This window comes from Nocardioides pollutisoli (assembly GCF_040045055.1).
Taxonomy (GTDB): domain Bacteria; phylum Actinomycetota; class Actinomycetes; order Propionibacteriales; family Nocardioidaceae; genus Nocardioides; species Nocardioides tweenelious.
The window spans coordinates 566779-622218 of record NZ_JBDZDU010000002.1; the positions used below are offsets into that span (position 1 = coordinate 566779).

The following is a 55440-nucleotide window of genomic DNA, read 5'->3' on the forward strand; positions in this document are numbered from 1 at the left end:
CCGGGGGCCGATGAAGGCTCGCCTGCCAGACCCAGGTCTACCGTGGTGAGCACTTCCCCGAGCAGCACCCGCGCAGCAGCACCGCACCACCGCACGATCAGCACCAAGCACGGCAGCACCAGCACCAATGCGTGGTCACGTCACGATGTGGACACGATCGCTCCTCGGGTCGTTCGAACTGCAACGCGACGCCGGTCTCGCGCGTCACACTCAGCACAGATCGTCGTTCTCTTTCCCAAGTCGGCTATCAAGGCATGGATAACTGCCGATGAGGGAAGAGACACCATGATTGGATGACGTGTCGAGCGCCACGCAGCAACTCAGGGGCACCGGGAATCTTGGATCCCCTCGCTACGTTGTGACAGACATCGAGGCAGAGAAGAAATGAGGCCGAAGTGACTACTGCAGTTGCCCCAAGCACCGCGGCACTGACCGCTGTGGACCGATGCGACCGTTGCGGAGCCCAGGCCTACCTCCGCGTAGAGCTCCAGTCCGGTGGTGAACTCCTCTTCTGCGCCCACCACGCACGTGAGCACGGCGACAAGCTCAAGGAGATCGCCGCCAACGTCGTCGACGAGACCCACAAGCTCTCCACCACTCCGGCCATCGCGCCCGACGCGGAGATCTGACCGCAAGCACCGCTCGAAGGCCCCGGACCACGGTCCGGGGCCTTCGGCATTTCGTGACGCTGACCGGACCGTAAGGTGTCGGCCGTGACCCTGACCGAAGTGCTCGTCGCCGTCGTGATCGCGGTCGGGTTGCTCGGCATCGTGGTGCCGATCCTGCCCGGCTCCGTGCTCGTCGTCGGCGCCGTCCTGGTCTGGTCCTGGTCGGTCGGCGGCGCCACCGCGTGGACCGTCTTCGGGATCGTCACCGCGCTGGTGGTCGCCGGCGCCGTCGTGAAGTACGTCGTGCCCGGTCGGCGGCTCCAGCTCGCCGGCATCCCGGCCTCGACGCAGTGGATCGGTGTCGGGCTCGGCGTGATCGGCTTCTTCGTCGTCCCGGTCATCGGCCTCTTCATCGGCTTCGTGCTCGGCGTCTACCTCGCCGAGCTGAGCCGGGTCGGCTCGGGCGAGGCCTGGTCCTCGACCATCCACTCGCTCAAGGCGCTCGGGCTGAGCATCGTGATCGAGCTCGTGGCCGCCGTCCTGGCCACCTTCGTCTGGGTCGCCGGGGTGATCGCGACATGAGCATCCTGCTGTCGCTGCTCGCGGCCGCGTCGTACGGCCTCGGCGACTTCAACGGCGGCTGGTTCTCGCGGCGCGGCGGCGCCTGGGCGGTCTCGCTGGTCGCCCAGCTCGGGGGTACGGCGATGGTGCTGGTCGTCGTCCTCTTCACCGGCGGCTCCCCCACCGGCACCGACCTCGCCTGGGCGGTCCTCGCCGGCGTCGGCAACGGCTTCGGTACGGCGTTCCTCTACCGCGGGCTCGCGTCCGGCCGGATGGGCGTGGTCGCCCCGGTCTCCGGCGTCGGAGCCGTCCTCGTCCCTGTCATCGTCGGTGTCGCCACGGGCGAGCGGCCCGCGCTGCTGGTCTGGATCGGCATCGTGCTCGCGCTGCCCGCCATCTGGCTGGTCTCGCGCGAGCCGGTCGAGAGCGGCGACCTGGGATCGGGCCTGACCGACGGCATCCTGGCCGGGCTCGGCTTCGGCACGCTCTTCGCGGCGCTCGCCCAGATCCCGGAGGAGGCCGGCTACCTCCCGCTCGCGCTCAACCAGCTGATCGCGGGCGGGTCGATCATCGTGGTCGCGATCGCCCTCCGCTCCCCCTGGGTGCCCCGCAACCGCTACGCCCTGGGCGGCCTCGTCAGCGGCCTCCTCGGCGCGAGCGCGACCGGCCTGTTCCAGGTCGCCACCCACGGCGGCCACCTGACCGTGGCGGCCGTCATCACGTCGCTCTACCCCGCCTTCACGATCCTGCTCGCGGCCCTGGTGCTGCACGAGCGGGTGCACCGCGCCCAGGCCATCGGCCTCGGGATGTGTGCGTGCGCGGTCGTTCTGGTCGCCGCGGGCTGATCGCGGCAGTAGGGTCCGGCGCGTGGACGACCTCGTCTCTCGGACTGCGGCGGCACTGACCGGCGAGATGACCGGCCTCGCCGACCACCTCGTCGAGCGCATGCTGCACGAGATCCCCGAGCTCGACGGCGACCCCGCGCTCACCGACCTGCTGCGCGTCAGCGTGGCCGACAACATCCGGATCGCCATGGAACGGTTCTCCTCGGGCGAGCGACGCGCCGACCCACCGGCGAGCGCGTTGGTCTACGCCCGTCGGCTCGCCCAGCGCGGGGTGCCGGTCAGCGCGCTCCTGCGGGCCTACCGCCTCGGCCAGGCCGAGTGCCAGCAGCTGATGATCGAGGCATTCGCCCGCGACACCGACGACCCGGCCGCGATCGTGGCCGCCACGGTCGAGTTCTCGGCGGCGACGTTCGCCTACATCGACGGCATCTCCGAGCAGGTCGTCGAGGCCCACGCGGACGAGCGCCGGCAGTGGCTGCAGGGCAGCACGGCGGCGCGCACCGCCCAGGTCACGACCGTCCTCGCCGGCGACGCGCTCGAGGTCGGCCAGGCCGAGCGCCTGCTCGGCTACGAGCTCGGCCAGACCCACCTCGGCCTGGTCGGGTGGTGCGACGCCGGCCACGACGCCGACCTGGAGCGCGAGGTGCGCCGGGTCGCCGTCGACCTCGGCTGCCACCGCGAACCGCTCGTGGTCGCCCCCGACGCCGCCACCGTCTGGGCCTGGCTGCCGCTGCCGTCGCGCGCCGATCCGCGCACGGTCGCGAGCAGCCCGGGCGTGCGCCTCGGGGTCGGCGACCCCGCCACCGGCGTGACCGGCTTCCGGACGACCCACCGGCAGGCGCTGGCCGCGCGCGCGGTCGCCCTCGGTGCCGACGAGAGTGCCCGCACGCAGGTCACGACGTACGCCGAGGCCGGGCTGGTCGCCCTGCTGCGCACCGACCTGACCGACCTCGCCGCCTGGGTGCAGGGCGTCCTGGGCGGGCTCGCGACCGACGACGAGGCGCACGCACGGCTTCGCGAGACCGTCCGAGTGCTGCTCGCCCACCAGGGCAGCCACACGGCGGCCGCGGCCGAGCTGTCGCTGCACCGCAACACGGTGCTCTACCGCGTGCGCCGGGCCGAGGAGGCCCGGGGACGTCCGCTCGACGACGGTCGTCTCGACCTCGAGGTCGCGCTGCTCGCGTGCCGTCTGCTCGGCCGCCGCGTGTTGTGCTGAGAGCACAAAGGCTCGGCTGAACTCGGTGCTGCCGGCTCGATGCCGCGTGACGACCGCCACATCTAGCGTCACGAGCATGGGATTCCTCCAGCCGAACCTCCCCGAGCTCGACCTCGACGCCTGGCGCGCCGGCACCCGTGCCGAGCGGATGCAGCCGATGGCCCGGCACGTCGCCGAGATCGGCTTCGGCACCCCCGACGTGGTCTTCCTGATGTACATCCTCAAGATCGGGCTCTACGTCGGCGGCGGGGCGGCCTTCGCGCTGCTGACCCCCGGCGTCGACCAGCTGACGGCGACCATCGCCTTCCAGAAGGTCGTGCTCTGGACGATGCTCTTCGAGGTGGTCGGGCTGGGCTGCGGCTTCGGACCGCTCAACCTGCGGATGATGCCGCCGCTCGGCTCGTTTCTCTACTGGCTGCGGCCCGGCACCATCCGGCTGCCCCCGTGGCCGGGCCGCGTCCCGCTGACCCGCGGCACGCGTCGTACGCCCGTCGACGTCGCGCTGTACGCCGCGCTCCTGCTCACCACGCTCTGGGCGCTGCTCTCCCCCGGCCCGGTGGTCGAGCGCGAGCGGGTCGCGGCGGTGCTCATCGCCCTCGCGCTGGTCGGGCTCCGCGATAAGGTGATCTTCCTGGCGGCCCGCGCCGAGGTCTACGGCACGCTGACCGTCACGTTCCTGCTCACCGACGCGGACCTCCTCGTGGCCGCCAAGCTCGTCATGCTCGCGATCTGGTGGGGCGCCGCGACGTCCAAGCTCAACAAGCACTTCCCCTACGTCGTGCAGGCGATGATGAGCAACAGCCCGGTGCTCCGGTCCAGCCGGATCAAGCGGAGGTTCCACCGCGACTTCCCCGACGACCTGCGACCGTCCTGGATCGCCTACACGCTCGCCCACGTCGGCACGGCCGTCGAGTACACCGTGCCGCTGGTCCTCTTCCTGTCGCACGGCGGCTGGGTGACCACCGTGGCCGCAATCGTGATGATCGCGTTCCACCTGCAGATCCTCACCAGCTTCCCGATGGGCGTGCCGCTGGAGTGGAACGTCTTCATGATCTACGGGATCCTCGTGCTCTTCGTCCACGACGCGGCGTACGGCGTCGGCGACGTCACGACCTGGTGGCCGATCGTGCTGCTGATGGCCGTCGTCGTCGGGACCGTCGCGCTCGGCAACCTCGCTCCGAAGCGGGTCTCGTTCCTCCCCGGCATGCGCTACTACGCCGGCAACTGGGACACGTCCTACTGGTGCTTCACGGAGTCCGGGCTGGCCAAGCTCGACGCCGGCACCGTGAAGGCCTCGCTGCTCCCCCACCAGCAGCTCGAGAAGATCTACGGGCCCGACGAGGCCGAGATCCCGCAGTTCATCGGCTACGCGTTCCGGTCGATGCACAGCCACGGCCGGGCGCTCTTCACGCTGATCCCGCGGGCCCTGAGCGACCGGGACGAACGCGACTACCGGTTGATCGAGGGCGAGCTCGTCGCCGGCGCGGTGCTGGGCTGGAACTTCGGCGACGGCCACCTCCACAACGAGCAGCTGATCGCCGCTCTCCAGGAGCGCTGCCACTTCGTCGAGGGCGACGTCCGGGTCGTCCTGCTCGAGGCGCAGCCGATCCACCGGCAGACCCAGGAGTACCGCCTGGTCGACGCCGCGACCGGCGAGCTCGAGCGCGGTTACGTCGCGGTCGCCGACATGTGCGCACGCCAGCCGTGTGCCACCGACGTGCCCGTGCACGTCACCGTTGGGCGGCGTACGGCAGAGTCGGGGGCATGAGCACACCGGACGCCGTCGTCGTCGGCTCGGGCCCCAACGGCCTGGCCGCCGCCGTCACGCTCGCCCAGCGCGGGCTGTCCGTGACCGTGCTGGAGGCACGGGACACCATCGGCGGCGGCACCCGGACCGAGGAGCTCACCGTGCCCGGTGTCCTCCACGACGTCTGCTCGGCGATCCACCCGTTCGGGATCGGCTCGCCCTTCTTCGCGTCGCTGCCGCTGGCCGACCACGGGCTGGTGTGGCGCTGGCCGGAGGTCGACGCGGCGCACCCGCTCGACGACGGTACGGCGGGGGTGCTGCGTGGTTCGGTCGAGGAGACGGCGGCAGGGCTCGGGGTCGACGGCGACCGGTGGCGCGGGGTGTTCGGGCCGCTGGTGGACCACTACGACACGCTCGCCCCCGAGGCGCTCGGTCCGATCGTGCACCTGCCCTCGCACCCGGTCCAGCTCGCGAGGTTCGGGCTCCGGGCAGCGCTGCCGGCGACCGTCCTCGCCAGGCGCTTCCGCACCGAGCAGGCGCGGGCGCTCTTCGGCGGCTGCGCGGCGCACATCTGCCGACCGCTCGACCGGCCGCTGACCTCCGCGGTCGGGACGATGCTGATCACGGCCGGGCACCGGGGCGGCTGGCCGGTCGCCGAGGGCGGCTCGCGTGCGATCACCGACGCCCTGGCCAGCCTGCTGCGCTCCCTCGGCGGGACCATCGAGACCGGCGTGCGGGTCACCTCGCTGGCCGAGCTGCCGCCGGCGCGCACCCGCCTCTTCGACACCACCCCGACCGCCTTCGCCCAGATCGCGGGGCTGAAGCCGCCGCGGTGGCGCTACGGCTACTCGGCGTACAAGCTCGACCTGGCCGTCGAGGGCGGCGTCCCGTGGACCGCGGAGGACGCCCGGAAGGCCGGGACCGTCCACCTCGGCGGCACCGTCGCCGAGATCGCCGCCGCCGAGGCGGAGGTGGCGCGTGGACGGATGCCCGAGCGGCCGTTCGTGCTGGTCGGACAGCAGTACCTCGCCGACCCGACCCGCTCGGCCGGCGACGTCCACCCCGTGTGGGCCTACGCCCACGTGCCGCACGGCTACACGGGCAACGCGACCGACGCCGTCCTGGCGCAGATCGAGCGGTTCGCCCCGGGTCTCCGCGAGCGGATCGTCGCCACGCACGTGACCAACCCAGCCGGCTTCGCGGCGTACAACGCCAACTACGTGGGTGGCGACATCGCCGCCGGAGCCACGACGGTGCGCCAGCTGGTCGCCCGTCCGCGGCTCCGGGACCCCTACGCCACCGCGGTCCCCGGCGCCTTCCTCTGCTCGGCGTCGACCCCGCCGGGCCCGGGCGTCCACGGCATGTGCGGCCATCTGGCCGCCTTGCGCGCTTTGGAACCACGCGGGGCCTGATCGCAGTACTGTCCGAGCACCATGTCGACGCCGAGCCCGGACCTCCCCACGACGCCGACCCGGCGCGAGATGCTGCACCTGTCGATCGACGGCGCCGGCCCGATCATCGCCTTCGTGATCGGCAACCAGGTCTCCGGCGTGACCGCCGGCGCGGTCGCAGCGGTCGCCCTGGCCGTCGTGATCGCGGCGATCCGCTGGGTGCGCGGTGAGCCGAAGAAGGTCGTCGTCGGCGCCACCCTGCTCGTCTGCCTGCTCGCGCTGACCGCGACCCTGACCGGCGAGGGCCGCAACTTCTTCCTGCCCGAGCTGGTGTTCAACATCGTCATGCTCGTCGTGTTCGTGGTGAGCGTCGTGATCGGCCGACCGGCGACGGCGGTCGTCTGCAGCGCGATCCACCTCGAGGAGCCGCGCTCCTGGACCATCCCCGACCGGCGGCGCGTGCACTACCGGCTGACCTGGGTGTGGATCGCGATGTGGGTGCTCCACGTGGTCGTGGTCGGGGTCTTCTACCTCGCCGACTCGGTGGTCTGGCTCGGCGTCGTCAGCACCGTGATCAACAAGCCGACCATCGTCGCGGCGGCCGTGGCCACCGGCATCGTCGCCCGCCGCCGCAAGCCGGATCAGTCGCTGGCGAGCCACCCGGTGTAGGAGCGCGGAGCCCCCAACCAGTCGGTGACCGGGTGGGAGCCGTCGTACTCGTCGCGCATCCGCACGCCGATGCGCACCCGCCCGGGGTCGTCGAGACAGGTCCGGTCGACCGTGAAGGCCAGCACGTTCGCGGCGAAGTCGAGCCGGACGTCGTGGGCACAGGTCAGCGGCTCCCCCACCGGCTTGCCGTGCTTCATCCTCACGAGCTGGTAGTCCATGCCCTCCTGCAGGCCGCTGACCAGGCGGAACTCCGGTCCCGTCCGGTCGGTGCGGGTGTCGAGCAGGATCGCGAGGCTGGCCGGGCCGCCGTCGGAGGTGCGCCGCAGCTCGGTGAAGCGCACGTGGAGCTTCACGCGCGTCGGGCCGTGCTTGACGCTCACGTGGCGGATGTCGCTCAGCGACGCGCTGGCGTCGGCGGGGTCGTCGTACGCCGCCCGCACGGCTGCGGCCGGTGCGACGGCCAGCGCCACGATCGACAGGGCCGCCGTGACGGCGGCGGGGACCCGAGTCCTCAGGTTCATCGTCTGCTCCTTGATCGTCTCCTGTGAGACTCTCGCGCCGCCGGATCGGTTGCAAAGCGCCACGAGATCCGTCGAGCCGATCTAGCCTCGAGGACATGCGCAAGCTCCTCCTTGCACTCGTCGCCGCCCTGCTGCTGACCGGCACCCTGGTCGCGACCAGCCCGGCGCAGGCCGGGCCGGTCGGTCGGGGTGAGCCGACCGTCCCCCACACCTGCACCAACTGGGCCTGGTCCGGACCTCAGTCCTGGACCGCCAGCTGCGGCACCTACGGCATCACGATCACCGGCGACCGGGGGGCGACCCTCGACCTCGGCTTCAGCACGACGATCTGCGCGAAGGGCGCGACGTACGCCCAGTCGGTGAAGAACTACTACAAGAGCGTCCAGGCGTCGCTCAAGGAGAGCGGCTGGAAGCTCGACGCGACCTCGCCGATCGCGCGGCCGCAGGGTGCATCGCCGCACTACCGCAGCCAGATGATCTCGTTCCACACCGGTCGCGGTGCCAAGAAGATGCAAGGCGTCGCCACGTTCGACTACGACTTCACGTCGACGTCCGGTGGGACCAGCTACTGCTACCAGCGCAGCATCGCCCGCTATGCCAAGGCGAGCGCCTGGAACGGCGTGAAGGGCACCCTGGCGAAGGTCGAGGACAGCCTCGCCTACTCCGGTCCGGGTGGCTACGAGGCGCAGGACTGACGCTCAGCCCACCGCGACCGGCAGGCTGAGCGGCCCGCGGATCAGGGTCGCGTTGCGCCGTCGTACGGCGCCCGCGCGACGCAGGTCGGGCATCCGCTCGGCCAACGTCTGGAGCGCGACCGTGGCCTCGAGCTCGGCCAGCGGGCGCCCCACGCAGTGGTGGATGCCGCTCGAGAAGGCGAGGTGCTCGGCGCCGTCGGTGCGGGCGAGGTCGAACGTGTCCGGCTCGTGGAAGACCTGCGGGTCGCGGTTGGCGCCGCCCAGCAGGACGTTGACGATCCGGCCGGACGCGAGCGGGGTCCCGGCGATCTCGGTGTCGTCGAAGGAGATCCGCATCGTGCGCTGCACCGGCGGGTCGTAGCGCAGCGTCTCCTGGACGGCCGCGCCGGCCAGGCTGGGTTCGGCGACCAGGGCGGCCCACTGGTCGGGGTGGTCGAGCAGGGCGTTGACGGCGTTGCCGAGCAGGTTGACCGTGGTCTCGAAGCCGGCGATCAGCAGCAGCCCGCACAGCGGCACCAGCTCGTCGGTCTGGATCTGGTCGCCCTCGGCCGCGACCAGGGTGCTGATCAGGTCGTCGCCCGGCTCGCGACGGCGGAGCTCGAAGATCTCCTCGAACATCCGCTCCAGGTCGCGGTTGGCCGTCATCACCTCCTGCGCGTGCCGCAGCGACCGCAGCCCCGCCAACGCACCACCGAGCGCGACTCCGTAGCGGGTGAACGCGTCTCCGTCGGCGTCCGGGATGCCGAGCAGGTCGGTGATCACGGCGATCGGCAGCGGCGATGCCAGCGCCGGGACGAGGTCGAACTCCCCCGTCACCGCCGCGTCGTGGAGCAGGCCGACCACCGTCTTCTCGATCGAGGCCCGGAAGTCGGCCATCCGGCGCGGGCTGAACGCCGGTGCGACCAGGCGGCGCAGGCGCGTGTGGTCGGGCGGGTTGCGGTCGAGGAAGGACAGGTCGAAGTCCTCGGGCGGGTCCTCGCCCTCCGGCTGGACGCCCCACCGGCGGCTGCGCAGCAGCTCCTTGCAGATGGCGTGGTCGACGGTGGCGAGGTTGCCCATCGCGGTGACGTAGAACGGGCCCTGGGTCCGGATCTGCTCGTAGATGGAGTAGGGGTCGTCACGACCGGGCGCGTAGCGCAGCCGGGCGAACAGGTTGCGGCGGACGTAGGCGTCGTACGCGCCCTTGGCCTGGCCGGCGTACAGGCCGGTCGCGAAGCGGGCCGCGGTGCGCAGCTGGGCGACCCGACTCGTCATGACCGCAATCTAGCCGAACGCCACCGGTACCTTGAGCGGTCCGCGCACCAACGGCATCGCGCGCATCCGCGCCGGTCCGGCGCGGCGCAGGTCCGGCATCCGCTCGGCCAGCATCCGCAGCGCGATCGTGCCCTCGAGCTCGGCGATCGGCCTCCCGACGCAGCGGTGGATGCCGCTCGAGAAGGCGAGGTGGTCGAAGAGGTCGGTGCGGGCCAGGTCGAAGGTGTTGGGGTCGTGGAAGGCCTGCGGGTCGCGGTTGGCGCCGCCGATCAGCACGTTGACCCACTGACCGCGACGGATCGGCTGTCCCGCGATCTCGGTGTCGTCGAAGGAGATCCGGCCGGTGCGCTGGACCGGCGAGTCGAAGCGCAGCGACTCCTGCACCGCTGCGCCCGCGAGCGCCGGGTTGTCCACGATGGCGGCCCACTGGTCCGGGTGGTCGAGCAGCGCGTTGACGGCGTTGCCGAGCAGATTGACGGTCGTCTCGAACCCGGCGATGAGCAGCATCCGGCAGATCGGCACCAGCTCGACGGGGCGCAGCTGCGTCTCGCCGTCACCCTCCTGCGCGATGAGGGCGCTGATCAAGTCGTCGCCCGGGTCCGCGCGGCGCAGCTCGATGACCTTCTCGAAGAGCCGGATCATCCCCTTGGCGGCCACCATCACGTCGCGCGCGTGCAGGGGCGAGCGGAACCCGGCCGCCGCGCTCCCGAGCGACTCGCCGTACGCCGCCAGGACGGCGCCGTCCTCGTCCGGGATGCCCAGGAGGCGGTTGATCACGGCCACCGGGAGGGGTTCGGCGAGGGCGGGCATCACGTCGAACGTGCCGGCGGCCGCGACGTCGTCGAGGAACTTCCCGACGGTCTTCTCGATGAGCACCGTGAAGTCGGCCAGCCGACGCGCGCTGAGTGCGGGCGCGACCAGCCGGCGGAGCCGGGTGTGGTCGGGCGGGTTGCGGGTGAGCAGCGACCGGTCGAGAGCCGGCTCCGGCGGCGCCGCTCCCTCCGGCTCGACGCCGAAGCGGCGGTCGCGCAGGATCTCCTTGCAGATCGCGTGGTCAGCGGTCGCGAGGTGGCCCGACGGGGTGGTCACGAACGGGCCGGCCTCCCGGATCCGGTCGTAGATCGGGTAGGGATCCCGGTCGCCGACGGCGCTGAGGCGCGCGAACTCGTTGCGACGGACGTGGACGTCGATCGCCGAGCGCACACGCGCGCCGTACAACTGCGCTGTGAAGCCGGCCGCCTGTCGCAGCTGGCCCGCCCGAGCGGCCATCTGTCCCCGTGTCAGTCGAGGTAGTCGCGCAGCACCTGAGAACGCGACGGGTGCCGCAGCTTCGACATCGTCTTCGACTCGATCTGGCGGATCCGCTCGCGGGTCACGCCGTAGACCTTGCCGATCTCGTCGAGGGTCTTCGGCTGACCGTCGGTCAGGCCGAAGCGCATGCTGACGACGCCCGCCTCGCGCTCGGAGAGCGTGTCGAGGACGGCGTGGAGCTGCTCCTGGAGCAGCGTGAAGCTGACCGCGTCGGCGGGGACGATCGCCTCGGAGTCCTCGATGAGGTCACCGAACTCGGAGTCGCCGTCCTCACCGAGGGGCGTGTGCAGCGAGATGGGCTCGCGGCCGTACTTCTGGACCTCGATGACCTTCTCGGGGGTCATGTCGAGCTCCTTGGCGAGCTCCTCCGGGGTGGGCTCGCGGCCCAGGTCCTGGAGCATCTGGCGCTGCACGCGGGCCAGCTTGTTGATGACCTCGACCATGTGCACCGGGATCCGGATGGTGCGGGCCTGGTCGGCCATGGCGCGGGTGATCGCCTGACGGATCCACCAGGTGGCGTACGTCGAGAACTTGTAGCCCTTGGTGTAGTCGAACTTCTCGACCGCGCGGATCAGACCGAGGTTGCCCTCCTGGATCAGGTCCAGGAAGAGCATGCCGCGGCCGGTGTAGCGCTTGGCGAGGGAGACGACGAGTCGCAGGTTGGCCTCGAGCAGGTGGTTCTTCGCGCGGCGCCCGTCCTCGGCGATCCACTCGAGCTCCTCCTGCACCTTGGGCGTGATCTTGCCGCCCTTGGCGAGCTTCTCCTCGGAGAAGAGACCGGCCTCGATCCGCTTGGCGAGCTCGACCTCCATCTCCGCGTTGAGGAGGGGCACCTTGCCGATCTGCTTGAGGTAGTCCTTGACCGGGTCGGCGGTCGCGCCGGCGACCATGACCTGCTGCGCGGGCTCGTCGGTGTCGTCGGAGGAGGAGACGACGAACGACGACGTCGCGGTGGCCTCCTCCTCGTCCTCCTTGATGGAGGGGTCGGTGGCGACGTCCTTCTCGAACTGCTCGTCCGGGACGTCGGGGAGGATCTTCTTGCCATCGGGGCCGACGACGACCTCGACGACCTCGACCTCGGCGGTCGCGCCGGCGGCAGCCTTCTTCGCGGGCGCGGCCTTCTTGGCGGGAGCCGCCTTCTTCGCCGGAGCCGCAGCGGCCGCCTTCTTGGCGGGCGCGGCCTTCGCGGTGGTGGTCTTGCGCGTCGAGGTGGCCGCAACGGCACGCGTGGTCGCCACGGGCAGGTGCACCGAGATGCCCAGCGCGCTGAGGTGACCGAGGAGCGCCTTCAGGTGGCGCGGCTCGACGGCCGCGTCCTCACTGGCCTGCCGGACCTCCTCGGGAGTGAGGGTGCCGCTGGGGGTCCCTCGTTCGATGAGGGCCACGACGGCGGGGTGCGTGAGCACGTCGGCAGGGAGCATCTTGCGTGCGTTCGAGGACACGAACACCTCTCGTTTACGGCAGTGAAACCTGATCAAGGGCGCGGCCCGTCCCGGTGTCGTCAAGAGCCGCGGTCCTCATTCTGCCACGGGGGTCCTGAGATGCGCGCACTCACCCGGAGGTTGGGACCTTCGCGTTCGCAGCTGACTTGGCGGCGGCCTTCTTCTCCTTCTTGAAGTCGCGCACCTTCTGCAGGCTGGCGCCGTCGACGACGTCGGCCACGGAGCGGTAGCCGTCCTCGGCGTACGCACCCACGGCGGCCTCCCAGCCGTCCGGGCGTACCTTGAGCTGCTTGGCCAGCAGGGCCACGAAGATCTGTGCCTTCTGCTTGCCGAAGCCGGGCAGCGCCTGCATCCGCTTGAGCAGGTCCTTGCCGTCGGCCGCCTCGGTCCAGATCCGCTCCGCGTGACCGTCGTACTCGTCCTCGACGATCCGGGCGAGCTCCTGGAGCCGCGCGGTCATCGAGCCCGGGAAGCGGTGGATAGCGGGCGGGGTGGAGCAGAGTGCGGTGAACGTCTCGGGGTCGGCGGCCGCGATCTTCGCCGGCTCGAGGGTGCCGAAGCGGTCGAGCACCTTCGCCGGGCCGCGGAACGCGTGCTCCATCGGGTACTGCTGGTCGAGCATCATCCCGACGAGCAGTGCGAACGGGTCGTCGGACAGCACCTGGTCAGCGTGGTCGTCGCCGGTGATGTGGATGGTGGCCATGTCCTCATCTTGCCGCAGATCTCCCGTAGGCTGCCGATCGCTCGTGGCGCAGGAACCCGGTGAGACTCCGGGGCGGTTCCGCCACTGTGAGCCTCCGCGAGGAGGCGCTAGCCAGACACTGGCCGCGAGCATTCCGACCGATCGACGGGGCGAGAACCCCGGAGGAGTCTCATGCGCATCGCACTGCTGTCCACCTCTGACACCGACCTGCTCTCGGCGCGGGCCTCGGGCGCCGACTACGTCTGGGCCAATCCGTCCCGGCCGGGGCACCAGTCCATGGCCGAGGTGATCGAGGGCGCCGACCTCGTCGTCGGCCGGATCCTCGGGAGCCCGCACGACCTCTGCAGCGGCTTCGCCCGGATCCGCCAGACGGGGATGCCGATGGTCGTGCTCGGCGGCGAGCAGACGCCGAGCGCGGAGCTGATGGAGCTCTCCACCGTCCCCATCGGCGTCGCCGCCGAGGCGCACCGCTACCTCGCCGAGGGCGGACCGGCCAACCTCGCGCAGCTGCACGCCTTCCTCTCCGACACGGTGCTGCTCACCGGCGAGGGGTTCGAGCCGCCGGCTGCGCTGCCGCAGTGGGGCATGGCGGGTCTCGATACGCTCGCTGGCGCTCGCTACTCGACCACCGAGGGAGGCCTCCCCCGGGTCGGGGTGCTCTACTACCGGGCCCACGAGTCCAGCGGCAACACCGCCTTCGTCCACGCGCTGACCGACGCGATCGACGCGACCGGGCAGGCGGTCGGCGTACCTGTCTTCGCCGGATCGCTGCGCTCCGCGCCCGACGAGCTGTACGACGCCCTCGGGACCCTCGACGCGCTGGTCGTCACCGTCCTCGCGGCCGGCGGCAGCGTGCCGGCGAGCGCCAGCGCCGGTGGCGCGGACGAGGCGTGGGACGTCCAGCGGATGGCCGCCCTCGACATCCCGGTGCTGCAGGGCCTCTGCCTCACCAGCAGCCGCGCCGAGTGGGAGGCCAGCGACGACGGGGTCTCTCCTCTCGACTCGGCGACGCAGATCGCGATCCCGGAGTTCGACGGACGGATCATCACCGCGCCGTTCTCGTTCAAGGAGATCGACGACCAGGGGCTGCCGCACTACGTCGCGGACCCCGAGCGTGCCGACCGGGTCGCCCGGATCGCCGTCAACCACGCCCGTCTGCGCTCGATCCCGAACGCCGAGAAGAAGCTCGCGCTGATGCTTTCGGCCTACCCCACCAAGCACGCTCGCATCGGCAACGCCGTCGGCCTCGACACCCCGGTCTCGGCGATCCGGATGCTGCGGCGCCTGCGCTCCGAGGGGTACGACCTGGGACGCGACAACGCCGTGCTCCCCCTGCTCGACATGGCCGACGACACCGAGGCCGGCGACGCGCTGATCCACGCGCTGATCGCGGCCGGCGGGCAGGACGAGGAGTGGCTGACCTCCGCGCAGCTCTCGGACGCCCACGTGCGGATCACGAAGGCGGAGTACGACGCGTGGACGGCCGACCTCCCGGCCGACCTCCGCGAGGAGATGATCGCGGCGTGGGGCGACTCCCCCGGCAACCTCTTCGTCAACGACGCCGGCGAGCTGGTGCTCGCCGTGCTCCAGGCCGGCAACGTCGTCATCCTGATCCAGCCGCCGCGCGGGTTCGGCGAGAACCCGATCGCGATCTACCACGACCCCGACCTCGCCCCCAGCCACCACTACCTCGGCGCCTACCGCTGGCTGGAGCACGGCTTCCAGGCGGACGCGGTCGTCCACCTCGGCAAGCACGGCTCGATGGAGTGGCTGCCCGGCAAGAACGCCGCGCTCTCGGCCTCGTGCGGTCCCGACGCCGCGATCGGCAACCTGCCGCTGATCTACCCCTTCCTCGTCAACGACCCCGGCGAGGGCGCCCAGGCCAAGCGCCGCGCGCACGCCACGATCGTCGACCACCTGATCCCGCCGATGGCGCGGGCGGAGTCGTACGGCGACATCGCCCGCCTCGAGCAGCTGCTCGACGAGCACGCCAACGTCGCGGCGATGGACCCGGCCAAGCTGCCGGCCGTCCGCGGCGAGATCTGGCAGCTCATGCACGCCGCCGAGATGCACCGCGACCTCGGCCTGGACGAGCGACCGGACGACGAGGAGTTCGACGAGTTCATCCTCCACGTCGACGGCTGGCTCTGCGAGATCAAGGACGCCCAGATCCGCGACGGCCTCCACGTCCTGGGCGCTGCGCCCGAGGGCGAGGCCCGGGTCAACCTGGTGCTGTCGATCCTGCGCGCCTCCCAGGTGTGGGGTGGTCAGTCGCAGGCGATCCCGGCACTGCGGACGGCGCTCGGCCTCGGGGGTTTCGAGACAGGCGCTAGCGCGCCTTCCTCAGCCACCGTCGACACCTTCGAGGCCGAGGCGCGCGGTCTGGTCGAGGCGATGGAGAAGTCCGGCTGGGACCTCGCGGCCGTCGACGACCTCCACCACAGCCCCGACGTACGCCGGGTGCTGGCGTTCGCCGCGACCGAGGTCGTGCCGCGGCTGGCCCGCACGACCGACGAGCTCGACGCCGTCGTGCACGCGCTCGACGGCGGCTTCGTCCCGGCCGGGCCTTCCGGCTCCCCGCTGCGTGGGCTGGTCAACGTGCTCCCCACCGGCCGCAACTTCTACACGGTCGACCCGCGCGCCGTACCGAGCCGGCTGGCCTGGCAGACCGGGCAGGCCATGGCCGAGTCGCTGGTGCAGCGCTACCTCGAGGAGACCGGCGACTACCCCACGTCCGTCGGCCTGAGCGTCTGGGGCACGAGCGCGATGCGCACCAGCGGCGACGACATCGCCGAGGTGCTCGCCCTGCTCGGCGTGCGACCCGAGTGGGACGAGGCCTCGCGCCGGGTCAGCAGGCTGACGGTGGTCCCGCTGGACGAGCTGGGCCGGCCGCGCATCGACGTCACCGTGCGTATCTCGGGCTTCTTCCGCGACGCCTTCCCCCACGTGGTCGAGATGCTCGACGACGCCGTGCGGCTGGTCGCCGACCTCGACGAGCCCGACGACGTCAACTACGTGCGAGCCAACACCCGGGCCGACCTGGCCGACCACGGCGACCAGCGCCGCGCGACCACCCGGATCTTCGGCTCCAAGCCGGGCTCGTACGGCGCCGGCATCCTGCAGGTCATCGAGTCCGGCACCTGGCGCGACGACGCCGACCTGGCCGAGGTCTACACGGCGTGGGGCGGCTTCGCCTACGGCCGCGACCTCGACGGAGCGCCTGCGGCCGACGACATGCGCGCCAACTACCGACGGATCAAGGTCGCGGCCAAGAACATCGACTCGGCCGAGCACGACATCGCCGACTCCGACGACTACTTCCAGTACCACGGCGGCATGGTCGCCACCGTGCGCGCGCTGACCGGCGCGGACCCCAAGGCGTACGTCGGCGACTCGACCAGCCCGGACGCCGTCCGCACCCGCACGCTGGCCGAGGAGACGGCCCGCGTCTTCCGGGCACGCGTCGTCAACCCGCGCTGGATCGCGGCCATGCAGCGCCACGGCTACAAGGGCGCCTTCGAGCTCGCGGCCACCGTCGACTACCTCTTCGGCTTCGACGCGACCGCCGGGGTGGTGCACGACTGGATGTACGAGAAGCTCGCGACGGAGTACGTCCTCGACGAGACCAACCAGGCGTTCCTCCGGAAGTCGAACCCGTGGGCGCTGCGCGGCATCGTCGAGCGGCTCCACGAGGCGGCCGACCGGGGCCTGTGGGCCGAGCCCGATCCCGAGGTGGTCGCCGCGATGCAGCGCGTCTACCTCGACGTCGAGGGTGACCTCGAGGACCGTGAGTGATCACGGTCATCGGGATGGGCATGGGTCCTGCCCACCTGACCGGCGAGGCGGTCGAGGCGCTGGGTGAGTGCGACTACGTCGTGGCCGCGTCGAAGGGGCCTGACGACCCCCTGCTCGGCGTACGCCGCGCGGTGTGCGAGGCCCACGGCGTCGAGCTGGTCGTCGTCGCCGACCCCGAGCGTGACCGCGACGACCCGGCCGACTACCCCGCCGCGGTCCGCACCTGGCACGACGCCCGCGTGGAGGCCTACCGGCAGGTGATCGACGCGCGCGGCGGACGGGTGGGCTTCCTGGTCTGGGGCGACCCGGCGCTCTACGACTCGACGATCCGGATCGCGTCAGAGCTGAGCCCGGACCTCCGGGTGGTGCCGGGGATCAGCGCACCGCAGATCCTCGCGGCGCGGCACCGGATCGTGCTGCACCCGGTCGGTCAGCCGGTGCACGTGACGACCCAGCGCCGGATGCGCGAAGCCGTCGACGCGGGCCAGACCAACCTCGTGGTGATGCTGTCGGCCGGCCTCGACCTGGACGGCCTCGACGACTGGTCGATCTGGTGGGGCGCCAACCTCGGCACCGACTCCGAGGAGCTGGTGGCCGGCCGGGTCGGCGACGTCCTGGCGGAGCTCGACGCCGCACGCGACCGGGCCAAGTCCGCCGCCGGCTGGGTCATGGACGTCTCCCTCCTGCGGGCGCCCGCGTGAGCGGCCTCCTCGTCGCGGGCACCACGTCCGACGCCGGCAAGAGCGTGGTGACGACCGGTCTCTGCCGGGCGTTCGCCCGACGGGGCGTGCGGGTCGCGCCGTACAAGGCCCAGAACATGTCGAACAACTCGATGGTCTGCGCCGCCGCGGACGGCAGCCCCGCCGAGATCGGCCGGGCCCAGTGGGTGCAGGCCCTCGCCGCCCGCGTCGTGCCCGAGCCGGCGATGAACCCGGTCCTGCTCAAGCCCGGCAGCGACCGGCGCAGCCACGTCGTGCTGATGGGGCAGCCCGCGGGCGAGGTCGACGCCAGCAACTGGGTCGAGGGGCGGCGGCACCTCGCGACGGCCGCGCACGCGGCGTACGACGACCTCGCGAGCCGCTACGACGTGATCGTGGCCGAGGGTGCGGGCAGCCCGGCCGAGATCAACCTGCGCGCCGGCGACTTCGTCAACATGGGTCTCGCGCGGCACGCCGACCTGCCGACCGTCGTGGTCGGCGACATCGACCGGGGCGGGGTGTTCGCGGCGTTCGTCGGCACGCTGGCGCTGCTCGATCCCGACGACGCGCGGCTGGTCGCGGGCTGGGTCGTCAACAAGTTCCGTGGGGACCTGACGCTCCTGCAGCCGGGTCTCGACGAGCTCGAGCAACGGACCGGACAGCCCGTGCACGGCGTGCTCCCCTGGCACCCCGACCTGTGGCTGGACAGCGAGGACGCGCTCGACCTCGACGGGCGGCGCTCGTCGGCCGGCACCCGGCGGGTCGCGGTGGTCCGGTTGCCCCGGATCAGCAACTTCACCGACGTCGACGCGCTCGGCCTCGAGCCGGACCTCGACGTGTTCTTCGCGTCCACGCCGCGCGCGATCGCCGACGCCGACCTGGTCGTGCTGCCCGGCACCCGCGCCACCATCTCCGACCTCGCCTGGCTGCGCGAGCGCGGCCTCGCCGATGCGGTCGTCGCCCACGCACGCTCTGGCCGGCCGGTCCTGGGCATCTGCGGCGGCAACCAGATGCTGGGCCACGAGATCCGCGACCCGGACGGCATCGAGGCCGCGGCGGGCACCGTCGTCGCCGGTCTCGGGCTGCTCGACCAGGTGACCGACTTCGGAGGCGACAAGGTGCTCCGGCTGCACGAGCCCGCCGGCTACGAGATCCACCACGGCCGCGTCTCCGGCGGCTCCCGCATCGGGCGCGTGCTCGGCACGATGGTGCACGGCTCCCTGGAGGACGACGCCACCCGGGCGTCGTACCTCTCCGACGCGCTCGGCGTGACCTCGACCGTCAGCTTCCCGGCTGCACGCGAGCGGCGTCTCGACCTGCTCGGCGACCTGGTCGAGGAGCACCTCGACGTCGACGCGCTGCTGGCGCTGGCCCGGGACGGCGTGGGATGAGGCTGCTGCTCCTCGGCGGCACCAGCGAGGCCCGTGAGCTCGCGGCCCGCCTGGTCGACGCCGGGGTCGACGTCACCTCCTCGCTCGCCGGTCGGGTGGCCCAGCCGCGACTGCCGGTCGGTCCGGTGCGGATCGGCGGCTTCGGCGGGGTCGAGGGCCTGCGCTCCGCGCTGGCGGAGTACGACGCCGTGGTCGATGCCACGCACCCCTTCGCCCTCGGGATGTCGGCCAACGCCGTGGCGGCGTGCGGAGACCACGTGCCGCTCCTGCGGCTCGAGCGTCCGGGCTGGACCCCTGATCCGGCCTGGCACCACGTCGACGACCACGAGCAGGCCGCGTCACTCGCCGCATCCCTCGGCGAGCGGCCGTTCATCACCGTGGGCCGCCAGGAGCTCGCCCGCTTCGTGCCGGCCCTCGGCGCCCACGCTGTGCTGGCTCGCGTCGTCGACTCCCCCGCCATCAAGATCCCCCAGTCCTGGCGGGTGATCACGAGCCGCGGGCCCTACACGCTCGACGGCGAGCTCGCGCTGATCCGCGAGCACGGGGGCGACGTGCTCGTCACCAAGGACTCCGGTGGCACGTTCACCTGGCCGAAGATGGAGGCCGCCGCGCAGTGCGGCGCCGCGGTCGTCGTCGTACGCCGCCCGCCGGCTCCTGACGGCGTGGCGACCGTGCACGACGTGGACGCGGCGTTCTCGTGGGTGGAGGCGCGGTGAAGGTGCTCGTGACCGGAGGAGTCCGCTCCGGCAAGTCCCGTCACGCGGAGTCGCTGCTGTCCGGGGCCGTCACCTACGTGGCGCCGGGCCCGAGCGTCGACGACGCTGACTGGGCGGCGCGGATCGCGGCCCACCGGGCTCGCCGGCCGGCGAGCTGGCGGACGCTGGAGACCCGCGACCTGGCCGGGGCGCTCGGCACCGACGGACCGGTCATCGTCGACTGCCTCGGCACCTGGCTGACCGGCGTGCTCGACGAGCGCGGCCTCTGGGACTCCCCCAGCGACGAGGTGACGAGTGTCGTGTCGTCGCTGCTCGACGAGACGCTCGCCGTCCTGTCCACGCGCGACCAGGCGGTGCTGGTCACCAACGAGGTCGGCCTCGGCGTGGTGCCGGAGCACCGCTCAGGTCGGCTCTTCCGCGACCTGCTCGGCCTGGTCAACCAACGGCTGGCCACCGGGTGCGACGAGGTCCACCTCGTGGTCGCCGGGCGGGTCGTCCGGCTCTGAGCGCCGCGACGGGAAGGCCATCCGCAGGGCCAGCGCCAGTCCCACCGCGAGCACGCCGAGGCACGCGGTCACGGTCAGCGCGACCGAGTCGCGCACGGCGACCCACCTGATCTCACCCGCGATCTCGGCCGGAGTCCCGTCCACGGTCACCGGGATCGACCAGGCGCCGACCACGTGGTCCTCGTCCGGCGCGTCCACGACGTCCTGAGGGAGATCGCTGCCGTGCCACGAGGTGCGGTGGTCCGACCAGGTCAGGCTGGTGTCCTGCGTCGTCGGCCCCGCACCGAGGGTCAGGAAGCGTTCGCCCTGGTATCCCTCGACGCTCACCTGGCGCGTGGTCGTCAGCGTGATCGCCGACCCGTCGTCCGCCACCGTCACGTCCAGGCCGGGCGGCGCGGAGACCACGACCGACCGCAGGTGCCGGTCGGTGTTGACCTGCGTGTGCGCGCTCGCGGGACCGGCCGCCGTCATCGCGAGGATGACGGCGGCGGCCCCGGTCGCGAGTCGTCGACCGAGGTGCACGCTCAGGCCGACACGGGCGCGGGCGCCCGGGTCTCCTTGCGCCGCTGCGCCGTCGTCGGGTCGACGACCCGCTCGGCGAGGGGAGCGAAGGTCAGCGCGATGACGCCCCACATGATCGCCTGGGCGGCGATCGAGTAGACGCGGAACTCCGCCAGCAGGTCGGCCGGGAACCCGGCCAGCACGATGGTGCCGTCGGGGCCGGTCATGGCCTGCGGCACCTCGTCGTACGACGGCAGGATCGCGAAGACGATCGCCATCACCGCGACGTACGCCAGGCCCATCAGGATGCTGGTCGCGTACAGGCTGTGGCGCCGGTGCAGCTTCTGGCCGACGTACACCGCCAGGAAGAGGAAGAGGCACGACAGGAAGACCAGGACCAGGTACGACGCACCGCGGTCGCGGATCGTCTCCTCGTGCCCGATGGCCGGCGGGTTGGCCGGGTAGCGCGCGAACGGCACCAGGTAGACGCCGACGAAGAAGAACGCCGGGACCAGCAGGGCGAGCTGGAAGGGGCGCACCGCTCCGGTGCGACCGATGCAGATGACGTAGGCGACGGCGACCAGCGCGCCCATCGCGGCGCCCATGAGGATCAGGCCCACGCCGATGCCGACGTCGGCCTGCACGGACCGGCTGAAGATGTCGGGTCCTGCGGCGGGCACGGCGATGCCGGCCGCCTTGTCGAGGGCCTCCTGCGCCGCGTCGCGCGCACCCTCGTAGTCGATCGCCCGCTGGATCAGCGGTTCGGCGAAGATCCGGGCGAAGATGAAGGCGACCAGGCCGCCGAGGGCTCCTGCGAGCACACCACGGCCGATGAGCTGCTTCTCCATGTTCTGTTGTCCCCTCTGCGTGATCGTGGAGTGATCAGTGGCAGGGGAAACCGAGGAAGTGCCGGCCGTCGTGGAAGAACTCGTGGAGGACCATGCTCTTGCCGAAGACCGACATCGCGCCCTCGTCGACACCGATGAAGTAGTAGACCAGCAGGGCCAGGATCGAGGTGCCGAGCAGCAGCGCGACCGTCGTGACGTTGGCGTCGACGATCGGCGCGGAGACAGCTGCGGTGCCGGGAGTGGGGAGGGCAGACGTGTTGCTCATGATGCTCCTTCAGGAATACAACGTTCCCTTGTCGGGCGGAAAACACGTCGTCGGAAGATCTGACTCCGAGCTCAGGATCGAGCTCTCACAGTGGCGTGACCGTGCCAGATTCTCACTGGCTTCCTCACGTACGGCGTGTGCTCAGAACCCTAGCGGTTCAAGCGGTTGCTGGCGACGGGATGTCCACGGACGAAGTGCTCCGCGACGATCTCGGTGGCGGCCGCGGCGTCGACCCGGCCGTACCAGACGTCGTCGGGCTGGACGCTGACCACCGGCGCCTGGTTGCAGGGGAACTGGCAGCCGGTGTGGACGAGCAGGACGTCGTCGTCGCCGAGCTGGTGCTCCAGCATCGCGAGGACCATCGCCCGCAGGCTGTCGACCGCACCCATCGCCGTGCACCGAGGTCCGCGGCAGACCATCACCTGGTGGCGGTGGCCGGTCACGTCCTCCCACGCGGCCGAGGTGAGGCCGGGCTCGGACCCCGAGATCGGCTTCGTCTCCGCGCTCACTGTGGGGATCGCGTCGAGGCTGTCCGCGAGGCGGTTCGCCACCACCAGCTCGGGGCGCCGACCGGCCCGCTCCCGCCACCAGTGGGCCGCGATCCGGCGCAGCCAGGAGTGCGCGGGGGCCAGTGGCCCGGTGCTGATGCCGACGAGCACGATCGTCTCCGCGCCCTCGTCGGCGAGCCGGGTCAGCTCGGCCGAGAGCGAGGGATCGGCCTGCTGCAGGAACGCCAGCGACCCCCCGAGGTCGCGGGCCGCGGCAGCCAGCTCGTCGCGACGGTCGACATCGGCGACGGACATGCCGACGAGCACGGTGGTCATCGTCTGCTCCTGAGGGCGAGTACGGCGGTGGTGACGGCGGCCGCGGTCCCGACCCGTCGGGCGAGGCTCGTCGCCCGCGCGACGTCCTCGGGCCGGACGGCGCGGCCGGCGCCGATCAGGGCGCGGTGCTCGACCCGGTCGCCGTAGTAGCGGTTCACTCCCCCGAGTCGGACGCCGAGCACGCCGGCGAACGCCGCCTCGACGACGCCGGCGTTGGGGCTGGGGTGCGCAGCGGCGTCCCGACGCCACGCGCGCCAGCCCTCGCTCGCCCGGCCGGGCGAGACCGCGAGCGCCAGGGCCGCGCTGAGGCGGGACGCCGGCAGGTTGACCAGGTCGTCGAGTCGCGCGGAGGCCCAGCCGTAGCGCTCGTAGCGGTCGTTGTGGTGGCCCACCATCGCGTCGAGGGTGTTGGCGGCGCGGTAGCCGAGCAGCCCGGGCACCCCCGCGACGGCGCCCCACAGCAGCGGCGCGACGACGGCGTCCGAGGTGTTCTCGGCGACCGACTCCACCACCGCCCGCGCGACCTCGCACTCGTCGAGCTCGGAGGTGTCGCGCCCGACCAGGTGGGTCAGCCGCTCGCGCGCGGCGAGCAGGTCGCCGGCCGCCAGGTGGGCGTGCACGGCCAGCGCCTCGCGCTCCAGGGAGCGGCCGCCCAGCACCGCCCAGGTGGCCAGGGCCGTGACCACGACGGACCGGCGCTCGGCCATCGCCCCCAGAGTCACCGCTCCCCCGACCAGCACGGCCGCGTGCACGACGCCACGGGGTCGCGAGTCGGCGTACAACCGGCGCTCGAGGGCGCCCGCCACCGTGCCGAACCCGGCGACCGGGTGGAAGCGCCGGGGGTCGCCGAGCAGCCGGTCCGCGGCGTACCCGAGGAGCAGCCCGGCGGCGCGCGCCCTCACGAGAGCGCCACCAGCATGGCCGCGAGGGCCAGCTCGATGCTCGCGCCGAACACGTCGCCGGTGACGCCGCCGAAACGCCGGACCGCGCGCCACACGAGGATCGCGACGACCAGCAGCGCGCAGACCGACGCCACGGTCCCGTGCCACCCCCCGACCAGCGTGAGGAGGACCGTGACGACGAGCCAGACCACGATCGCGACGGTGACCGGCACCGTCTGCGTGAACGACCGCCCGATCCCATCGGTCCGCGCCGGCGGCACCGAACGCAGGCAGCAGACCACCAGGGCTGCCCGCGACAGGCAGACAGCGGCGCCGACGGCCGGCGCGGACGACGTGCCGGCCAGGCCCGCGACCTGCAAGCCGACCACCAGGAGCACGGCGACCCCTCCGGCCGGACCCGACGTGCCCGACTTCATCACCGCCAGCGAGCGCTCGCGGTCGTAGGACGCTGCCAACGCGTCGACCGTGTCCGAGAGTCCGTCGAGGTGGAAGCCGCGGTTGCCCAGCGTCACGGCGCCGATCGCGAGCAGCGCGACGACCAGCGGCGCCAGGTCGAGCGCGTCCCCCGCGACCACGACCGCCGCGGCGGCAGCGCCCAGCGGCAGCGCGGCGACCGGCGCGAGCACCATCGCTAGCCGGGCGCGTGCGGGGTCGACGATGCTCGGCGGCCGTACCGGCAGCGCGGTCAGGGTGCCGACGGCGAGCCGCCAGGCGTCGAGGAGCACTAGGCGCCGAGCTCGGACAGCAGGGCGACGTCGCGGAGCACGGCGGTGGCGCTGCGGACCACCGGCACCGCCGCGACCGCCCCCGATCCCTCACCGAGCCGCAGGCCGAGGTCGAGCAGCGGCTCGAGTCCCATCTTGGCGAGCGCGGTCGTCTGGGCCGGCTCGGTGGAGCGGTGGCCGGCGGCGTACCAGGCGACGGCGCCCGGCTCGACCCGGTCGGCCGTCAGCGCGCAGGCGACGCTCATCAGCCCGTCGAGCAGGACCGGTACGCCGTCCTGGGCGGCCGCGAGGAGGTAGCCCGTCGTCGCGGCGAGGTCGGCGCTGCCGAGGGCGGCGAGCGTCTCGACCGGGTCGGCGGTGCGGTCGCCGGCGCGCCGGAGCGCTGTGTCGATCACCTCGGCCTTGTGGACCAGCGCGGCGTCGTCGATGCCGGTGCCCCGGCCGACGACCTCGCTGCCGGGCAGGCCCAGCGCGGCCGCGATCAGCGCCGCGGCGGGCGTGGTGTTGCCAATGCCCATGTCGCCGCTCAGCAGCAGCTGCGCACCGGCCGCGATCTCCTCGCGAGCGACGGCGGCACCCGCCGCCAGGGCAGCCTCGGTCTGCTCACGGGTCAGCGCGTCCTCGAGGTGGATCGCGCCGCTGCCGCGGCGGATCTTGTACGCCGTGAGGGCGGCCCGGGTGTCGGCGTCGAGGTCGTCGAAGTCCTCGTCGACACCGAGGTCGAGGACCCGGACGCTCACGCCGTGAGCGGACGCAAGGGCGTTCACGCCGGCCTTGCCGGCCAGGAAGGTGCGCACCATGGCACCGGTGATCGCCGGTGGGAACGCCGAGACGCCGTGAGCAGCGACGCCGTGGTCGCCGGCGAAGATCACCAGCCGCACGCGGTCGACCGGAGCGGGCGGCACCTGGCCCTGGCAGGCGGCGACCCAGACGCCGAGCTCACCGAGGCGGCCGAGCGCGCCGGGCGGTGTGGCGAGGGCGGCGAGCCGCTTGGCGGCGTGGTCGCGGGCGATCGTGGACGGGGCGGAGACGTAGGTCATCGGTGCTCCTTCAGGAGGTGAGGGCGGAGAGGAGACGGGCGGTCGACTCGGGCGGGCGGACGGCGATCCGCACCCACGAGCCGTCGAGACCGGGGAAGGTGTCGGCACGGCGTACGGCGATCCCGCGGTCGCGCAGGGTGGCGTGCACGCCGTGGCCGACGCGGGCGAGCACGAAGGACGAGGCCGACGGGACGTGCTCGATCCCCCGGGACCGCAGGGCGTCCTCGAGGACCGTTCGCCAGGCGGCGATCGTGTCCGCCCGTGCGGCCGACTCGGGTGCGGCCTCGGCCGACAGGCACGCGACGGTCGCCGCGATCGCGGGCGCGGACAGCGACCAGGGCGTCTGCTGCCGGCGGAGCGCTGCGACGACGTCGGGGTCACCGACGACGTACCCGGCCCGGATCCCGGGGATCGACCAGTGCTTGGTGAGGCTGCGGACCACCAGGACACCGGGTTCCCCGGCGAGCGACTCGGGCTGGCCCGGCACCGCGTCCATGAACGCCTCGTCGACGACGACCAGCCGCCCGTCGCGGCAGAGCCTGCGGATCGCGGCGGCGGGGTGCAGCACGCCGGTCGGGTTGGTCGGGTTGCCGACGACCACCAGGTCGGCGTCCTCGGGCACGGCGCCAGGATCGAGCGAGAAGCCGTCCTCGGGGCGGCACAGCACCGACGTCACGGCGTGGCCCGCCTGCTCGAGGGCGGCGTGCGGCTCGGTGAACTGCGGGTGCACGACCACCGGGCGACGCCAGTCGCGCAGCCGCGCCACCAGCGTGAACGCCTCGGCGGCACCGGCGGTCGGCAGCACCTCGGCGAGACTGCGCCCGTGGTGGGCGGCGATCGCCGCGGCCGCGGGCGCTGCGTCCGGGTAGGCGCTCGCGTCGTCGACCGCGGCGTGCAGCGCGGCATCCAGCCAGGCCGGTCGCGGGCCGTCGAAGACGTTGACCGCGAGGTCGAGCAGGCCGGTCGTGGCCTCCGCGTCGCCGTGGTGACGCAGCGGGTCGAGCTGCCCGCCGTGGACGGCTTCGGCGAACCGCTGGGCGAGCTGCGGGTGGCCGGCCCAGTGCACGTGGAGGTACGACGCGTGCAGGGTCGCGCTGGTGAAGTCCCGGTCGGGGGTGGTCCGGGTGCGGTGGAACTCGTGCCCCGTCACCGGCTCCCCCGCGCGCATCAGCAACGAGTCGGCGGTGGGCGTGACCTCCGGGTAGCGCAGCGTCAGCCGCTCCGCCATCGCGGCCACGGCCGGGACCGCGCCGGCCATGGGTACGCCGTCGAGCGACTCCGCCAGGAGCAGCAGTCCCGCGCACTCCGCGACCGTCGGCACCCCGGCGGCCACGGCGGCGCGGAGGTCGCGGAGCAGGCCGGTGTTGGCGGCCAGCTCGGCGGCGTACATCTCGGGGAAGCCGCCGCCGAGGTAGATCCCGCGGGTGCCGGCGGGCAGGGCGGCGTCGGACAGCGGGTCGAACGTCACGACGCGACAGCCGGCCGAAGCCAGGAGCTCCTCGGTCTCGGGGTAGCGGAACGTGAAGGCACGCCCGCCGGCCATCGCGACCACAGGGCGGGAGTCACTCGGCGGGACCAGCGCGGGCGTCCACGGCTCGGCGTCGAGGTCGGGCGCGGACCGGGCGACGTCGAGGATGGCGGCGAGGTCGAGGTGCTGCGCGACCTGCTCACCGAGGTCCGCGATCGACCGGACCGACCCGTCACGCTCGGCGACGGGCACCAGCCCGAGGTGGCGGGACGGTGCGGCCAGCCGGTCGTCGTGGGGCAGGACGCCCAGCACCGGCAGACCGGTGCGCTCCAGCGACCGGACGATCTCGGCGGTGTTGCGCTCCGAGCCAGCGCGGTTGAGCACGACGCCCGCGATCTCGACGGCCGCGTCGTAGGCCACCATGCCGGCGGCGATGGCCCCGGCCGTGCGCGAGAGGCGGGCGACGTCGAGGACCAGCACGACCGGCGTCCGGGTCAGCGTCGCGACGTGGGCGGTGGACGCGAACCCGTCGGTGCCCAGGCGCCCGTCGTACAAGCCCATCACGCCCTCGATGACGGCGACGTCGGCGCCGCGTGCGCCGTGCAGCAGGAGCGGGACGATCCGCTCCTCGCCGACCAGGTGCGGGTCGAGGTTGCGGCCCGGACGCCCGGTGGCGAGGGCGTGGTAGCCGGGATCGATGTAGTCGGGGCCGACCTTGTGAGGGCTCACCTCGTTGCCGGCGGACCGCAGCGCGGCCATCAGCCCGGTGGCGATCGTGGTCTTGCCCTGTCCCGTCGACGGCGCCGCGATCACGACGCGCGTCAGGCTCACCACTCGATGCCCCTCTGGCCCTTCTGGCCGGCGTCCATCGGGTGCTTGACCTTCGTCATCTCCGTGACCAGGTCGGCGACCTCGACCAGCCGGGGGTCGGCGTTGCGGCCGGTGACGATGACGTGCTGCTGGCCCGGCCGGTGCGCAAGCGTCTCGACCACGTCGTCGACGTCCACCCAGCCCCACGTCATCGGGTAGGTGAACTCGTCGAGGACGAGCAGGTCGTGGGTCTCGGCGGCCAGCCGGCGCTTGATCTCCTGCCAGCCCTCGGCGGCGGCGACGGCGTGGTCGTCGGCATCTCCCTGCTTGCGGGTCCAGGACCAGCCGGAGCCCATCTTGTGCCACTCGACCGGACCACCCTCGCCGGTCTCGTCGTGCAGGGCGCCGAGTCGTTCGAGCACGGTCTGCTCGCCGATCCGCCACTTGGCGGACTTCACGAACTGGAAGACCCCGATCCGCCAGCCCTGGTTCCAGCCGCGCAGGGCGAGGCCGAAGGCTGCGGTCGACTTCCCCTTGCCGGGGCCGGTGTGGACCATCAGCAGCGGCCGGTTGCGGCGCTGGCGGGTGGTGAGGCCGTCGTCCGGTACGACGAGCGGCTGACCCTGGGGCATCAGGCGACCCGCCGTACGGCGCCGGTGATCGCCTCGGCACTGACCTCGGACACCGGGACGTGCTCGGCGCGCAGCAGCTCGGCGAGCCGGACCGCGAGCCCCAGGCGCAGCGGCCCGGTCTCGCCGTCGATGACGACGGTGGTGACGCCGAGGCCGGCGAGGTGCTCCGCAGCCTGCTGCGAGCGGGCGACCGCGTCGGGTCCCCCCGTGGCCCGGCCGTCAGTGACGACGACCAGCAACGGCCGGACCCGGGGGTCGCGGACCCGTTCGCGCTCGATCACCCGGGCCGCCTCGAGCAGTCCCTCCGCCAGCGGAGTCCGGCCCCCGGCCGGGATCTCGTCGAGCCGTCTTGCTGCGATGTCGACGGACCGGGTCGGCGGCAGCGCGACCTCGGCCGCCAGCCCCCGGAAGGTCACCAGGCCGACCTTGTCGCGGCGGCGGTAGGCGTCGAGCAGCAGCGAGAGGACCGCGGTCTTCACCTGGGTCATCCGCTTGCGTGCCGCCATCGAGCCCGACGCGTCGACGCAGAAGAGCACCAGGTTGGCCTCGCGTCCCTCGCGAACCGCGGTCCTGAGGTCGGCGGGACGCAGCGCGACGCGGGCGCCGTCGCGCTCGCGACCGGCCTGCTGGGACGCGGCCGCGCGGAGCGTCTCCACGAGGTGGAGCGAACCGGTGCCGGTGCTGGCGCCCACCCGGCGACCGTTTGTCGCCAGCGCCCGGCTGCGACGCCCGGCCTCGCCCTCGCCGAGCCCGCGGACGGTCAGGAGCTTGGGGCGGTACGGCGCGGCCGCGGCGACGGTCGAGTCGGGTGCGGCGCCGCCTCCGGCGGGCGGTGCCTCCTCCACCGGGTCGGCATCGGATTCGGTGGACTGCTCACCGCTCGTCGGGTCCTCCGACGGCCCGTCTCCGGTCGGCGGTGCCTCCTCCACCGAATCGGCGTCGGGTTCCGTGGATTGGTCACCGCTGGCCGGTCCCTCCGGCGGATCCGGCGGCAGCTCCTCGTCGCCGAGGATCTGGTCGAGCAGGTCCTCGTCGAGCCCCGGAGCGTCGAACGGGTTGCGACGGCGCCGGTGCGGCAACGCGAGCAGCGCGGCGCGGCGGATGTCGTCGCGGGTGACCTCGTCGCGACCGTTCCAGGCGGCGTGGGCGACCGCGGCACGAGCGGTGACGATGTCGCCGCGGAGGCCGTCGACCTCGAACGCCGCGCAGACCTCCGCGATCTTCAGCAGCGCCGTGTCCGACAGCAGGACCTTGCCGACCCGCTCGTGGGCGGCCTCGATCCGGAGGGTGAGCTCCGCGTCCGCCGCACGGAAGCGCTCGGCGAACGCGGTCGCGTCGGCGTCGTACGCCATCCGTCGGCGCACGACCTCGACCCGCAGGCTCGGATCACGCGGCGCCGCGACCTCGACCGTCAGGCCGAAGCGGTCGAGGAGCTGCGGGCGGAGCTCGCCCTCCTCGGGGTTCATGGTGCCGATCAGCACGAAGCGGGCGGCGTGCTCGACCGAGATGCCGTCGCGCTCGACGGAGGCGCGGCCCATGGCGGCGGCGTCCAGGAGCAGGTCGACCAGGTGGTCGTGCAGGAGGTTGACCTCGTCGACGTAGAGGATGCCGCGGTGCGCCCGCGCGAGCAGGCCGGGCTCGAACTCGACCTTGCCCTGCGACAGCGCGCGCTCGAGGTGGATCGAGCCGAGCACCCGGTCCTCGGTCGCGCCGACCGGCAGCTCGACCAGGCGGACCGACCGGGTCAGCGTCTCGACGTCGTCGGCGAACGGGCCGTCCGGCGAGACCGCGGACGGATCGGCGGGGTCTACCGAGAACCGGTCTCCGTCGTACACCTCGATCGGCGGGAGCACGTCGGCGAGAGCGCGCACCGTGGTCGACTTCGCGGTCCCCTTCTCGCCCCGGACCAGCACACCACCGATCTCCGGAGAGATGGTCGTCAGGACCAGGGAGAGGCCCATGTCGTCGAGGTCGTCGGCCTCGCAGCCGAGGACGGCAGAAAATGGGTACGGCACCGGCATGTGAGGCTCCCGCTCGCTTCGCCATTGGTCATGGTCGGGCGCGAGGCCGGTCTTCGGACTTGTCGGGTCCCCTCGAGAGGGGCTCGATATACCGCAGCGGGCCTGTGCCGGAGTCTCACCGGCTTCCCAGATTCTCCCCGTCGGACGTCCCCACCGTTTCCGATGGCTGGCCGTTGGGGCACCTCGTGCCTGTTGCGGCACACGATAGCGTCTGGCGGCGTGGTCACCGTCGTAGGTCTCGGAGCGGACGGCTGGGCGGGTGTTCCCGACCGGCTGCGCCAGCTGATCTGCGGCGCGACGGTCGTCCTCGGCGGTCAGCGGCACCTCGACCTGCTGCCCGACGTGCCGGGCCAGCGCCGCGAGCCGTGGCCGTCGCCGCTGCGCGACGGGTTGCCCGCGCTGCTGGCGTCCCTCGGTGACGAGCCGGTCGTCGCGCTGGCATCCGGCGACCCGCTGGTGTCGGGCATCGGTACGACGCTGATCGAGCTGCTGGGGGCCGGCCAGGTCGTGATCGAGCCGACCGTGTCGTCCATCGCCCTGGCCCGGGCTCGCATGGGATGGGCGGCCGAGTCGACCGCGGTCGTCACCGTCGTCGGCCGTGATCCCCGTGCCGTGCTGCGCGAGCTCGCCCCGGGTCGCCGGGTGCTCGTGCTGTCGTCCGACGCGACGACACCGGCCACGGTGGCGGCGCTGCTCGTCGGGGCGGGGTACGGCGCCTCGCGCCTGACCGTGCTCGGTGACCTCGGCGCCGCGTCGGAGTCACGGGTCGACGCGACCGCGGCCGAGCCGCCCGCTTCTGTGCCCGACCTCCACGTGCTGGCCCTCGAGCTCGACGGTCCGCCTCGCGGCGGCTGGGTCGCGGGCCTCCCCGACGACGCGTTCGAGCACGACGGCCAGCTCACGAAGCGCGACCTGCGCGCCTCCGCGCTCGCCCGGCTCGAGCCCACCCCCGGCGAGCACCTCTGGGACGTCGGCGCCGGCGCGGGGTCGGTCGGCATCGAGTGGATGCGCGCGCACCCGACCTGCACGGCCACCGCGGTCGAGGCCTCCCCCGAGCGGGCCGAGCGGATCGCCCGCAACGCCGGGGCCCTGGGCGTGCCCGGCCTGGACGTCGTGATGGGCAAGGCGCCCGACGCCCTGGCGGGACTGCCGGCGCCGGACGCGGTCTTCGTCGGTGGCGGCGCGACCGCTCCCGGTGTGATCGACACCTGCCTGGCCGCCCTGCGACCCGGCGGCCGGCTCGTCGTCCACGGGGTGACGCTGGAGACCGAGCAGCTGCTCGCGGCGGCGTACGCCGAGCACGGCGGCGAGCTCACCCGGATCAGCGTCGAGACCACGGCACCGATCGGCACCTTCACCGGCTGGACGCCGGCGCGCGCCGTGACTCAGTGGGCGTTGCGGACCCGCGTCGGGTCGTAGAGGTAGGACTCACCGCCCGGTCGCGGGTCGAGCGCGCGGCCGACCAGGATCACCGCGGCCTGCCGGAGCCCGGCCGCCTCGACGGCGTCGGCGATCGTCGCGACCGTCCCGTGCAGCACCTGCTGGTCGGGCTGGCTCGCCCGGTAGACGACGACCACCGGGCAGTCGTCGCCGTACTCCCCCGTCAGCTCAGCCATCAGCTCACGCGTGCGTGTGATCGCCAGGTGGAGCACCAGGGTCGCGCGGGTGGCGGCGAACGCCGCGAGCGACTCGGTCTCCGGCATCGCCGTCGACCGTGCGTGGGTGCGGGTCAGCACCACCGACTGGGAGAGCAGCGGCACCGTGAGCTCGCGGCCGACGGCGGCTGCGGCCGCGGCGTAGGCGGGCACGCCGGGCGTCACGTCCCACGGGACCTGGGCTGCGTCGAGCCGGCGGGTCTGCTCGGCGAGGGCGGAGTAGACCGAGGGGTCGCCGGAGACCAGCCGCACCACGTCGCGGCCACCGAGCAACCGCTCCATGATCTGGTCGAGGTCGAGGTCCTGGGTGTCGACGAGCTCGGCGTCCGGGCTGACGTGGCTGAGCATCGCGGGGTCGAGGTAGGTGCCCGGGTAGAGCACCACGTCGGCCTCGGCCAGCAGCCGGGTCGCCCGGACGGTGAGGAGGTCGGCGGCCCCGGGGCCCGCTCCGACGAAGTGGACGGTCACTCGACGAACCTCGGCGTCCAGACGCCGGCCGCGCTGACCCGTGTCGACTCGGCGCCGACGATCAGCAGGCACTTCATGTCGATGGTGGCCGGGTCCAGCTCGGCCAGGGTGGTGACCGTGACCGACTCCTCCGCCCGGCCGACGTCGCGACCGACGACGACGACGGTGTCGGGCTTGCGGTGCTCGAGCAGCACCCGCTGGGCGGTCGCCACCTGCTCGGTGCGCGACCGCGACGCGGGGTTGTAGATCGCGAGCACCAGGTCGGCCTCGGCGATCGCCCGCAGCCGGCGCTCGACGACCTCCCACGGCTTGAGCCGGTCCGACAGCGAGACGACGGCGAAGTCGGCGCCGATCGGCGCACCGGCCCGCGCGGCGACGGCCTGCACGGCCGACAGCCCGGGGAGCACCCGGATCCGGACGTCGGCGTACGCCGGGTCCTCGGCGGCCTCGAACACGGCGGCCGCCATCCCGAAGACACCCGCGTCACCGCCGGAGACGACGGCGACCCTCTCCCCCGCCCGGGCCAGCGTGAGCGCGTGGCGGGCGCGGTCGACCTCGACCGTGTTGCCCGACGCGTGCCGGGTCAGCCCTGCGCGCTGCGGCACCCGGTCGACGTACGGGCCGTAGCCCACGACGTGGTCGACCTCGGCCAGCACGGCCGACACCTCGGGCGTCAGCCACGCGTCCGGTCCCGGTCCCAGCCCCACGACCAGCAGCTCCGCGGGTTGCGGTTTGGTCACCAACCGCAGGTCTGGAGCGCTCCCAGCTGCGGTTTGTGACCAAACCGCACGCCGACCGGGGCCGTTGCGGGAGTCGCCGGGCACCACGATCAGGGAGAAGTACGGCACCGAGTCCGGGTCGACGTCGGCCACCGGCAGCCAGCGCTGCTCGGGCATCGACGCGCGCTCGACGTACATCGCGTGCTCGATCCGGCCCGCGGCCTCGAGCGCACGGCGAACGGCCGGGAAGGTGCGGCCGAGCTTCATGATGATCGCGGCGTCGGTGTCGGCCAGGCGGCGCGCCAGCTCCGGCTCGGGCATCGTGCCTGGGAGCACGGTCAGCACGTCGGTCTGGCGCACGAGCGGGCTGGCGGTGGCTGCCGTCGCGGCGAGGAAGGCCGGTACGCCGGGCACGACCTCGGTCTCGTAGCGCTCCGAGAGCCGGTCGTGCATGTACATGTAGGAGCCGTAGAAGAGTGGGTCCCCCTCGGACAGGAGCACGACGTCCCGCCCCGCCTCGAGGTGCGCGGCCAGCCGGGTCGCGGACTCCTCGTAGAAGTCCGCCATCGCGCCGACGTAGCCACCTGGGTGGTCCGTGCTCCCGGTCGTCACCGGGTAGGTGAGCCGCTCCTCGATCACGCCGTCGGCGAAGAGACCGCTCGCGATCCGGCGAGCGTTGGACTCCTTGCCGCGGCCGCAGTGGAAGGCGATCACGTCGGCCGCGCCGATCAGGCGGGCGGCCTTGAGGGTGATCAGCTCGGGGTCGCCCGGACCCACGCCGACACCGTGGAACCGGCCGGTCATTCCTCCTCCTGGGCGAGGGCGTTGAGGGCGGACGACGTCATCGCGGACCCGCCGCGGCGGCCGTGCACCGTCACGAAGGGCAGGTCGATGCCGTGGTCGGTCGCGAAGGCGGCGAGCGCCTGCTTGGACTCGACCGCGCCGATGAACCCGACCGGGCAGCCGACGACCACGGCCGGTCGCGGGGCGCCGTCGAGGATCATCTCGAGCAGGTGGAAGAGCGCCGTCGGGGCGTTGCCGATCGCGACCACGGCGCCCTCGAGGTGCGGCTCCCACAGTGAGACCGCGGCGGCTGTGCGCGTGGTCCCCCACTCCCGCGCGAGGCCCGGGACCCGCTGGTCGTTGAGGAAGCAGAGGACGTCGTTGTCCCTCGGTAGCCGGCTGCGGGTCACCCCCGTCGCGACCATGGTGGCGTCGCAGAGGACCGGCGCACCCGAGTCCAGGGCGGACCGGGCTGCAGCGACGGCGAGCGGGTGGACCACGAGGTCGGCGGCCAGGTCGACCTGGCCGCTGCCGTGGATCATCCGGACGGCGAGCTTCTCGGCGTCGGGGGGTACGGCGCTCAGGTCCGCCTCGCGCCGGATGGTGGCGAAGGAGTCGAGGTAGATGGCCGGGCCGCTGTCGACGTACGGGTAGCGACGGCGCGGTGGGTGCAGGTCAGGCATGCGACTCCTCGGGGACGAGCACGCCGCGCCACGGCGTGACCACGAGCTCGGGTGCGGAGGCGGTCAGGGCGGCGACGGCAGCGCGGTCGAGACCAGAGACCGCGTCGACGTGCTCGCCTCCGGCGACGTCGCCGTACGCCAGCGGGTCCTGGGCCACCGGGATCCGCGGGTCCTCGATCGACGGCGGCAGCAAAGGCTCGTCGAGCTCCCAGACGTGCCACGGGGCGGTCGGTCCGCTGCCGCGACGGTCGAGGAAATCGCCGGCGAGCACCACGATCTCGGCAGCGGCGGCCTCGAGCGGGACGACCGGTCCCCACCCCCCGCCCACGCGCAGCTGGGCCGTATCGGCGTCGAGCGCGACGAGCCCGAGGTCGCAGCCGCGGTCGACCAGGTCGCCGCGGCCGTCGTCGAGCACGAAGAGGAAGCGACCGGGCAGCTCGGCGAGCCCCGGGTCCGCGCAGAGCAGCCGGTCGAGCTCGTCCGCGACCGGGCGCAGGTCGGCCCGACCGCCCGCGAGCCCGGTCTGCGGCGAGACCATCACGTTGCGGACGAGCTCGTGGGTGCGTGTCGGCAGCAGCCCGGTCGCCTCGAGCGCGGCGATCGCGTCGTCGTCGAGGCGACCGTCGACGCCCGGGAGGCCACGGAGCTGGAGGTTGGCGCGCCCGGTCAGGCGGACGCGCCCGTCGCCGTACGTCGTCGCGACGTCGGCGAGCGCCGTGAGGGCGGACGAGCCGACCCGGCCGCCGATCAGGCGGAGCCGGACGAGCAGGCCGTCGTCGGCCGACCACGGGCGCAGCACGCCCGGGCAACGGTCGGTCCGGTTGCGAGTGGATGCCACGGGTGAGACCTGTCTGGCCAGGGGCCCGTCCGCGGGACCCTCGTACGACCTGGCGGCGGTCGCCGCTAGGGCCAGCAGGTCTTCGGACTCGGGATCATCCGGTGCGGAGCGCCTTCCCGGAGTCTCCTCCAGTGGCTGCGGTCGCCCGCGTGCTCCGCCCGTCACCCTCACCGCTGCGCGTCAGTCCCGGATTCTCACCGGGTTCCCTGACTCCAACTGCAATGGAGTACGACTGGCAGGGCGAGCCTAGCGTGCGCGACCGGCCCTGATCGGTCAGCCCGTCTCAGCCCGTCTCAGTCGGCCTTGACCGCGAGCACCGGGCAGTGCGCGTCGAGCAGGATCCGCTGGGCGTTGCTGCCCAGGATCAGCTTGCCGACCGGCGAGCGGCGGCGCAGGCCGATCACGATCAGCTCGGCGGCGTTCGCCTCGGCGATGCTGATCAGGTCCTCGGCCGGCTCGAAGCCGCGCACCAGCTGCCGGACCTCGTACTCGACCCCGGAGCCCTCGAGCGCCTTGCGGACCGCGTTCATCTCCCGCTCGGCCTGGGTCGCGGCGTCGGAGTCGAAGTCCTGGCCACCGCGGTGGGAGTTGACCACGATGAGCGACGCCCCTCGCAGCTTCGATTCCGAGACGGCCGTGCGCAGCGCGGCCTCCCCCTCCGGCTTGGGTACGTAGCCGACGACGACGGTGCCCATCAGGTCTCCCTACTGCGAGGTCGTGCGCGTTGCTGGTCCACGGTGGCTGACCTCTGGCAACCTACCGCGTCGCGACCGCCTGTGGAGGACACCGATGGAGCCCGCGAGAAACGGGCAGGCTGGCGCCGTGGAAGGCATCCAGGAGCCGGTCGGGCGCGCGCTCCACCTCGTGCTGCGCCGGGCGGTGCTCGACCACGCGGTCGCGGAGCGACGACGGGTCCACCCGCCGCTCGTGCACGTCGGGCGACCGGGCGGACCCGAGGACGTCTTCGCCGTCGAGACCGGCGACACCCTCGACCACGCCCTCCGGTGCGACGTGGTCGCGGCGCTGCTCAGGCGCTCGTGGCGGCCGGGGTCGGGCTCGGTGCCGATGATGTGGCTGACCCGGACCGGCGAGCTCGACCTGCAGGACGTCGACGTCGCGTGGATGGCGGCGGCCCGCGCCGCCAGCGCCGAGGCCGGGATCGGGCTGACGCTGGTGGTCGTCAACCGGCACGGCTGGCGCGACCCGCGCAGCGGAGTGCGCCGCGAGTGGAAGCGCCTGCGCCAGCGCTAGTCCCAGGTGTGGACGGGCTCGTTGCTGTGCATGCCGTCCTGGTAGTCGAGCAGGGTCGCGCGGAGGGCGTCGTAGCGATCCTGGTCGGCTCGGTCGGCCATCCGGCGTACGAACCACTCGGCGCCGTTGGTGCCGAGCAGGCAGCGCTGCTCGATGATCCCGAGCAACCGGTCGCTCTCCTCCTGGGTCGCACCCCACGACGCGAGACCCTCGCGGGCCATCGGCAGCAGCCGACGCAGCACCAGCTCGGTCGCGCGGACCTGTCCGACGCCCGGCCAGTAGACCTGGGCCTCGATCCCCTGCCGGGCGGCGACGTGGAAGTTCTCCTCGGCCGCGCTGAAGGACATCTGCGACCACAGCGGCCGCTCGCCCTCGGCCAGGCTCCGGACCAGGCCGAAGTAGAACGCGGCGTTGGCCATCGTGTCGGCCACCGTCGGGCCGGCAGCGAGCAGACGGTTCTCGACGCGCAGGTGCGGGACGCCGTCGGCGATGTCGTAGACCGGCCGGTTCCAGCGGTAGATCGTGCCGTTGTGGAGCCGCAGCTCCGGGAGCTTGGGAGTGCCGCCGTCCTCGAGCACCTGCAGCGGGTCCTCGTCGTCGGTGACCGGCAGCAGCGCCGGGAAGTAGCGGACGTTCTCCTCGAAGAGGTCGAAGACCGACGTGATCCAGCGCTCCCCGAACCACACCCGCGGCCGCACGCCCTGCGCCTTGAGCTCCTCGCTGCGCGTGTCGGTGGCCTGCTCGAAGAGCGGGATCCGGGTCTCGCGCCACAGCTCCTTGCCCAGGAGGTACGGCGAGTTCGCGCCGACCGCGAGCTGGACGGCGGCGATCGCCTGCGAGGCGTTCCAGTATTCGGCGAACTGGTCCGGCGACGTCTGCACGTGGAACTGCGTGCTGGTGCAGGCCGCCTCGGGCACGATCGAGTCGGAGGTCGTGCGGAGCCGCTCGGTGCCGTCGATGGCGATCGTGATGTCCTCGCCGCGCGCGTTGAGGATCTGCTCGCTCAGCAGCTTGTAGCGCGGGTTGGCGCTCAGGCTGCCCATGCCCATGTGACCCTCGGCGAGGGTCGGCAGGATCCCGATCATCACCATGTGGGCGCCGACGGCCGCCGACTTCGACTCGGCGTCGTTGAGGCTGCGACGCAGGTTGTCCTCGAAGGTCGTCAGCCCGCCCTCGCGCAGCCGGGCCGGCGGCACGTTGATCTCGATGTTGAACTGACCGAGCTCGGTCTGGAAGTCCGGGTCGGCGATCGCCGCGAGCGCCTCGGTGTTCTTCAGAGCCGGGTCGCCCTGCTCGTCGACGAGGTTGAGCTCGACCTCGATGCCGGTCATCGGGTCGTCGGTGTCGAAGCGCGCCTCGCGCAGCATCCGGGCGAACACGTCGAGGTTGCGGCGCACCTTCTCCCGGTGTCGCGTGCGGTCAGCCCGGGAGAACTCCTGTGCCTCGACCTCTTCGCCCATGTCAGGGACCCTAGTGCTCTCTCGTGGGATTCAGGCCAGATCCTGGGCGGCCCAGGATCCTTCCGTGCGCTCGACCAGGTCGTCGACCACACCGCCGACGTCGCCCGCGCGCTCGTAGGCAGCTCGCTGCCTGGACGCACCGGTGGCGCCCAGCACCCGTTCTCGGCCCTGCACGACCCGGTGCTCGTCGCCCGCCTCGGCGAGCGTCGGTCCGACCAGGGCGAGCAGTGCGTCCAGCACGTCGCGCGCCGGTCGCAGACCTCCGTGCGTGGGGTCGACCAGCGAGCCGGACAGCCCCCACCGGGACGCGGCCCAGTGGGCGGCGCGGAGTGCCTCGGCCCGCCAGTGCGGGAACCTGGCGTCGTCGCCACGTGCCGCGGTCTCGACCAGCCCGCGCACCAGCACGGCGATGAGCACGGCATCGGCTGGGTCGGCGCAGACGTCGCACACCCGGACCTCGACCGTGGGGTGCGACTCGGACAGCCGGGCGTCGAAGTAGAGCATCCCGGGGTCACGGGCCGCTCCCCAGTCGAGCAGGGTCCGGGAGGCGTCTCGGTAGCCCTCGACCGACCCGAACCGCTCGGTCGGACCGGCGCTCGGCCACCTCGACCACACCTGCGACCGCCACGATGCATAGCCCGTGTCACGGCCCTCGGCGAACGGCGAGTTGGCACTGATGGCCAGCAGGACCGGCAGCCACGGAGCGATGCGGTCGATGACAGCCACGCCCTCGGCGTCCGACTCGATCGCGACGTGGACGTGCATGCCGCAGGTCCCGCCCGTCCGGGCGATCTCGCCGTACGTCGCCACCATGTCGCGGTAGCGATCGTCGTCGGTCACGGCGGTCAGGTCTCCGCCGAACGCCGAGATCCCGCTGGCCACGGCCACCAGACCGCCGGCCCGCGCTGCCTCGCCCGCGGTCCTGCGCGCGCTGACGACCTGGGCGAACGCGTCTGCCGCGTCGCGGGTCGGGTCGGTGCGGGTCTCGAGCTGGTGGCGGAAGAGCTCGTGGTCGAGCTCCTCGGTCGCCGGCGACGAGCCGTGGTGACCGCGCCCGTGGTCATGGAACTCCTTGAGCACCCGCGCTGCCTCGGGCACGGCCGCGCGGCTCGCCGGGTCGACGAGCAGCAGCTCCTCCTCGATCCCGAGCGACCTCACCATGGCGGGGACGTACCCGGAGCGTCACGAGAACAGTCCCTCGGTCCAGTCGAAGTCCCCCTGCCAGCTGTGCGGCGGGACCGCATCCACCAGCGCCTGCGCCACCAGGCAGGCCAGCGAGTAGTCGGGATCGGCGTCGGTGGAGCGGTCGACCGCGCACCACGCGAGCGCCCCCTCGCCCGACTGCCAGGCGGCGAACGCGAGCAGGGCGGCCGGCGCCGCGACCAACGGTTCGGGGGCGCGCCGCACCACGTCGACCCAGAACGCGACGTGCTCACGGGCGCAGTCCCGCCGGAGCGGCGACCACGCGGCGTCGCGGACCCGGATCTCAAGGAGGCCGCGCAGCAGCCGGGCGACCTGGTGGTCGTCCGGAGAAGTCCCGGTCGTGGTGCAGCGCACCACCAGCTCCCGGACCCAGGAGCCCTCGGTGAGGATCGGTGGCGGGTCACCGGTGAGCTCGGCCACGGCGGCGACCACCCGTCCGACCTGTGCGGGATCGGGCGCGATCATCGCGCGCAGGTCGTCGCGGGAGTCGTGGACCACCCGGCCGTCGTAGACGGCCTGCGCCGCGAACGGATGAGCGGCCAGGTCGTAGGGCACGCCGTGCGCCGGCACCCCACGACGCCCGGGCACGGCGAACCAGCGCCGGCCATCGGTGCGCAGCCCGTCGATGACGGCGATCCCCGCCCGCTCGAAGGCGTGCCACCCCGCGCGCACGCAGCGCTCGGCCAGCGAGTCTCCCGCGCCGTAGCCGATCAGGAACACCTGCCGGGCCCGGTGCTGCCGAGCCGGCGCCAGCAGCGACTCGACCAGGTCGGCGACCTCGTCGCGGGAGTTCGGCAGGTCGACCCGGGCGTGGAACGGCGGGTCGGCGCCGAAGGTCAGCATCACGAGCGAGTCGTGCGGCTCGAAGCCGAGGACCACGGGGACGACGGCGAGGACGTCCTCGGGGGTGCGGGCGGTCATGGTCGTGGACTGGGTCGTCATGCACCGAAGATCCCCGGCCCGGCCGACAGTCACGGGGCGCCGGGAGGGTGCCTGTGGAGTGCCGTGCTGGACGGCCCGTTGTGGACGACACGTGGCCGGGACCCGGCGCTGTCGGCACCGCGGGGTAGTTTGCGCACCGTGCGTGCGGAAGCCTCGGTGCTCCACCTCGACCTCGATGCGTTCTTCGCCGCGGTCGAGCAGCGCGACAAGCCCTCGCTGCGCGGCAAGCCGGTCGTCGTCGGCGGGGTCGGGGGCCGCGGCGTCGTCTCCACGGCGTCGTACGAGGCCCGGGTGTACGGCGTGCGCTCCGCCATGTCGACCCGCGAGGCCCGCGCGCGCTGCCCGCACGCGGCCTTCCTGTCCGGCCGCTTCCACGCCTACCGCGACACCAGCCGGCGGGTGATGGCGCTGCTCCGCTCCGTCTCCCCGCTCGTCGAGCCCTTGTCGCTGGACGAGGCGTTCGTCGACCTCGCCCAAGCCGACCTGCCCGACCTCTCGGTGCCGACCGTGACCGCCTTCGCCGAGGACCTCCGCACCCGACTGACGCAGGTCACCGACGGGCTGACCGCCTCGGTCGGGGTGGGTACGTCGAAGTTCATCGCCAAGGTCGCCAGCGACCTCGACAAGCCCGACGGGCTGGTCGTGGTCGCGCCCGGCACCGAGCGCGACCTGCTCCGCCCGATGAACGTCACCGTGATCCCAGGTGTCGGCCCCGCCACCGCCGAGCGCCTGCGCCGCGCCGGCATCCACACCGTCGCGGAGCTCGAGGGCGTCAGCGAGGAGGAGCTGGTCCGCGAGCTCGGCAGGTCGAGCGGCTCCTGGCTCTTCCATCTCGCCCGCGCCGAGGACGACCGGCCCGTCGTGCCCGAGCGCGAGACCAAGTCGGTCAGCGTCGAGGGCACCTACGACACCGACCTGACCGACCGCAAGCTGATGGAGCACCTGCTGACCCGTCAGGCGGGCGAGGTCGCCGCGCGGCTGCGCAAGAGCGGGCTCTCGGGGCGCACGGTCACGATCAAGGTGCGGATGCACGACTTCACCACCGTCAACCGCTCCAACACGCTCAGCTCCCCCACGGACAGCACCAGCACGATCGCGCGGCTGGCCCGCGCCCTGCTCACCGACCTGGACACCTCGGGCGGCGTGCGGCTGCTCGGCGTCGGCGTCTCGGGGCTCGCCGACTGGGTGCAGGAGGACCTCTTCGGCGACACGACCGAGGACGAGGAGGAGCTGCCCGAGGTGGAGGTCCCCCACCACTCACGCCGGACCTGGGCGCCGGGCATGGACGTCGTCCACGAGGAGCTGGGTCGCGGGTGGGTGTGGGGGTCGGGCCGCGGGGTCGTCACGGTCCGGTTCGAGACCGCCGAGACGCCGGCCGGTCCGGTGCGCAGCTACTCCCAGGACGACCCGGCGCTCACCCCGTGGCGCCCGCCGGAGCCCGAGGACGAGTGAACCTGACCTGCTCCCCCGGTCGCAGCTGGGCGCACTGCCACAGGTCGTCGGCGTCCACGACCCCGATCACCGGGTAGCCCCCGGTCGGCGGGTGGTCGGCCAGGAAGACGACCGGCCTCCCGCTCGGCGGCACCTGAACCGCGCCGAGGACCATCCCCTCGCTCGCCAGCTCGTCGGTGCGCCGCCGCGGCAGGGGCGGTCCGTCGAGACGCAGCCCGACCCGGTTGGAGTCGGCCTCCACGACGTACGCCGTGGCACACAGCTGGTCGAGCGCGTCGGCGTCGAACCAGTCGCTGCGCGGACCTGACGTGATCCGCAGCGGCCCGGGGGTCGGTGGCCGCGGTACGTCGACCGCCCGCGGCCGGCTGCGCCCGGCGCCGACCGGCAGCACGGCGCCGGCCTCCACCTGCGGCGGTCCGACCCCGGCGAGCGTGTCGGTCGAGCGCGACCCGAGCACCGGAGGGACGTCGATCCCGCCGGCGACCGCGACGTAGCTGCGGAGACCGGTCGTCGGCCTCTCCACCCGCAGCGTCGCGCCCGCCGCGAGCCACTCCGCGACGGGATGCTCGCGGCCGGCGCCGGTGACCGCGACCCAGCAGCCTGCATCAGCACGCAGCACGAGCCCACCCAGGAGCACCTCGAGCACGGCGGCGTCGGGGCCGTTGCCCACGATCCGGTTGGCCAGGGCGGCGGCCGGCGCGTCGAGCGCACCGGCGCGCGGGACGCCCAGGTGGGCGAGCCCGACCCGGCCGCGGTCCTGCACGGTGACCATCGGCCCGGTCTCGACGACGTGCAGGTTCATCGGGCCACGAACCTCACGCGCGTGCCGGGCGGCAGCAGCGCCGGCTGCTCGCGGGCCTGGTCCCACAGCGGCGCGTCGGTGCGGCCGAGCAGCCGCCAGCCACCCGGCGAGGCGGTCGGGTAGACACCGCACCAGGTCCCCGCGAGGCCGACCGACCCGGCGGGCACCGACGCTCGCGGCGACTCCAGCCGCGGCACGGCCAGCTCGCCCGGCAGCCCGGCCAGGTAGGAGAAGCCGGGCGCGAAGCCGCAGAACGCCGCCACGTAGTCGATCTCCCCGTGCGTGGCGACGACCCCCGCCTCGTCGGTCCCCCACACCTCGGCCACGAACGCCAGGTCGGCGCCGTCGTACGCCACCGGGATCTCGACCAGCTCACCCTCGGGTCGGGCGCCGGTCGGCACCCAGGTCCCGAGCAGCGCGGCGAGCGCCCCGCGGTCCGTGACGCCGTCGAAGAGCACCGTCCGGGCCGCCGGCACCACCTCGACGGCGTCGACACCCGCCGACCGGGACCAGGTCGCCAGCTCGAGGGCCGCGGACGCGTCGTCGACCTCGACGAGGAGGGCGTCGCGGCCGACGGGGTGGACCTGCATGGAGGCAAGTGTGGCCCGAGATCGTTCACGCCGATGTCACACGCGCGCCGTTGCGAGACGCAGGCGTACGGATCAGCATGGAGGGGAAATGGATGAGGGGCCCCCGGTGGTATGAGCACCAGGGGCCCCTCGATTCGATCGGCTCGGTGACGCCCGATCGACCGCACCGGCTCTCCGACCCCGCCGACCCCGTCACCGGGCCGACGCCGCAAGTCGCCTCGCGGTGTGGATCTTCGTTCCTGTCCGATCCCGGTCCTGCCTTGCGGCGATCTCGGTAGGGAGAGTTCTACGTGGGCCAGGTCACACCCCGCAAGAGGTCGTCGTGAACCCACAGGTTCGTCCACAGCTACGGGCCGGATCTCCACAACAGGAGTGCACACTCCACAGGAGGTGGTCCAGACCTGTGGATCAGCTGGTGGAGTCGATCGAGACCGTGCCGTCGAGGTCCTCGATGAGCAGCTCGACGTCCTGGGTCTGGCCGCCGTTGGTCAGCGTGCACGGGAAGGTCGTCTGCGGGTCCTGGACGATGATCGCCGCGTCGCCGCAGTCGACGGTCACGCCGTCGAGACCCTGGGCCGTCGCCTGGTCCTCCAGGAAGCCGACGGCGGCGTCCACGGAGATGATCGCCTTCGCGGGGTCCATGCTGTAGCGGGCACTGGTGTCGCCGACCTCGGTGATCGTGACGGTGTACGGCGCCTCGACCCCCTCGATCGAGATCGTGCACTCGAAGGTCGCCCCCTTCTTCAGCTCGACGTCGTCGGGGCAGGTCGCGTCGGAGACGTCGAGGTCGGGCGTCGCCTTCTCCTGGGCGTCCTGCACCAGGCCGGCCACCTTGTCGGCGTCGTACTCCTTGTCGGAGCCGGTCGACACACTGGCCGAGCAGGCCCCAATCGAGAGGAGGACGGGGACGAGGGCGGCGGCGCTCAGCGCGGCACGGGTCGTGGTCACACGGAGAACCATCGGCCCCGCACGCCGCGACGTGAGCATCGGCGCGCCGTCAGAGCGGGTGAAGTTCGTAACCGGCGCCCTCGAGCGCGCGCCGTACGGCGATCGCGTGACCCACCGCGCCCGGCGAGTCACCGTGCAGGCAGACCGAGTCGACCCGGGCTGCCAGGTCGAGCGCCTGCGCGACGATCGCGGTCTCCTCCTCCGCCAACGCACCCGGCTCGGAGCGCGGCAGCAGGCGGCCGTCGGCGGCGTAGCCGCGGTCGGGGAAGCCCTCGAGGAACCACCGCCGGCCCGCCGCGTCGGCGAGCGACAGCAGCACGCCCGCCATCCCGAGCACCGGCAGCTGGCCGGACCCCTCGAGCACCGCGTGCGCCTGCTCCTCGTCGTCGAGCACGCGGTGGTAGAGCGCACCGTGCGGCTTGAGGTAGCGGACCGATGTCCCGGCCCCGGCCGCGATCTCCGACAGCAGGCCGACCTGGTCGGCGACCTGCTCGCGGAGCACCCCACGGGCGACGTCGCGCGCCACCCGGCCGAAGTTCGCGCGGTCGTCGTACGACACCTGGGCACCGACCGACACACCCCGCTCGGCCGCCTCGGCGCACACCGCGCGCATGATCGCCGGCGTCCCCGCGTGGTAGCCGCACGCCACGTTGGCGCTCGTGACGACCGCCAGCAGCGCAGCGTCGTCGGTGACCTCCTCGCCCAGGTCGGCGTTCAGGTCGATGGCCCTCATGCCGCCGACGCTATCGTCACGGCATGCAGCCCCCCGTCGCCGAGAAGCGCCCCACCAGCACCGAGATCCACGGCCTCACCCGCACCGACGACTACGAGTGGCTGCGCGACAAGGAGTCGCCGGAGGTCACGGCCTACCTCGAGGCCGAGAACGCCTACACCCAGGAGCGCACCGCGCACCTCGCCGACCTGCGCCAGACGATCTTCGACGAGATCAAGGCGCGCACCCGCGAGACCGACCTGTCCGTGCCGACCCGCAACCGCGGCTACTGGTACTACGGGCGCTCCTTCGCCGGCAGGGAGTACGGCGCCAGCTGCCGCGTCCCCGTCGCCGATCCCGACGACTGGACTCCCCCGAAGCCCGCCGAGGACACCGACCCCGACCAGCCGGCCCTGCCCGGCGAGCAGGTCCTCCTCGACCTGGACGCGCTCGCCGAGGGGCACGAGTTCTTCTCGCTGGGCGGGTCGTCGGTCAGCCCCGACGGCAACCTCCTCGCCTACTCCACCGACGTGGTCGGCGACGAGCGCTACACGGTCCGCGTGAAGGACCTCGCGACCGGCGAGCTGCTCGGCGACGAGATCGCCGGTGCGCTCGGCGGGGCCACCTGGGACCGCGCCGGTGAGAACTTCTACTACACGACCGTCGACGACGCCTGGCGCGCCGACAAGATCTGGCGGCACCGGCTCGGCACCAGCCAGGCGGACGACGAGCTGGTCCACCACGAGACCGACGGCCGCTTCTGGGTCGGCGTCGGCCGCACGCGCACCGACCGCTTCCTGGTGATCGCGTCCGGGTCCAAGATCACCTCGGAGTACCGCTACCTCGACGCCGACGACCCCGACGCCGGCTGGCAGGTGTTCGCGGAGCGTCGCGAGGGGCTGGAGTACTCCCTCGACCACGCCGTCATCGCCGGCGAGGACGTCTTCCTGGTCATGCACAACCACGCCGGGCCCGACTTCGAGCTCGGTGTCGCACCGGTCGCCCCCACGCCCGCGGAGGGTTGGCGGCCGCTGATCGCCCACGACCCCGCCGTACGCCTCGAGGACGTCGACGCCTTCGCCGGCCACCTGGTCGTCCACCAGCGCAGCGAGGGCCTCACCCAGCTGCGGATCCTGGAGCTGGGCGACGACGGCGTCAGCGACGACTACCTCGTCGAGTTCGACCACGAGGTCTACACGGTCGGGTCGGCCGGCAACCCGGGCTTCCACCAGCCCGTGCTCCGGCTCGGCTACACGACGATGGCGGTCCCCTCGTCGGTCTACGACTACGACGTCCGCTCCCGCGAGCTGACCCTGCTGCGGCGTACCCCCGTGCTCGGCGGCTACGACCCCGACGACTACGAGGAGCACCGCCTCTGGGCGACCGCCGACGACGGCGCGCAGGTCCCGATCTCGATCGTCGCGCGCAAGGGACGCACCGGTCCGGTGCCGGTGCTGCTCTACGGCTATGGCGCCTACGAGGCGTCGATCGACCCCTACTTCTCGGTCGCCCGCCTCTCGCTGCTCGACCGCGGCGGCGCGTTCGCGATCGCCCATGTCCGTGGCGGCGGCGAGATGGGCCGTCACTGGTACGACGACGGCAAGATGCTCAACAAGCAGAACTCCTTCTCCGACTTCATCGCCGCCGGCCGGCACCTCGTCGAGACCGGCTGGGCCGCGCCCGACGGGCTGGTCGCCGAGGGCGCCAGCGCGGGCGGGCTGCTGATGGGCGCGATCGTCAACCAGGCGCCGGAGCTCTGGGCCGGCGTGGTCGCCGGGGTGCCGTTCGTCGACGCGCTCACCACGATGCTCGACGCCACCTTGCCGCTCACGATCAGCGAGTACGACGAGTGGGGCAACCCCGAGGCGGACCCGGCGGCGTACGACTACATGGCCACCTACGCGCCGTACGACAACGTGGCAGCGGTCGACTACCCGCCGATCCTGGCCGAGACGTCCTTCAACGACACGCGGGTGCTGTACGTCGAGCCCGCCAAGTGGATCGCCCGGCTCCGCGCCACGGCAACCGGTCGGCAGGACTTCCTGCTCCGGACCGAGATGGCGGCCGGCCACGGAGGCGTCTCGGGGCGCTACAAGTCGTGGCACGACCGGGCGTTCTCGCTCGCCTGGATCCTCGACCGGATGGGCCTGGCGGAGGCGAAGGAGCGGTCCCGCTCCTGAAAAGTCCCTGAGAGTACGTCTGTCGTGCAACTCAGCGACGCCCCCACACGTCGTCACAGGTGAAGGCTCCACGTTTGCGACGGGAATCTGCCGGACACCGTGGGCGTTGGACAAGACGTGTGGGAGCGCAGTGGCGCAATCCACCGATGAGAGGAGGGCGTCCCATGGCAACACGTACCGCAACCCGGACCGCTGGACGAGAGATCGAGGGCCGCGACTCTGTCGGTCTCTACCTCGACGAGATCGCCCGGAACCCCCTCCTCGACGCCGAGACCGAGGTCGAGCTCTCCAAGACCATCGAAGCGGGCCTGATGGCCGAGCACCTGCTCGCCGAGGGCCGCGTGGGTCGCAAGAAGGGTGGCGCGCCGATGACGGCCACCCAGGAGGAGCTCGAGTGGCTCGCCGAGGAGGGCCGCAAGGCCGTCGACACCTTCATCACCGCCAACCTGCGGCTGGTCGTCTCGATCGCCCGCAAGTACGGCCGTGCGCAGATGCCGATGCTCGACCTGATCCAGGAGGGCAACACCGGCCTGATCCGTGCGGTCGAGAAGTTCGACTACACCAAGGGCTACAAGTTCTCGACGTACGCCACCTGGTGGGTGCGTCAGGCGATCACCCGCGGCATCGCGCAGCAGGCGCGCGTCGTACGCCTGCCCGTGCACGTCGTCGAGGAGCTCAACCAGGTGGGCGGCGCCCGCCGTACGCTCGAGCGTCAGCTCGGCCGTGACCCCGAGCCCCGCGAGATCGCTGCCGAGCTCGGCATGGACGTCGACCGCGTCCTCGACCTGATGGCCTGGGGCCGCGAGCACGTCAGCCTCGACTCCCCCGTGGACGAGGACGGCGACACGTCGCTCGGTGACCTGATGGCCCAGGAGACCTCGCCCGGACCGGACCTCACGGTGCTCGACGTCGAGTCCCGCGACCGGCTCAACTCGCTGGTCGGGCTGCTCGACGAGCGGGCGGCCGACATCATCCGCTCGCGCTACGGCCTGGTCGACGGCCGCCAGCACAAGCTGGCCGACATCGGCATCAAGCACGGCATCTCCGCCGAGCGGGTCCGCCAGCTCGAGCGGGAGGCGCTCCAGAAGCTCCGCCGCCTCGGCGACCCGGACCTCGCCGCCTGATCCGACGCAGGACCGCTCGACCCGCCCGCTTCCCCGCGGGCGGGTCGAGACCATTTCGGACCCCGGTGGCTAGCCGACGAGCGCTGCGTGGACCGCCTCGACGCGCTCGCGGAGCTGGTCGAGCGTGCCGGTGTTCTCGATGACGTACGTCGCGATCGCGAGCCGCTGCTCCCGGGTCGCCTGGGCCGCGATCCGCGACTCGGCGTCCTCGCGGGTCCAGCCCCGGTCGCGGAGCATCCGCTCCACCTGCGTCTCGCGGGGTGCGTCGACCACGATCACCTCGTCGAAGGTGTCGGCCCGGCCGGACTCGGCCAGCAGCGGGATGTCGTGGATGACGATCCCGTCCTGAGGGGCGGACGCCTCGAGCGCGGCGTACCTCTCGAAGACCAGCGGGTGCACGATGCTCTCGAGCAGCTTGCGCTTCGCGTCGTCGTTGAAGACGATCCGGCCGACCGCGGCCCGGTCCATGTCGCCCTCGGGGGTCAGGATCTCCGGTCCGAAGGCCTCGACGACGGCTGCCAGCCCCGGCGTGCCCTGCTCGACGACCTCGCGGGCGAGCTTGTCGCCGTCGATGACGACCGCCCCGAGCTCGGCGAGGATCGACGACACCGTGCTCTTGCCCGAGGCGACTCCGCCTGTCAGTCCGACGCGCATGCGGCTCAGGCTACTGTCGGCGCGTGAGCGAGCCGACCCAGCCCGTCCCGTTCGAGGTCTACCGCGAGGGGGTCTACCTCCACGGCACGAAGGCCGACCTCGCCGTGGGTGAGCTGCTGGTCGCGGGCCGCGAGTCGAACTTCGAGGCCGGCCGGATCATGAACTACATCTACTTCACCGCGACCCTCGACGCCGCGACCTGGGGCGCGGAGCTCGCCCTCGGCGACGGCCCGGGCCGGATCTACGTCGTCGAGCCCACCGGTGACTTCGAGGACGACCCCAACGTGACGGACAAGAAGCACCCCGGCAACCCGACGCAGTCCTTCCGCAGCCGCGAGCCGCTCCGCGTCGTCGGTGAGATCACCGACTGGGTCGGTCACCCGCCCGAGAGGCTGCAGGCGATGCGCGACGGGCTGGCCGGTCTGCGCGCGCGTGGCGCGGCCGTGATCGAGGACTGAGCCCCGTGGCCGAGCGGGCGCTCAGCTTCGGAGAGGTGGCGCCGGCGTACGAGCGCTTCCGGCTCGGCTATCCCGCCGAGGTCGGCGACCTCGTGCTGGCTCAGGCCTCTCGACCGATCCACACCGCCCTCGAGATCGGTGCCGGGACCGGCAAGGCGACGCGGCTCTTCGCAGAGCGCGGCGTCGTCGTGACCGCGACCGACCCCGACGGCGCCATGCTCGACGAGCTCCGCAAGCACGTGCCGGCCGCTGTCCGGACGCTGGAGGCGGCGTTCGAGGACCTCCAGGCGGACGAGACCTACGACCTCGTCTACGCCGCGGCCGCGCTGCACTGGACCCGACCGGCGGACCGCTGGTCCCGCATGGCCGGTCTGCTCGCACCGGGCGGCGTCTTCGCCTCCTTCGGCAGCCCGGTGGACCTGACGGACCCCTCCGTTGAGGACGCCGTGCGTACGGCGCGGGCGCCGTTCCTGGAGACCGACCACATCCCCTCGCCGGACGGCACGCCGCCGGAGCACGAGATGCAGTGGCCGGGCACCGAGCTGCAGCGGTCCGAGTGGTTCGTCGACGTCACCCAGACCGTCATCGAGCGGAGGCTCACGGTCAGCGCGTCCGACTACGTCGGCTACCTCTCGACCGTCTCGGCCTACCTCCAGCTCCCGCCGCGGGACCGGGCGGAGGTCTTCCGACGGATCGAGGCGGCCCTGCCACCGACGGTGCAGATCACCGCTGACGTCTTCGTCCACGTCGCCCGTCGCCGGCCCGACGGCGAGCAGTGATCACCCCGACACGCGCTCAGGAAGCCCGAACCGCGGGAACCGGTCGGCGTGGAAGGTGACGATCTCGGCGATCCCGCCGCCCGCGACGCGCAGGACGTCGAGGGTCAGCGGCAGGTAGGCGCCGTCCGCCTCCCGCCAGTGGTAGAAGGCGACGGCGGGTTGGCGGTTGGCGGAGGTAGAGAGGGCTCGCAGCCCGGACATGCTCTCGTAGCCGTCGGCGACCCAGTCCGCCACGACGGCGTCGCGACCGACGGACAGCCCCGGTGTGGGCGGCATCGAGCAGCGGACGTCCTCACGCAGGAGTGCGGCGATCGCACGGATGTCGACCTTCACGCTGGCGTCGGTGAAGCGCCGGACCAGGTCGCGCGTCTCGACGTCGACCTCGCCACCCGTCCAGTCCTGCCGCTCGGCCGGCAGGTGCTCGCGCATGCTGGCGCGGGCCCGCTGCAGCGCACTGTTGACCGAGTTGACGGAGTCGCCGAGGAGCTCGGCCACCTCCTTCGCCGGCCAGCCGAGGACGTCCCTCAGGAGCAGGACGGCGCGCGGGCGCGGTGGCAGGTGCTGCACCGCGACGACGTACGCCAGCTCGATGGTCTCCTGCGCGACGACGACCGTCTCCGGCTCGTCCGCGTCGTCCGCGACCAGCTCGTCGAGCAGCCGGTCCGGATAGGGCTGCAGCCACAGCACCTCGCCCCCCACCGCGGCCTTCGGGCGGCGCTTGGCCAGCAGGTCCAGGCAGGCATTGGTCGCGATGGCGTAGAGCCAGGCCCGGAACGTCGAGCGCCCCGCGAAGGTCTCCCGCCGGCGCCAGGCGCGCAGCAGGGTCTCCTGCACCGTGTCCTCGGCGTCCTCGAAGGAGCCGAGCATCCGGTAGCAGTGCACGTGCAGCTCCCGCCGGTGCCGCTCTGCCAGCCCTGCGAACGCCGACTCGTCGACCTCCGCCAGTCCCACACCCATCGCCTCCGCCTCTCGCCTGTCACGTCCTGTCACAGGTAGGACGGCGACGCCGGCACAAAGTCATCGCGACACCTCAGGCGAGCGCGTCGACCAGCAGAGCCAGGATCCGGTCGAGCTCGTCGCGGTCGGCCTTGCTCAGCGTCGAGAGGAACCGCTCCGACTCCGTACGCCGGGCCTCCTCGAGCAGCGCCTGCAGCCGGCGGCCCTCGGCCGTCACCGTCACCGTGGTCGCGCGACGGTCGGCCGGGTCGGGAGCCCGCTCGACGAGCCCGCGCGTCTCGAGGGCGTCGACGACCTCGGTGGCCGAGCGCGGCGCGATCCGCAGCTTCTCGGCGAGCGTCGAGAGGCGAGCCGGCTCGTGGTCGAGGACGATCCGGAGCGCGCGCGCCTGGGACGGCGTGACCTCCCACTGCGACAGCACGGTGCCGAAGCCCCGACGCAGCGCGCGGGCAACCGTCATCAGACGGTCGCCGGTCGAGTCGTGGGAGTGGGCGTGGTCGTGCATGGAATGGATCCTACCGATGGGGTGTTAGCCTCATAGTGAGGTAACCTCACCATATCCGGACCCGAGAAAGCAGGTGGTCGAATGGATCGCCCCGTGAACCGCGGCCCCGGCCGCAACCCCGACTCCCGCCGCGCCGACCAGCGCCAGCTCCGAGACGCTCCCGTCTCGCTGCGCCGCATCGGCCGCCTCTTCGCGCCCCACCGAGCCCGCATGGCGTTCGTGGTCGTCCTCATCGTCGCCAGCTCCCTGATCGGCCTGGCCCAGCCCTTCCTCGTCAAGCGCGTCATCGACGAGGCCATCCCCCAGCAGGACGTCTCCCTGCTCGTCGTCCTCGTGAGCGCGATGGTCGCCATCGCCTTCGTGTCGTCCGCGATCGGCGTGATCCAGACCTGGCAGTCGACCACCGTCGGCCAGCGGGTCATGCACCGCCTGCGCTCGGACCTCTTCGGCCACCTGCAGCGCCAGTCCGTCGGCTTCTTCACCCGCACCCGCGGGGGCGAGGTGCAGTCCCGCGTCGTCAACGACATCGGCAGCATGCAGTCGGTCGTCACCTCGACCGCGACCTCGATCGCCTCCAACCTGACCGTCGTCGTCGGCACCATGGTCGCGATGCTCGCGCTGAGCTGGCAGCTCGCGCTGATCACCCTCGTCGTGCTGCCCCCGGCCGTGATCCTCACCCGCCAGGTCGCCAAGATGCGGTACGCCGTGACCTCGGCCCGCCAGGCCAAGCTCGCCGACCTGCACGTCCAGGTCGAGGAGGGCCTCTCGGTCAGCGGCATCCAGCTCACCAAGACCCTCGGCGCCGCTCCCACGCTCGCGCGCCGCTTCGAGCAGACCTCGGCCGACCTCGTCGACCTCGAGGTCCGCTCCCAGCTGGCCGGCCGCTGGCGGATGGCGACGATGAGCGTCGTCTTCGCCGCCGTCCCCGCCGTCCTCTACCTGGCCGCCGGGCTCCCGGCCACCTCGGGCGGGATGACGATCGGCACCCTGGTCGCCTTCGTCGCGCTGCAGACCGCGCTCTTCCGCCCACTGATGGGGCTGCTCAACGTGCAGGCCGACATCACCGCGTCGCTGGCGCTCTTCAGCCGGATCTTCGAGTACCAGGACCTCCCGGTCGACATCGACGACCCCGCGACGCCGGTCCACCTCGACCACGTGCGCGGCGAGGTCCGCTTCGACCACGTCGACTTCGCGTACGGCGACTCCGCGGTGCTCCACGACGTGGAGCTGACCGTGCCCGCCGGCAGTTCGCTCGCCCTGGTGGGCGAGACCGGCAGCGGCAAGACGACCCTCGCCTCGCTCGTCGCCCGGCTGCACGACCCGGTCGCGGGCGCCGTCCGCATCGACGGCGTCGACGTGCGCGACCTGACCCTGGCCGACCTCGCCGACACCGTGGGCGTCGTCACCCAGGAGACCTACCTCCTGCACGCGTCGGTCCGCGACAACCTGCTGCACGCCAAGCCCGACGCCACCGACGCCGAGATCGAGGACGCAGCCCGTGCGGCCCGGATCCACCACGTGATCGAGGCGCTGCCCGACGGCTACGACACAATGGTCGGCTCGCGCGGCCACCGGTTCTCCGGCGGCGAGAAGCAGCGCCTCGCGATCGCGCGCACGCTGCTCCGCGACCCGCGGATCCTGGTGCTCGACGAGGCCACCAGCGCCCTCGACAGCGAGACCGAGCGGGCCGTCCAGGACGCGCTCGACGAGCTCGCGGTCGGCCGGACGACGATCACGATCGCCCACCGCCTGTCGACGGTCCGCAACGCCGACCAGATCGCGGTGCTCGACCGCGGCCGGGTGGTCGAGCTCGGCAGCCACGAGGAGCTGCTGCTCCGCGGCGGCCGCTACGCCGACCTGGTCCGCAGCGGACTCTCGACCGTCGCCGCCTGAGCGTCACCGAGCGCCGACGCCCGGCAGACCTCGGCCCAGGGGGTCGGCGTCAGGCCGAGCTCGCGCTCGACGGCGCTCGAGTCGAGCACGTAGGGCCGCTCGAACTGGTAGGCCGTCTCCTTCAGCTCGCGCATGATCGGCACGAAGAGGCCGAGGACCGCGATCGTGCCGCGCGGGAAGCCCTTCACCGTGACCGGCTCCTTGCCCGCGGCGCGGCACACGTCGGCGATCGCCTGGGCCTGCGTGACCGGCGCGTTGGTCGGCGCGTGCCACACGCGACCCCAGGTCTGCGGCGCCTGCGCGACCGCCGCCAGCGTGCGGCCCATGTCGCGGACGTCGGTGAAGGAGTGCGGGACGTCGGGGCGCCCCATCACCCGCACGGTCTTGCCCGCCAGCGCGGCCTCGGCCACCCGGGCGACGTGACCAGCTGCCGGCGAGACACCCGGACCCATGTAGTCCGACCCGCGCACCTCGACCGCGCGGATCCGGCCCGCCTCGTGCAGGGCGAGCGCGTCGGCCCACATGTCGGCGCGGATCCGGGCCTTCTTGGTGGTGGCCGCGTCGGGGAGGGTCTCGACCATCGGGACGTCGACCGGGCCGTAGGCGTAGAGGCACGACGCGACCACCAGCACGGCGCCAGTCCGCTCCGCGGCCGCGAGGAACGCGGCGGCGACCGGCGGCCAGTAGGTCGGCCACACCGTGTAGTCGGGCGGGTTGATGCAGTTGTAGAGCGCCACGGCACCCTCGGCGAGCTCGGTGAGGCGGTCGGCGTCGGCAGCATCGGCCGCGACCCGGCGTACGCCCGCGATCTCGGGCCCCACGCCCGAGCGGCTCGCCAGCAGGACGTCGTGACCCTCCGACGCGAGCTGGAGGGCGGTGGACCGACCCACCGGGCCGGCACCGACGACGACGTGGAGATCGGACATGGTTCCTCCTGAGGCAGAAACGAGAGCACCGCTCTCTGTTTCACCAGACTGACACGCCTGGTCGGAGAAAGCAAGAGCACTGCTCTCGTTGTGTGCCAGGATGTCCTCATGCCCACCATGTCGCGCGCCGAGAACCGCGCCGAGCAGACCAGCGCGATCCTCGCCCGCGCCCGCGCGCAGCTCGCCGACGTCGGGCCTGCCGCACTGTCGGTGCGTCAGATCGCCCGCGACGTCGGGATGGTCTCCTCGGCCGTCTACCGCTACTTCCCCAGCCGCGACGAGCTGCTGACCGCGCTGATCGTCGAGGCGTACGACGAGCTCGGTGACGCGGTCCAGGCTGCCGACGCCGGCGTACGCCGTCGCGACGACCTGGCCAAGCGGTTCCTCGCGGTGTGCAACGCCATCCGCGACTGGGCACGGGCCAACCCGCACGAGTACGCCCTCCTCTACGGCTCCCCCGTGCCGGGCTACGCCGCCCCCGACGACACGGTGTCGCCGGCGATCCGGGTCAGCGGCGCGTTCCTCTCACTCGCCCAGGCGTCCGAGCAGGCCGGCGACGAGCTGGGGGCTCCCACCCACGCGGTGACGACCAAGGAGCGCAAGGCCCTCGACGGCATCCGCCCCGCCCTCGAGTCGCCGGTCTCGGACGAGCGCATGGTGCGCTGGCTGATGGCCTGGTCGACGGTCTTCGGCCACGTCAGCCTCGAGCTCTTCGGCCACATGCACCGCGGGATCCTCGACTACGACGCCCACTTCGCCCAGGTGAACGGTCAGCTGGTCGCCGACCTCGGGCTCGCCTAGCCCGCGAAGCGTCGCCGGTACTGCTGCGGGCTGAGCCCACGCACCCGGCCGAAGTGGTGGCGCAGCGTCGCGGCGTTGCCGAATCCGACCTCGTCGGCGATCCAGTCGATGGAGTGGTCGGTGCGCTCGAGCAGCTCCTCGGCGGCCTGCACCCGCTGCCGGGTGACCCAGGCGTGCGGAGTCGTCCCCGTCTCGGCGCGGAAGCGCCGGGCGAAGGTGCGCGCCGACATGTGGCTGTGGCGCGCCAGCGTCTCGACCCCGAGGTCCTCGCCGAGGTTGGCGAGGATCCACTCCAGCAGCGGGCCGAGCGTCTCGGCGTCACAGTCGGGGACGGCGTTCGCGATGAACTGCGCCTGGCCGCCGTCACGGTGCGGCGGCACCACGATCCGCCGGGCCGTGCTCGCCGCGACCTTGGCGCCGAAGTGGTCGCGCAGCAGGTGCAGCGACGCGTCGATGCCGGCCGCGGAGCCGGCGCCGGTCAGGATGTTGCCGTCGTGGCAGTAGAGGACGTCCGGGAAGACCTTCGCCTCGGGATAGGTCTCCGCCAGCAGG

General features: G+C 72.7%; 54 protein-coding genes and 3 riboswitches (1 of these 57 only partly in view). Of the genes, 22 read left to right on the forward strand and 32 right to left on the reverse strand.

Annotation, left to right across the window (positions count from 1 at the left end; genetic code table 11):
* Positions 1-395 precede the first annotated feature (395 nt).
* The 7 genes from ABLE68_RS20815 to ABLE68_RS20845 all read left to right on the forward strand — a co-directional run bounded on the left by ABLE68_RS20815 (position 396) and on the right by ABLE68_RS20845 (position 7037).
* A complete protein-coding gene (locus ABLE68_RS20815; protein WP_348873951.1) occupies positions 396-629 on the forward strand; it encodes a DUF7455 domain-containing protein in 234 nt (77 codons plus the stop codon).
* 84 nt (positions 630-713) lie between these two features.
* A complete protein-coding gene (locus ABLE68_RS20820; RefSeq protein ID WP_348873952.1) occupies positions 714-1190 on the forward strand; it encodes a DUF456 domain-containing protein in 477 nt (158 codons plus the stop codon).
* Entirely contained in the window at positions 1187-2014 is an 828-nt protein-coding gene (locus ABLE68_RS20825) for an EamA family transporter (protein WP_348873953.1), read from the forward strand. The genes ABLE68_RS20820 and ABLE68_RS20825 overlap by 4 nt, the downstream gene beginning before the upstream one ends.
* Before the next feature lie 22 nt (positions 2015-2036).
* Positions 2037-3230, forward strand: a complete 1194-nt coding sequence (locus ABLE68_RS20830) for a PucR family transcriptional regulator (RefSeq protein ID WP_348873954.1) — start codon at positions 2037-2039, stop codon at positions 3228-3230.
* 76 nt (positions 3231-3306) lie between these two features.
* A complete protein-coding gene (locus ABLE68_RS20835; RefSeq protein ID WP_348873955.1) occupies positions 3307-4998 on the forward strand; it encodes a DUF3556 domain-containing protein in 1692 nt (563 codons plus the stop codon).
* Positions 4995-6389 (forward strand): phytoene desaturase family protein, encoded by a 1395-nt coding sequence (locus ABLE68_RS20840; protein ID WP_348873956.1) that lies wholly within the window; start codon positions 4995-4997, stop codon positions 6387-6389. The genes ABLE68_RS20835 and ABLE68_RS20840 overlap by 4 nt, the downstream gene beginning before the upstream one ends.
* Before the next feature lie 21 nt (positions 6390-6410).
* Positions 6411-7037: a DUF3159 domain-containing protein gene (locus ABLE68_RS20845; RefSeq protein WP_348873958.1), complete on the forward strand. Its 627-nt coding sequence runs from the start codon at positions 6411-6413 to the stop codon at positions 7035-7037.
* Here ABLE68_RS20845 and ABLE68_RS20850 read toward each other — a convergent pair.
* A complete protein-coding gene (locus tag ABLE68_RS20850; protein WP_348873960.1) occupies positions 7010-7558 on the reverse strand; it encodes a hypothetical protein in 549 nt (182 codons plus the stop codon). The two genes, ABLE68_RS20845 and ABLE68_RS20850, sit on opposite strands and share 28 nt — an antisense overlap.
* 95 nt (positions 7559-7653) lie before the next feature.
* Between ABLE68_RS20850 and ABLE68_RS20855 the strand changes: the two genes are divergently transcribed.
* A complete protein-coding gene (locus ABLE68_RS20855; RefSeq protein WP_348873961.1) occupies positions 7654-8253 on the forward strand; it encodes a hypothetical protein in 600 nt (199 codons plus the stop codon).
* 3 nt (positions 8254-8256) lie between these two features.
* Here ABLE68_RS20855 and ABLE68_RS20860 read toward each other — a convergent pair whose 3' ends face one another.
* The 4 genes from ABLE68_RS20860 to ABLE68_RS20875 all read right to left on the reverse strand — a co-directional run bounded on the left by ABLE68_RS20860 (position 8257) and on the right by ABLE68_RS20875 (position 12963).
* The gene (locus tag ABLE68_RS20860; RefSeq protein ID WP_348873963.1) at positions 8257-9507 is read right to left on the reverse strand and encodes a cytochrome P450; all 1251 of its coding nucleotides are present in this window, start codon (positions 9505-9507) and stop codon (positions 8257-8259) included.
* A 9-nt stretch (positions 9508-9516) separates the two neighbouring features.
* The gene (locus tag ABLE68_RS20865) at positions 9517-10776 is read right to left on the reverse strand and encodes a cytochrome P450 (protein ID WP_348873964.1); all 1260 of its coding nucleotides are present in this window, start codon (positions 10774-10776) and stop codon (positions 9517-9519) included.
* 11 nt (positions 10777-10787) lie between these two features.
* Complete coding sequence (locus ABLE68_RS20870) at positions 10788-12266, reverse strand: RNA polymerase sigma factor (RefSeq protein WP_348873965.1); 1479 nt, start codon at positions 12264-12266, stop codon at positions 10788-10790.
* Positions 12267-12369: 103 nt separating this feature from the next.
* Positions 12370-12963, reverse strand: a complete 594-nt coding sequence (locus ABLE68_RS20875) for an HhH-GPD-type base excision DNA repair protein (protein ID WP_348873966.1) — start codon at positions 12961-12963, stop codon at positions 12370-12372.
* Positions 12964-12972: 9 nt separating this feature from the next.
* Positions 12973-13104: riboswitch (cobalamin riboswitch) on the forward strand.
* A gap of 30 nt (positions 13105-13134) precedes the next feature.
* Here ABLE68_RS20875 and cobN point away from each other — a divergent pair.
* The 5 genes from cobN to ABLE68_RS20900 are packed head-to-tail and all read left to right on the forward strand — an operon-like array spanning position 13135 to position 20069.
* Positions 13135-16758 carry a cobaltochelatase subunit CobN gene (cobN, locus tag ABLE68_RS20880; protein WP_348873968.1) on the forward strand — a complete coding sequence of 1208 codons (3624 nt, stop codon included), beginning with the start codon at positions 13135-13137 and terminating at the stop codon, positions 16756-16758.
* The gene (gene cobF / locus ABLE68_RS20885; protein ID WP_348873970.1) at positions 16755-17459 is read left to right on the forward strand and encodes a precorrin-6A synthase (deacetylating); all 705 of its coding nucleotides are present in this window, start codon (positions 16755-16757) and stop codon (positions 17457-17459) included. Before cobN ends, cobF begins: the two co-directional genes overlap by 4 nt.
* The gene (locus ABLE68_RS20890; RefSeq protein WP_348873972.1) at positions 17456-18847 is read left to right on the forward strand and encodes a cobyric acid synthase; all 1392 of its coding nucleotides are present in this window, start codon (positions 17456-17458) and stop codon (positions 18845-18847) included. Before cobF ends, ABLE68_RS20890 begins: the two co-directional genes overlap by 4 nt.
* Positions 18844-19563, forward strand: coding sequence for a cobalt-precorrin-6A reductase (locus ABLE68_RS20895; protein ID WP_348873974.1), 720 nt, complete (start codon positions 18844-18846; stop codon positions 19561-19563). The genes ABLE68_RS20890 and ABLE68_RS20895 overlap by 4 nt, the downstream gene beginning before the upstream one ends.
* On the forward strand, positions 19560-20069 hold the full coding sequence (locus ABLE68_RS20900) for a bifunctional adenosylcobinamide kinase/adenosylcobinamide-phosphate guanylyltransferase (protein WP_348873976.1): 510 nt from the start codon (positions 19560-19562) through the stop codon (positions 20067-20069). The genes ABLE68_RS20895 and ABLE68_RS20900 overlap by 4 nt, the downstream gene beginning before the upstream one ends.
* On the opposite strand, the gene ABLE68_RS20905 is transcribed toward ABLE68_RS20900, so the two are convergent.
* The 10 genes from ABLE68_RS20905 to ABLE68_RS20950 all read right to left on the reverse strand — a co-directional run bounded on the left by ABLE68_RS20905 (position 19965) and on the right by ABLE68_RS20950 (position 30105).
* A complete protein-coding gene (locus ABLE68_RS20905) occupies positions 19965-20591 on the reverse strand; it encodes a hypothetical protein (RefSeq protein WP_348873978.1) in 627 nt (208 codons plus the stop codon). The two genes, ABLE68_RS20900 and ABLE68_RS20905, sit on opposite strands and share 105 nt — an antisense overlap.
* Positions 20592-20593: 2 nt before the next feature.
* The gene (locus ABLE68_RS20910; protein ID WP_348873980.1) at positions 20594-21418 is read right to left on the reverse strand and encodes a CbtA family protein; all 825 of its coding nucleotides are present in this window, start codon (positions 21416-21418) and stop codon (positions 20594-20596) included.
* A 34-nt stretch (positions 21419-21452) separates the two neighbouring features.
* Positions 21453-21683 carry a CbtB domain-containing protein gene (locus tag ABLE68_RS20915; protein WP_348873981.1) on the reverse strand — a complete coding sequence of 77 codons (231 nt, stop codon included), beginning with the start codon at positions 21681-21683 and terminating at the stop codon, positions 21453-21455.
* Positions 21684-21832: 149 nt separating this feature from the next.
* Positions 21833-22507 (reverse strand): (2Fe-2S) ferredoxin domain-containing protein, encoded by a 675-nt coding sequence (locus ABLE68_RS20920; RefSeq protein ID WP_348873982.1) that lies wholly within the window; start codon positions 22505-22507, stop codon positions 21833-21835.
* Complete coding sequence (locus tag ABLE68_RS20925) at positions 22504-23409, reverse strand: cobalamin biosynthesis protein (RefSeq protein WP_348873984.1); 906 nt, start codon at positions 23407-23409, stop codon at positions 22504-22506. The genes ABLE68_RS20920 and ABLE68_RS20925 overlap by 4 nt, the downstream gene beginning before the upstream one ends.
* A complete protein-coding gene (locus tag ABLE68_RS20930; RefSeq protein WP_348873986.1) occupies positions 23406-24134 on the reverse strand; it encodes an adenosylcobinamide-GDP ribazoletransferase in 729 nt (242 codons plus the stop codon). The genes ABLE68_RS20925 and ABLE68_RS20930 overlap by 4 nt, the downstream gene beginning before the upstream one ends.
* Entirely contained in the window at positions 24134-25174 is a 1041-nt protein-coding gene (gene cobT / locus ABLE68_RS20935; RefSeq protein ID WP_348873988.1) for a nicotinate-nucleotide--dimethylbenzimidazole phosphoribosyltransferase, read from the reverse strand. The genes ABLE68_RS20930 and cobT overlap by 1 nt, the downstream gene beginning before the upstream one ends.
* 10 nt (positions 25175-25184) lie before the next feature.
* The gene (cobBC, locus tag ABLE68_RS20940) at positions 25185-27473 is read right to left on the reverse strand and encodes a bifunctional hydrogenobyrinic acid a,c-diamide synthase/histidinol phosphate aminotransferase CobBC (protein WP_348873990.1); all 2289 of its coding nucleotides are present in this window, start codon (positions 27471-27473) and stop codon (positions 25185-25187) included.
* Entirely contained in the window at positions 27470-28084 is a 615-nt protein-coding gene (gene cobO, locus ABLE68_RS20945; protein ID WP_348873992.1) for a cob(I)yrinic acid a,c-diamide adenosyltransferase, read from the reverse strand. The genes cobBC and cobO overlap by 4 nt, the downstream gene beginning before the upstream one ends.
* Positions 28084-30105 (reverse strand): VWA domain-containing protein, encoded by a 2022-nt coding sequence (locus ABLE68_RS20950; protein ID WP_348873993.1) that lies wholly within the window; start codon positions 30103-30105, stop codon positions 28084-28086. The genes cobO and ABLE68_RS20950 overlap by 1 nt, the downstream gene beginning before the upstream one ends.
* Positions 30106-30132: 27 nt before the next feature.
* A riboswitch (cobalamin riboswitch) is annotated at positions 30133-30270 on the reverse strand.
* 54 nt (positions 30271-30324) lie between these two features.
* Between ABLE68_RS20950 and cbiE the strand changes: the two genes are divergently transcribed.
* Positions 30325-31524, forward strand: a complete 1200-nt coding sequence (gene cbiE, locus ABLE68_RS20955) for a precorrin-6y C5,15-methyltransferase (decarboxylating) subunit CbiE (RefSeq protein ID WP_348873994.1) — start codon at positions 30325-30327, stop codon at positions 31522-31524.
* On the opposite strand, the gene cobM is transcribed toward cbiE, so the two are convergent.
* The 5 genes from cobM to ABLE68_RS20980 form a co-directional block, all read right to left on the reverse strand.
* Positions 31491-32228 carry a precorrin-4 C(11)-methyltransferase gene (cobM, locus tag ABLE68_RS20960; protein ID WP_348873995.1) on the reverse strand — a complete coding sequence of 246 codons (738 nt, stop codon included), beginning with the start codon at positions 32226-32228 and terminating at the stop codon, positions 31491-31493. The two genes, cbiE and cobM, sit on opposite strands and share 34 nt — an antisense overlap.
* Positions 32225-33751: a precorrin-2 C(20)-methyltransferase gene (locus ABLE68_RS20965; protein WP_348873996.1), complete on the reverse strand. Its 1527-nt coding sequence runs from the start codon at positions 33749-33751 to the stop codon at positions 32225-32227. Before ABLE68_RS20965 ends, cobM begins: the two co-directional genes overlap by 4 nt.
* Positions 33748-34413, reverse strand: coding sequence for a precorrin-8X methylmutase (locus ABLE68_RS20970; protein WP_348873998.1), 666 nt, complete (start codon positions 34411-34413; stop codon positions 33748-33750). Before ABLE68_RS20970 ends, ABLE68_RS20965 begins: the two co-directional genes overlap by 4 nt.
* The gene (locus tag ABLE68_RS20975; RefSeq protein ID WP_348874000.1) at positions 34406-35251 is read right to left on the reverse strand and encodes a nitrite reductase; all 846 of its coding nucleotides are present in this window, start codon (positions 35249-35251) and stop codon (positions 34406-34408) included. Before ABLE68_RS20975 ends, ABLE68_RS20970 begins: the two co-directional genes overlap by 8 nt.
* A gap of 56 nt (positions 35252-35307) precedes the next feature.
* Positions 35308-35502: riboswitch (cobalamin riboswitch) on the reverse strand.
* A gap of 42 nt (positions 35503-35544) precedes the next feature.
* Complete coding sequence (locus ABLE68_RS20980) at positions 35545-35946, reverse strand: universal stress protein (protein WP_348874002.1); 402 nt, start codon at positions 35944-35946, stop codon at positions 35545-35547.
* Between the two features lie 127 nt (positions 35947-36073).
* Between ABLE68_RS20980 and ABLE68_RS20985 the strand changes: the two genes are divergently transcribed.
* A complete protein-coding gene (locus tag ABLE68_RS20985; RefSeq protein ID WP_348874004.1) occupies positions 36074-36502 on the forward strand; it encodes a hypothetical protein in 429 nt (142 codons plus the stop codon).
* On the opposite strand, the gene ABLE68_RS20990 is transcribed toward ABLE68_RS20985, so the two are convergent.
* Genes ABLE68_RS20990 through ABLE68_RS21000 form a run of 3 tightly spaced genes read right to left on the reverse strand, consistent with a single transcriptional unit; the run spans position 36499 to position 40107 of the window.
* Complete coding sequence (locus tag ABLE68_RS20990) at positions 36499-37962, reverse strand: glutamate-cysteine ligase family protein (RefSeq protein ID WP_348874005.1); 1464 nt, start codon at positions 37960-37962, stop codon at positions 36499-36501. The genes ABLE68_RS20985 and ABLE68_RS20990 overlap by 4 nt on opposite strands.
* Positions 37963-37992: 30 nt before the next feature.
* Entirely contained in the window at positions 37993-39123 is a 1131-nt protein-coding gene (locus ABLE68_RS20995) for a carboxylate-amine ligase (protein ID WP_348874006.1), read from the reverse strand.
* 21 nt (positions 39124-39144) lie between these two features.
* Positions 39145-40107, reverse strand: coding sequence for a DUF4192 domain-containing protein (locus tag ABLE68_RS21000; RefSeq protein ID WP_348874008.1), 963 nt, complete (start codon positions 40105-40107; stop codon positions 39145-39147).
* Positions 40108-40245: 138 nt separating this feature from the next.
* Here ABLE68_RS21000 and ABLE68_RS21005 point away from each other — a divergent pair, with 138 nt between their 5' ends.
* On the forward strand, positions 40246-41559 hold the full coding sequence (locus tag ABLE68_RS21005; protein ID WP_348874009.1) for a DNA polymerase IV: 1314 nt from the start codon (positions 40246-40248) through the stop codon (positions 41557-41559).
* On the opposite strand, the gene ABLE68_RS21010 is transcribed toward ABLE68_RS21005, so the two are convergent.
* The 4 genes from ABLE68_RS21010 to ABLE68_RS21025 form a co-directional block, all read right to left on the reverse strand.
* Complete coding sequence (locus ABLE68_RS21010) at positions 41522-42361, reverse strand: 5-oxoprolinase subunit C family protein (RefSeq protein ID WP_348874011.1); 840 nt, start codon at positions 42359-42361, stop codon at positions 41522-41524. The two genes, ABLE68_RS21005 and ABLE68_RS21010, sit on opposite strands and share 38 nt — an antisense overlap.
* A complete protein-coding gene (locus ABLE68_RS21015; protein WP_348874012.1) occupies positions 42358-42951 on the reverse strand; it encodes a 5-oxoprolinase subunit B family protein in 594 nt (197 codons plus the stop codon). Before ABLE68_RS21015 ends, ABLE68_RS21010 begins: the two co-directional genes overlap by 4 nt.
* Positions 42952-43359: 408 nt before the next feature.
* Positions 43360-43899 carry a DUF4333 domain-containing protein gene (locus ABLE68_RS21020; RefSeq protein ID WP_348874014.1) on the reverse strand — a complete coding sequence of 180 codons (540 nt, stop codon included), beginning with the start codon at positions 43897-43899 and terminating at the stop codon, positions 43360-43362.
* A 49-nt stretch (positions 43900-43948) separates the two neighbouring features.
* Positions 43949-44632 carry a LamB/YcsF family protein gene (locus ABLE68_RS21025; protein WP_348874016.1) on the reverse strand — a complete coding sequence of 228 codons (684 nt, stop codon included), beginning with the start codon at positions 44630-44632 and terminating at the stop codon, positions 43949-43951.
* A 23-nt stretch (positions 44633-44655) separates the two neighbouring features.
* Between ABLE68_RS21025 and ABLE68_RS21030 the strand changes: the two genes are divergently transcribed.
* Both ABLE68_RS21030 and ABLE68_RS21035 read left to right on the forward strand, forming a co-directional pair.
* On the forward strand, positions 44656-46791 hold the full coding sequence (locus ABLE68_RS21030; RefSeq protein WP_348874017.1) for a S9 family peptidase: 2136 nt from the start codon (positions 44656-44658) through the stop codon (positions 46789-46791).
* 164 nt (positions 46792-46955) lie between these two features.
* Positions 46956-47915, forward strand: a complete 960-nt coding sequence (locus tag ABLE68_RS21035; protein ID WP_348874018.1) for a sigma-70 family RNA polymerase sigma factor — start codon at positions 46956-46958, stop codon at positions 47913-47915.
* 69 nt (positions 47916-47984) lie between these two features.
* Here the strand turns inward: ABLE68_RS21035 and coaE are convergent, their stop codons facing one another.
* Positions 47985-48569: a dephospho-CoA kinase gene (gene coaE, locus ABLE68_RS21040; RefSeq protein WP_348874019.1), complete on the reverse strand. Its 585-nt coding sequence runs from the start codon at positions 48567-48569 to the stop codon at positions 47985-47987.
* 23 nt (positions 48570-48592) lie between these two features.
* Here coaE and arr point away from each other — a divergent pair, with 23 nt between their 5' ends.
* Positions 48593-49027 carry an NAD(+)--rifampin ADP-ribosyltransferase gene (arr, locus tag ABLE68_RS21045; protein WP_348874021.1) on the forward strand — a complete coding sequence of 145 codons (435 nt, stop codon included), beginning with the start codon at positions 48593-48595 and terminating at the stop codon, positions 49025-49027.
* A 5-nt stretch (positions 49028-49032) separates the two neighbouring features.
* Complete coding sequence (locus ABLE68_RS21050; RefSeq protein WP_348874023.1) at positions 49033-49806, forward strand: class I SAM-dependent methyltransferase; 774 nt, start codon at positions 49033-49035, stop codon at positions 49804-49806.
* Here ABLE68_RS21050 and ABLE68_RS21055 read toward each other — a convergent pair whose 3' ends face one another.
* Together ABLE68_RS21055 and ABLE68_RS21060 are read right to left on the reverse strand one after the other, a co-directional pair.
* A complete protein-coding gene (locus ABLE68_RS21055; protein WP_348874025.1) occupies positions 49807-50763 on the reverse strand; it encodes an RNA polymerase subunit sigma-70 in 957 nt (318 codons plus the stop codon).
* A 73-nt stretch (positions 50764-50836) separates the two neighbouring features.
* Positions 50837-51268, reverse strand: coding sequence for a MarR family winged helix-turn-helix transcriptional regulator (locus ABLE68_RS21060; RefSeq protein WP_348874027.1), 432 nt, complete (start codon positions 51266-51268; stop codon positions 50837-50839).
* A gap of 93 nt (positions 51269-51361) precedes the next feature.
* Between ABLE68_RS21060 and ABLE68_RS21065 the strand changes: the two genes are divergently transcribed.
* Positions 51362-53161, forward strand: a complete 1800-nt coding sequence (locus tag ABLE68_RS21065) for an ABC transporter ATP-binding protein (RefSeq protein ID WP_348874029.1) — start codon at positions 51362-51364, stop codon at positions 53159-53161.
* Here the strand turns inward: ABLE68_RS21065 and ABLE68_RS21070 are convergent.
* Positions 53116-54087, reverse strand: a complete 972-nt coding sequence (locus ABLE68_RS21070; protein WP_348874030.1) for an NAD-dependent epimerase/dehydratase family protein — start codon at positions 54085-54087, stop codon at positions 53116-53118. The genes ABLE68_RS21065 and ABLE68_RS21070 overlap by 46 nt on opposite strands.
* 108 nt (positions 54088-54195) lie before the next feature.
* On the opposite strand from ABLE68_RS21070, the gene ABLE68_RS21075 reads away from it, so the two are divergent.
* The gene (locus ABLE68_RS21075) at positions 54196-54888 is read left to right on the forward strand and encodes a TetR/AcrR family transcriptional regulator (protein ID WP_348874032.1); all 693 of its coding nucleotides are present in this window, start codon (positions 54196-54198) and stop codon (positions 54886-54888) included.
* Here ABLE68_RS21075 and ABLE68_RS21080 read toward each other — a convergent pair.
* Positions 54885-55440, reverse strand: the 3' portion of a protein-coding gene (locus ABLE68_RS21080; RefSeq protein WP_348874034.1) for a GlxA family transcriptional regulator. Its footprint extends 389 nt past the window's final position; 556 of the gene's 945 nt are visible here — the last part of the coding sequence; its start codon lies beyond the right edge, outside the window; its stop codon occupies positions 54885-54887. The genes ABLE68_RS21075 and ABLE68_RS21080 overlap by 4 nt on opposite strands.

Coding starts and splice junctions, on each gene's coding strand:
- ABLE68_RS20825 (WP_348873953.1), top strand. CDS start 1,187: ATGAGCATCCTGCTGTCGCTGCTCGCGGCCGCGTCGTACGGCCTCGGC.
- ABLE68_RS20835 (WP_348873955.1), top strand. CDS start 3,307: ATGGGATTCCTCCAGCCGAACCTCCCCGAGCTCGACCTCGACGCCTGG.
- ABLE68_RS20840 (WP_348873956.1), top strand. CDS start 4,995: ATGAGCACACCGGACGCCGTCGTCGTCGGCTCGGGCCCCAACGGCCTG.
- ABLE68_RS20845 (WP_348873958.1), top strand. CDS start 6,411: ATGTCGACGCCGAGCCCGGACCTCCCCACGACGCCGACCCGGCGCGAG.
- ABLE68_RS20850 (WP_348873960.1), bottom strand. CDS start 7,558: ATGAACCTGAGGACTCGGGTCCCCGCCGCCGTCACGGCGGCCCTGTCG.
- ABLE68_RS20855 (WP_348873961.1), top strand. CDS start 7,654: ATGCGCAAGCTCCTCCTTGCACTCGTCGCCGCCCTGCTGCTGACCGGC.
- ABLE68_RS20860 (WP_348873963.1), bottom strand. CDS start 9,507: ATGACGAGTCGGGTCGCCCAGCTGCGCACCGCGGCCCGCTTCGCGACC.
- ABLE68_RS20865 (WP_348873964.1), bottom strand. CDS start 10,776: ATGGCCGCTCGGGCGGGCCAGCTGCGACAGGCGGCCGGCTTCACAGCG.
- ABLE68_RS20875 (WP_348873966.1), bottom strand. CDS start 12,963: ATGGCCACCATCCACATCACCGGCGACGACCACGCTGACCAGGTGCTG.
- cobN (WP_348873968.1), top strand. CDS start 13,135: ATGCGCATCGCACTGCTGTCCACCTCTGACACCGACCTGCTCTCGGCG.
- ABLE68_RS20895 (WP_348873974.1), top strand. CDS start 18,844: ATGAGGCTGCTGCTCCTCGGCGGCACCAGCGAGGCCCGTGAGCTCGCG.
- ABLE68_RS20910 (WP_348873980.1), bottom strand. CDS start 21,418: ATGGAGAAGCAGCTCATCGGCCGTGGTGTGCTCGCAGGAGCCCTCGGC.
- ABLE68_RS20915 (WP_348873981.1), bottom strand. CDS start 21,683: ATGAGCAACACGTCTGCCCTCCCCACTCCCGGCACCGCAGCTGTCTCC.
- ABLE68_RS20920 (WP_348873982.1), bottom strand. CDS start 22,507: ATGACCACCGTGCTCGTCGGCATGTCCGTCGCCGATGTCGACCGTCGC.
- cobT (WP_348873988.1), bottom strand. CDS start 25,174: ATGACCTACGTCTCCGCCCCGTCCACGATCGCCCGCGACCACGCCGCC.
- cobO (WP_348873992.1), bottom strand. CDS start 28,084: ATGCCCCAGGGTCAGCCGCTCGTCGTACCGGACGACGGCCTCACCACC.
- ABLE68_RS20950 (WP_348873993.1), bottom strand. CDS start 30,105: ATGCCGGTGCCGTACCCATTTTCTGCCGTCCTCGGCTGCGAGGCCGAC.
- ABLE68_RS20965 (WP_348873996.1), bottom strand. CDS start 33,751: ATGACCGGCCGGTTCCACGGTGTCGGCGTGGGTCCGGGCGACCCCGAG.
- ABLE68_RS20970 (WP_348873998.1), bottom strand. CDS start 34,413: ATGCCTGACCTGCACCCACCGCGCCGTCGCTACCCGTACGTCGACAGC.
- ABLE68_RS20980 (WP_348874002.1), bottom strand. CDS start 35,946: ATGGGCACCGTCGTCGTCGGCTACGTACCCAAGCCGGAGGGGGAGGCC.
- ABLE68_RS20990 (WP_348874005.1), bottom strand. CDS start 37,962: ATGGGCGAAGAGGTCGAGGCACAGGAGTTCTCCCGGGCTGACCGCACG.
- ABLE68_RS20995 (WP_348874006.1), bottom strand. CDS start 39,123: ATGGTGAGGTCGCTCGGGATCGAGGAGGAGCTGCTGCTCGTCGACCCG.
- ABLE68_RS21000 (WP_348874008.1), bottom strand. CDS start 40,107: ATGACGACCCAGTCCACGACCATGACCGCCCGCACCCCCGAGGACGTC.
- ABLE68_RS21010 (WP_348874011.1), bottom strand. CDS start 42,361: ATGAACCTGCACGTCGTCGAGACCGGGCCGATGGTCACCGTGCAGGAC.
- ABLE68_RS21015 (WP_348874012.1), bottom strand. CDS start 42,951: ATGCAGGTCCACCCCGTCGGCCGCGACGCCCTCCTCGTCGAGGTCGAC.
- ABLE68_RS21025 (WP_348874016.1), bottom strand. CDS start 44,632: ATGAGGGCCATCGACCTGAACGCCGACCTGGGCGAGGAGGTCACCGAC.
- ABLE68_RS21030 (WP_348874017.1), top strand. CDS start 44,656: ATGCAGCCCCCCGTCGCCGAGAAGCGCCCCACCAGCACCGAGATCCAC.
- ABLE68_RS21035 (WP_348874018.1), top strand. CDS start 46,956: ATGGCAACACGTACCGCAACCCGGACCGCTGGACGAGAGATCGAGGGC.
- coaE (WP_348874019.1), bottom strand. CDS start 48,569: ATGCGCGTCGGACTGACAGGCGGAGTCGCCTCGGGCAAGAGCACGGTG.
- ABLE68_RS21055 (WP_348874025.1), bottom strand. CDS start 50,763: ATGGGTGTGGGACTGGCGGAGGTCGACGAGTCGGCGTTCGCAGGGCTG.
- ABLE68_RS21060 (WP_348874027.1), bottom strand. CDS start 51,268: ATGCACGACCACGCCCACTCCCACGACTCGACCGGCGACCGTCTGATG.
- ABLE68_RS21070 (WP_348874030.1), bottom strand. CDS start 54,087: ATGTCCGATCTCCACGTCGTCGTCGGTGCCGGCCCGGTGGGTCGGTCC.
- ABLE68_RS21075 (WP_348874032.1), top strand. CDS start 54,196: ATGCCCACCATGTCGCGCGCCGAGAACCGCGCCGAGCAGACCAGCGCG.